This window comes from Yimella sp. NH-Cas1, from assembly GCF_022359705.1.
GTDB classification, from domain to species: domain Bacteria; phylum Actinomycetota; class Actinomycetes; order Actinomycetales; family Dermatophilaceae; genus Yimella; species Yimella lutea.
In genome coordinates this window covers 1,716,251-1,773,921 of sequence record NZ_JAKSGG010000003.1, presented here as the reverse complement: position 1 = coordinate 1,773,921, position 57,671 = coordinate 1,716,251, and the positions used below count along the sequence as shown (strand labels likewise).

General features: G+C 67.4%; 47 protein-coding genes, 1 pseudogene and 2 riboswitches (2 of these 50 running past the window's edge). Of the genes and pseudogenes, 37 read left to right on the top strand and 11 right to left on the bottom strand.

Annotated features, from left to right (window positions below; genetic code table 11):
• Both MF407_RS08855 and MF407_RS08850 read left to right on the top strand, forming a co-directional pair.
• Positions 1–381 carry the 3' portion of a helix-hairpin-helix domain-containing protein gene (locus MF407_RS08855; RefSeq protein WP_239702052.1) on the top strand. 666 nt of this gene lie to the left of the window's left edge, so only the last 381 of its 1,047 coding nucleotides appear in the window; the start codon falls outside the window, past its left edge; it ends in the stop codon at positions 379–381.
• A 4-nt stretch (positions 382–385) separates the two neighbouring features.
• Positions 386–2,728, top strand: coding sequence for a ComEC/Rec2 family competence protein (locus tag MF407_RS08850; RefSeq protein WP_239702051.1), 2,343 nt, complete (start codon positions 386–388; stop codon positions 2,726–2,728).
• A 19-nt stretch (positions 2,729–2,747) separates the two neighbouring features.
• Here the strand turns inward: MF407_RS08850 and MF407_RS08845 are convergent, their stop codons facing one another.
• Entirely contained in the window at positions 2,748–3,683 is a 936-nt protein-coding gene (locus tag MF407_RS08845) for a LysR family transcriptional regulator (protein ID WP_129624105.1), read from the bottom strand.
• Positions 3,684–3,783: 100 nt separating this feature from the next.
• Positions 3,784–3,948: a hypothetical protein gene (locus MF407_RS08840; protein ID WP_239702050.1), complete on the bottom strand. Its 165-nt coding sequence runs from the start codon at positions 3,946–3,948 to the stop codon at positions 3,784–3,786.
• Between the two features lie 237 nt (positions 3,949–4,185).
• Between MF407_RS08840 and MF407_RS08835 the strand changes: the two genes are divergently transcribed.
• Complete coding sequence (locus MF407_RS08835; RefSeq protein WP_129624104.1) at positions 4,186–5,076, top strand: Sir2 family NAD-dependent protein deacetylase; 891 nt, start codon at positions 4,186–4,188, stop codon at positions 5,074–5,076.
• Here the strand turns inward: MF407_RS08835 and lexA are convergent, their stop codons facing one another.
• Positions 5,077–5,799, bottom strand: coding sequence for a transcriptional repressor LexA (gene lexA / locus MF407_RS08830; RefSeq protein WP_239702886.1), 723 nt, complete (start codon positions 5,797–5,799; stop codon positions 5,077–5,079). It abuts the gene before it with no gap.
• Positions 5,800–6,131: 332 nt separating this feature from the next.
• Between lexA and MF407_RS08825 the strand changes: the two genes are divergently transcribed.
• The 3 genes from MF407_RS08825 (at position 6,132) to MF407_RS08815 (ending at position 10,399) form a co-directional block, all read left to right on the top strand.
• Positions 6,132–6,512, top strand: coding sequence for a LysM peptidoglycan-binding domain-containing protein (locus MF407_RS08825; protein ID WP_239702049.1), 381 nt, complete (start codon positions 6,132–6,134; stop codon positions 6,510–6,512).
• A gap of 390 nt (positions 6,513–6,902) precedes the next feature.
• Positions 6,903–7,451, top strand: coding sequence for a transcriptional regulator NrdR (nrdR, locus tag MF407_RS08820; protein ID WP_129624102.1), 549 nt, complete (start codon positions 6,903–6,905; stop codon positions 7,449–7,451).
• An 86-nt stretch (positions 7,452–7,537) separates the two neighbouring features.
• On the top strand, positions 7,538–10,399 hold the full coding sequence (locus tag MF407_RS08815) for a vitamin B12-dependent ribonucleotide reductase (RefSeq protein WP_239702048.1): 2,862 nt from the start codon (positions 7,538–7,540) through the stop codon (positions 10,397–10,399).
• Positions 10,400–10,473: 74 nt separating this feature from the next.
• Here the strand turns inward: MF407_RS08815 and MF407_RS08810 are convergent, their stop codons facing one another.
• A complete protein-coding gene (locus MF407_RS08810; RefSeq protein ID WP_239702047.1) occupies positions 10,474–11,580 on the bottom strand; it encodes a serine hydrolase in 1,107 nt (368 codons plus the stop codon).
• 66 nt (positions 11,581–11,646) lie between these two features.
• On the opposite strand from MF407_RS08810, the gene MF407_RS08805 reads away from it, so the two are divergent.
• From MF407_RS08805 to MF407_RS08765, 9 genes are all read left to right on the top strand, one after another.
• Positions 11,647–12,900 (top strand): hypothetical protein, encoded by a 1,254-nt coding sequence (locus MF407_RS08805; RefSeq protein WP_239702046.1) that lies wholly within the window; start codon positions 11,647–11,649, stop codon positions 12,898–12,900.
• Between the two features lie 9 nt (positions 12,901–12,909).
• A complete protein-coding gene (locus MF407_RS08800; RefSeq protein ID WP_239702045.1) occupies positions 12,910–14,382 on the top strand; it encodes an HAD-IB family hydrolase in 1,473 nt (490 codons plus the stop codon).
• 100 nt (positions 14,383–14,482) lie between these two features.
• Positions 14,483–15,694 carry an inorganic phosphate transporter gene (locus MF407_RS08795; RefSeq protein ID WP_239702044.1) on the top strand — a complete coding sequence of 404 codons (1,212 nt, stop codon included), beginning with the start codon at positions 14,483–14,485 and terminating at the stop codon, positions 15,692–15,694.
• Positions 15,694–15,945: a hypothetical protein gene (locus MF407_RS08790; protein WP_141928046.1), complete on the top strand. Its 252-nt coding sequence runs from the start codon at positions 15,694–15,696 to the stop codon at positions 15,943–15,945. The genes MF407_RS08795 and MF407_RS08790 overlap by 1 nt, the downstream gene beginning before the upstream one ends.
• A 1-nt stretch (position 15,946) precedes the next feature.
• Positions 15,947–16,288 carry a DUF3349 domain-containing protein gene (locus tag MF407_RS08785; protein WP_141928047.1) on the top strand — a complete coding sequence of 114 codons (342 nt, stop codon included), beginning with the start codon at positions 15,947–15,949 and terminating at the stop codon, positions 16,286–16,288.
• On the top strand, positions 16,281–17,543 hold the full coding sequence (locus tag MF407_RS08780; RefSeq protein WP_239702043.1) for a cytochrome P450: 1,263 nt from the start codon (positions 16,281–16,283) through the stop codon (positions 17,541–17,543). Before MF407_RS08785 ends, MF407_RS08780 begins: the two co-directional genes overlap by 8 nt.
• A gap of 28 nt (positions 17,544–17,571) precedes the next feature.
• Positions 17,572–18,771, top strand: coding sequence for a phosphoglycerate dehydrogenase (gene serA, locus MF407_RS08775; protein ID WP_129624093.1), 1,200 nt, complete (start codon positions 17,572–17,574; stop codon positions 18,769–18,771).
• Between the two features lie 188 nt (positions 18,772–18,959).
• Complete coding sequence (locus MF407_RS08770) at positions 18,960–19,706, top strand: DUF4352 domain-containing protein (protein ID WP_129624092.1); 747 nt, start codon at positions 18,960–18,962, stop codon at positions 19,704–19,706.
• Between the two features lie 146 nt (positions 19,707–19,852).
• Complete coding sequence (locus tag MF407_RS08765; protein WP_345770846.1) at positions 19,853–21,133, top strand: DUF445 domain-containing protein; 1,281 nt, start codon at positions 19,853–19,855, stop codon at positions 21,131–21,133.
• On the opposite strand, the gene MF407_RS08760 is transcribed toward MF407_RS08765, so the two are convergent.
• A complete protein-coding gene (locus MF407_RS08760; protein WP_239702042.1) occupies positions 21,117–22,457 on the bottom strand; it encodes a bifunctional o-acetylhomoserine/o-acetylserine sulfhydrylase in 1,341 nt (446 codons plus the stop codon). The genes MF407_RS08765 and MF407_RS08760 overlap by 17 nt on opposite strands.
• 58 nt (positions 22,458–22,515) lie before the next feature.
• Positions 22,516–22,633, bottom strand: a riboswitch (SAM riboswitch).
• 239 nt (positions 22,634–22,872) lie between these two features.
• Between MF407_RS08760 and MF407_RS08755 the strand changes: the two genes are divergently transcribed.
• The 5 genes from MF407_RS08755 to MF407_RS08735 all read left to right on the top strand — a co-directional run bounded on the left by MF407_RS08755 (position 22,873) and on the right by MF407_RS08735 (position 30,410).
• A complete protein-coding gene (locus MF407_RS08755) occupies positions 22,873–23,730 on the top strand; it encodes an RIO1 family regulatory kinase/ATPase (protein ID WP_239702041.1) in 858 nt (285 codons plus the stop codon).
• A 34-nt stretch (positions 23,731–23,764) separates the two neighbouring features.
• Positions 23,765–24,934: a DUF4185 domain-containing protein gene (locus MF407_RS15875; protein ID WP_239702040.1), complete on the top strand. Its 1,170-nt coding sequence runs from the start codon at positions 23,765–23,767 to the stop codon at positions 24,932–24,934.
• Positions 24,935–24,962: 28 nt separating this feature from the next.
• Positions 24,963–28,955, top strand: coding sequence for an ATP-dependent RNA helicase HrpA (gene hrpA, locus MF407_RS08745; RefSeq protein WP_239702039.1), 3,993 nt, complete (start codon positions 24,963–24,965; stop codon positions 28,953–28,955).
• Positions 28,956–28,982: 27 nt separating this feature from the next.
• Positions 28,983–29,408 carry an HIT family protein gene (locus MF407_RS08740; protein WP_129624088.1) on the top strand — a complete coding sequence of 142 codons (426 nt, stop codon included), beginning with the start codon at positions 28,983–28,985 and terminating at the stop codon, positions 29,406–29,408.
• 81 nt (positions 29,409–29,489) lie between these two features.
• The gene (locus MF407_RS08735; protein WP_129624087.1) at positions 29,490–30,410 is read left to right on the top strand and encodes a PAC2 family protein; all 921 of its coding nucleotides are present in this window, start codon (positions 29,490–29,492) and stop codon (positions 30,408–30,410) included.
• Positions 30,411–30,470: 60 nt separating this feature from the next.
• On the opposite strand, the gene MF407_RS15870 is transcribed toward MF407_RS08735, so the two are convergent.
• The 3 genes from MF407_RS15870 to MF407_RS08720 form a co-directional block, all read right to left on the bottom strand.
• Positions 30,471–32,201 (bottom strand): DNA polymerase, encoded by a 1,731-nt coding sequence (locus MF407_RS15870; RefSeq protein ID WP_239702038.1) that lies wholly within the window; start codon positions 32,199–32,201, stop codon positions 30,471–30,473.
• Positions 32,171–33,217 carry a hypothetical protein gene (locus MF407_RS08725; RefSeq protein WP_239702037.1) on the bottom strand — a complete coding sequence of 349 codons (1,047 nt, stop codon included), beginning with the start codon at positions 33,215–33,217 and terminating at the stop codon, positions 32,171–32,173. The genes MF407_RS15870 and MF407_RS08725 overlap by 31 nt, the downstream gene beginning before the upstream one ends.
• 95 nt (positions 33,218–33,312) lie before the next feature.
• A complete protein-coding gene (locus MF407_RS08720) occupies positions 33,313–33,735 on the bottom strand; it encodes a SufE family protein (protein ID WP_129624085.1) in 423 nt (140 codons plus the stop codon).
• Positions 33,736–33,809: 74 nt separating this feature from the next.
• Here MF407_RS08720 and MF407_RS08715 point away from each other — a divergent pair, with 74 nt between their 5' ends.
• The 5 genes from MF407_RS08715 (at position 33,810) to MF407_RS08695 (ending at position 39,403) form a co-directional block, all read left to right on the top strand.
• On the top strand, positions 33,810–34,490 hold the full coding sequence (locus tag MF407_RS08715) for an EcsC family protein (protein ID WP_129624084.1): 681 nt from the start codon (positions 33,810–33,812) through the stop codon (positions 34,488–34,490).
• 116 nt (positions 34,491–34,606) lie between these two features.
• On the top strand, positions 34,607–35,635 hold the full coding sequence (locus MF407_RS08710; protein ID WP_141928055.1) for a DUF4192 domain-containing protein: 1,029 nt from the start codon (positions 34,607–34,609) through the stop codon (positions 35,633–35,635).
• A gap of 67 nt (positions 35,636–35,702) precedes the next feature.
• Positions 35,703–35,815: riboswitch (SAM riboswitch) on the top strand.
• 32 nt (positions 35,816–35,847) lie between these two features.
• Positions 35,848–37,092 (top strand): homoserine O-acetyltransferase, encoded by a 1,245-nt coding sequence (locus tag MF407_RS08705; RefSeq protein WP_168990093.1) that lies wholly within the window; start codon positions 35,848–35,850, stop codon positions 37,090–37,092.
• Positions 37,093–37,125: 33 nt separating this feature from the next.
• Positions 37,126–37,491 carry a universal stress protein gene (locus MF407_RS08700; protein ID WP_129624082.1) on the top strand — a complete coding sequence of 122 codons (366 nt, stop codon included), beginning with the start codon at positions 37,126–37,128 and terminating at the stop codon, positions 37,489–37,491.
• A 214-nt stretch (positions 37,492–37,705) separates the two neighbouring features.
• Positions 37,706–39,403 (top strand): RNA polymerase sigma factor, encoded by a 1,698-nt coding sequence (locus MF407_RS08695; RefSeq protein ID WP_141928056.1) that lies wholly within the window; start codon positions 37,706–37,708, stop codon positions 39,401–39,403.
• 75 nt (positions 39,404–39,478) lie between these two features.
• Here MF407_RS08695 and MF407_RS08690 read toward each other — a convergent pair whose 3' ends face one another.
• The 3 genes from MF407_RS08690 to MF407_RS08680 are packed head-to-tail and all read right to left on the bottom strand — an operon-like array spanning position 39,479 to position 44,040.
• Positions 39,479–41,740 carry a DUF3488 and transglutaminase-like domain-containing protein gene (locus tag MF407_RS08690; protein WP_129624081.1) on the bottom strand — a complete coding sequence of 754 codons (2,262 nt, stop codon included), beginning with the start codon at positions 41,738–41,740 and terminating at the stop codon, positions 39,479–39,481.
• Positions 41,737–42,972, bottom strand: coding sequence for a DUF58 domain-containing protein (locus MF407_RS08685; protein ID WP_129624080.1), 1,236 nt, complete (start codon positions 42,970–42,972; stop codon positions 41,737–41,739). Before MF407_RS08685 ends, MF407_RS08690 begins: the two co-directional genes overlap by 4 nt.
• Before the next feature lie 39 nt (positions 42,973–43,011).
• Positions 43,012–44,040 carry an AAA family ATPase gene (locus tag MF407_RS08680; protein ID WP_129624079.1) on the bottom strand — a complete coding sequence of 343 codons (1,029 nt, stop codon included), beginning with the start codon at positions 44,038–44,040 and terminating at the stop codon, positions 43,012–43,014.
• Positions 44,041–44,426: 386 nt separating this feature from the next.
• On the opposite strand from MF407_RS08680, the gene mraZ reads away from it, so the two are divergent.
• From mraZ to ftsZ, 12 genes and pseudogenes are all read left to right on the top strand, one after another.
• On the top strand, positions 44,427–44,861 hold the full coding sequence (gene mraZ / locus MF407_RS08675) for a division/cell wall cluster transcriptional repressor MraZ (protein WP_141929465.1): 435 nt from the start codon (positions 44,427–44,429) through the stop codon (positions 44,859–44,861).
• A gap of 180 nt (positions 44,862–45,041) precedes the next feature.
• Positions 45,042–46,034: a 16S rRNA (cytosine(1402)-N(4))-methyltransferase RsmH gene (gene rsmH, locus MF407_RS08670; RefSeq protein WP_129624078.1), complete on the top strand. Its 993-nt coding sequence runs from the start codon at positions 45,042–45,044 to the stop codon at positions 46,032–46,034.
• A 166-nt stretch (positions 46,035–46,200) separates the two neighbouring features.
• Positions 46,201–46,779, top strand: coding sequence for a hypothetical protein (locus MF407_RS08665; RefSeq protein ID WP_239702036.1), 579 nt, complete (start codon positions 46,201–46,203; stop codon positions 46,777–46,779).
• Between the two features lie 361 nt (positions 46,780–47,140).
• Complete coding sequence (locus MF407_RS08660; protein WP_345770884.1) at positions 47,141–48,721, top strand: penicillin-binding protein 2; 1,581 nt, start codon at positions 47,141–47,143, stop codon at positions 48,719–48,721.
• Positions 48,613–48,888: pseudogene (locus tag MF407_RS08655) on the top strand (penicillin-binding transpeptidase domain-containing protein); the annotation flags it as partial. The gene MF407_RS08660 and the pseudogene MF407_RS08655, both read left to right, overlap by 109 nt.
• A complete protein-coding gene (murF, locus tag MF407_RS08650; protein ID WP_239702035.1) occupies positions 48,885–50,279 on the top strand; it encodes a UDP-N-acetylmuramoyl-tripeptide--D-alanyl-D-alanine ligase in 1,395 nt (464 codons plus the stop codon). The pseudogene MF407_RS08655 and the gene murF, both read left to right, overlap by 4 nt.
• The gene (gene mraY, locus MF407_RS08645; RefSeq protein ID WP_129624075.1) at positions 50,276–51,352 is read left to right on the top strand and encodes a phospho-N-acetylmuramoyl-pentapeptide-transferase; all 1,077 of its coding nucleotides are present in this window, start codon (positions 50,276–50,278) and stop codon (positions 51,350–51,352) included. The genes murF and mraY overlap by 4 nt, the downstream gene beginning before the upstream one ends.
• Entirely contained in the window at positions 51,349–52,854 is a 1,506-nt protein-coding gene (murD, locus tag MF407_RS08640; RefSeq protein WP_239702034.1) for a UDP-N-acetylmuramoyl-L-alanine--D-glutamate ligase, read from the top strand. The genes mraY and murD overlap by 4 nt, the downstream gene beginning before the upstream one ends.
• 3 nt (positions 52,855–52,857) lie before the next feature.
• Positions 52,858–54,099, top strand: coding sequence for a putative lipid II flippase FtsW (gene ftsW / locus MF407_RS08635; protein WP_129624073.1), 1,242 nt, complete (start codon positions 52,858–52,860; stop codon positions 54,097–54,099).
• 4 nt (positions 54,100–54,103) lie between these two features.
• The gene (murG, locus tag MF407_RS08630; RefSeq protein WP_129624072.1) at positions 54,104–55,204 is read left to right on the top strand and encodes an undecaprenyldiphospho-muramoylpentapeptide beta-N-acetylglucosaminyltransferase; all 1,101 of its coding nucleotides are present in this window, start codon (positions 54,104–54,106) and stop codon (positions 55,202–55,204) included.
• The gene (gene murC, locus MF407_RS08625; protein ID WP_129624071.1) at positions 55,201–56,649 is read left to right on the top strand and encodes a UDP-N-acetylmuramate--L-alanine ligase; all 1,449 of its coding nucleotides are present in this window, start codon (positions 55,201–55,203) and stop codon (positions 56,647–56,649) included. The genes murG and murC overlap by 4 nt, the downstream gene beginning before the upstream one ends.
• A gap of 116 nt (positions 56,650–56,765) precedes the next feature.
• On the top strand, positions 56,766–57,671 hold the 5' portion of the coding sequence (gene ftsZ, locus MF407_RS08620; RefSeq protein WP_239702033.1) for a cell division protein FtsZ. It continues 525 nt past the right edge of the window; the window shows 906 of its 1,431 coding nt (coding positions 1–906); the start codon lies at positions 56,766–56,768; its stop codon lies beyond the right edge, outside the window.

The following is a 57,671-nucleotide window of genomic DNA, read 5'->3' as shown; positions in this document are numbered from 1 at the left end:
GAGGACGCCATCCGTGCGGCCGGTGGTGCGGGGCGAGGCGCAGACCTGTCAGCGGTCAACCTTGCCCGCCTGGTCACCGACGGAGAACAGGTGCAGGTGCCCAGGCCGGGGGAGAGCCCGATGCCTGCGCCGGCGCCGGCCGCGCAGTCAGGCGAGGGCACAGCGTCGACGAAAGCCGGCATACCCGCCGGACCGATCCCCCTGAACACCGCCACCGTGGCGGACCTGGACGCACTTCCGGGGGTCGGCCCGGTGCTGGCAGCGCGGATCATCGAGTGGCGTACCACGAACGGCAGGTTCAGCAGCGTCGACGAACTCGGTGAGGTGAGCGGTATCGGCGACAAGCTGCTGGAGCGGCTGCGCCCGCTGGTCACCGTGTGACCTGATGGAGCAGACGCACCGTGCCCTCGACCTCCGTCTGCTCCTGCCGGCACTGATCGCCTGGGGCGTCGCTGCCGCACTCCTCGGTGTCGCCACTTCGCTGGTGATCGCCGTTCTCGTCGGGTGTCTCGTCACCGGAATCGGCTGCTGCGGATTGGGCAGACCAACCGTACGAATGATCGGGTTCTGCGCTCTGGCAACGACCTTCATCCTCACCGCCGTCCTCGGGCATCGCGCTGTCGCACAAGCCGGCTTGGTACCAACGCTTGCTGAGCGTGGCGCCTCCGTCCGTCTCGAGGCGAGGGTGGTCTCCGATCCGGCACCGGTCCGGTCCCGCTTCGGCGCAGAGCAGGTCTGGCGCGTTCGCCTGCAGGCCACGCGGATCTCCGGACGCGGCGAGGTGGCCGGTGCACGAACGCCGATTCTCGCGTTCGGCGGGCAGGACGTGGGCCGGCTGCGCTGGCACGACACCGTCGTCGCCGCGGGACGCCTCCAACCCGCCGAGACGGGTGCCGACGTACGAGCGATCCTTCGCATTCGTCAGGTGCAGCGCACCCACCCGGCAGGACGGATCGAAGAGACCGTCGAACACCTACGAACCGGTCTGCGCGACAGCACCGAGGGCTTGCCGACCGACCCCGCCGGGCTGGTGCCGGCACTGGTCATCGGTGACACCAGCCGCATGCCGCAGGAACTGAAGGACGACATGCAGGCCACCGGAATGACCCACCTCAACGCGGTCTCCGGCAGCAACGTCACCGTCGTCCTGATGTGCGTGCAAGGACTGGCCGGCTACCTGCGGATTCCGCGGCGATGGCGCCTGCCGTTCGCGCTCCTCGGCCTCGCCCTGTTCGTGATGCTCTGTCGACCCGAACCGTCGGTCGTGCGGGCCTCGGCGATGGGAGTGGTCGGGCTGCTGGCGCTGCGCGGCGGGTCGCGGCGCGCAGGAGCCCCGGCACTGGCCGGAGCGATACTGGTGCTGCTCGCGATCGACCCGCACCTGGCTCGCTCCTTCGGGTTCATCCTGTCCAGTTTCGCCACCCTCGGGCTGTTGCTGTTCGCCCGGCGGTGGGCGGATGCCATCGCCCGATATCTCCCGAGACGGTGTGCACCACTCGCGGAAGCCATCTGCGTTCCTCTGGCAGCTCAAGTCTTCTGCGCACCGCTCACCCTGCTGCTCCAGCCCGGCGTCAGCCTGGTCGGAGTGCCCGCGAACGTCCTGGCCGCACCGTTGGTACCGATCGCGACGGTCGCCGGAGTGCTGGTCGTCTGCAGCGCACCGGTGTTGCAGCCGCTCGCCCAGTTGCTCGCCTGGGTGGCCGGTCTCCCGGCCTGGGGAATCGCCACGATCGCGCACCTCGGGGCCGACCTGCCCTATGGAACGCTGCCCTGGCCCGGAGGCTGGGTCGGGCTCGCCCTGCTGGTCCTCGTCATCGCGCTGGTGCTGACCACCGGGCACTGGTGGGCGCACCAGGCCGCGGCCCGACCGTGGCACGGCGCCGCTGCCGCGGTCATCGCGCTGGCCCTCGTCGTTCCGGTGCCCGCCGCACCTCCGTCGCGAGGGTGGACCGTCGCCATGTGTGACGTGGGGCAAGGAGACGCGACGATCGTCCGATCACCCCAGGGCGGAGTGTTGCTGATCGATACCGGTCCCGAACCCGACACCGTCGACAGTTGCCTGAGCCGCCTCGGCGTCGAACGGATCGACGCCGTTGTGCTCACCCATTTCCACGCCGACCACGTCGATGGGCTTGCCGGGGTACTGCGCAGCGGCCGCACGGTGCGAGAGCTTGTCGCGACCTTCGTCGAGGGTGAGGACGACGCCGGCCCGCACGAGGAGGCATCACGCCGTGAACCGACGCTGGCTCTCGCCGCACGCGCACGCGTACCGGTGCGGTTGGTGCGGCGCGGCGACAGCGTGGACGCACCTGGCATCACGGGGAAGGTGCTGTGGCCGGCCCGCACACTCGAGACCGGATCGGTGCAGAACAACGCGAGCGTGGTGCTCGCGGTCGTCGCCGGGGGCGTCCGGGCGTTGTTCACCGGCGACATCGAACGGGATGCCGGACGCGCCGTCCGACAGGAACTCCAGGCCGCGGGGGAGGGATCCTTCGACGTGCTCAAGGTGGCCCACCACGGTTCGGCCAACCAGGACGCAGATCTGATGGCGGTGGTGCGCCCGCGGGTCTGCCTGATCGGGGTCGGCGCAGACAACGACTACGGGCACCCGGCGCCGGTGACGTTACGACTGCTCGCCGGATGCACCGTGTTGCGCACCGATCAGGACGGCATGCTGTTCGTCCACCCGCATACGGACGGTGGCGTCTCGGTCAGCAGCTCCGGCTGACGGGCTATCGATTGCGTTGTCAGACAGGCTGTTTCGCCAGGTCGCCGACGCAGGAGGAGTCGCCGGCTGCTTCCACGAGGGCGTCGATCATCGCGGCGACCGCCGGTACGCGGGTCAGGTCGGGGGTCGTCACCGCGTACACGGTGCGGTGGGAGGGCGGGTCGATGGGCAGCACCTTGACCCGTGCGTTCGGTGCCGACCGCAGGATCAGATCGGGCACCAGGGCGACGCCCAGACCTTCGGCGACCAGACCGAGAACGGCCACGTAGTCCTCGGTCTCGAACGCGACGTCCGGGCGATACCCGGCGGCTGCTGCGAGCGAGAGCAGGTGTCCACGGCAACGCGGACAACCGGCGATCCACGGCGCTTCGGCGAGAGCCGCGAGGTCGACACTGTCCTGAGAAGCAAGTGGGTGGTCCAGCGGCAGGGCGATCCGAACGTGGTCGAGCAGAAGTTCCTTGACCTCGAAGTCGTCGAGGTGGTCGCTGCTGATCTCCAGCCCGTCATAGGTGAAGGCCACAGCGACGTCACACTCGCCGGCTCGCAGGGCCGCCAGCGACTCCGGTGGCTCACCCTCTGCGAAGCTCACCTGCACCTGCGGGAAACGCTTCTTCACCAGCGACAGTGCCTTCGGCACCAGCGTCGAGGACGAGGAGGGGAAGGCCATGAGTCGGACGCGTCCTGACTGGAGACCGGCGATCGCCGCGACCTCGGATTCGGCCGCGCTGATCGCGCCGAGGACCGCGCCGGCGTGGCGGGCCAGGACTTCACCGGCTTCGGTGAGTCGCACGTTGCGGCCCAGTCGTTCGACCAGGGGAGTGCCCAAGCGCTCTTCGAGGCGACGGACCATCTGGGAGATGGCGGGCTGGGAGTAACCGAGCGACGACGCCGCGGCGGTGAAACTGCCCTCGTCAGCGATGGCACGAATCACCCGGAGGCCGGCAGCGTCGATCATGCGCACCAGCCTACAAACCGTTCGACCGACCCGCCTGCTCAGCATGAAATCGCAGCGCGAGCCGCAGATCCTCACCGGTCCAGGAACGCCGGTGTGCCGATCAGCTCGGGCGTGGCCCGAACGACGTCGGTCGAGCGCCCGCCTGGGCTCTGGCCAGCCCGAGGATGAGGCAGAGGGACGCTGCGGCGAATCCTTGCCTGACGCCCAGGGCCATGACGGCCGAACCGATGGCGACCAGCAGCGCCGAGTGCATCATCCAGGCCACCGCCGCACCGCCTCCGGCGCGGCTGATCGGGGCGGTGGCCCCTGTGCGCCACCACCAGCAACAACGGCAGGATCAGGGGCGAAGGGGCCTCGGTCGTGTTCGCGCGTCCGGCCGTGGAGACAGCTGTCGCCCATCACCGCGAGCCAACCCAGCGTGACCCACCCCGATAGCGTACGAACCGATGCGCCCGCCGGCTCTCGATGAGCCGCGGCCTCGAACTCGGAACAGACCCGACCCATGGAGAACGAAGGTCCGATGGACGACCGCAGCCACCTGGCACACCTGCTCCGCGAGGGCGACGTGTTGGTCATGACCGGGGCCGGGCTGTCCACCGAATCCGGGCTGCCCGATTACCGCGGACCGGACGGGGTACGCCGTGTGGAGCCCATGACCGTGAGCGAGTTCCGGGCCGGAGTCGCTGCGCGGCAACGCTATTGGAGCCGGTCCTATGTCGGATGGGAGAGGTTCCGGACGGCGCGGCCCAACGAAGCGCACCGTCACCTCGCCGCGCTGGAGAAGGCGGGCCTGTTCGAGACGACGATCACCCAGAACGTCGACGGCCTGGCCCAGCAGGCAGGGTCCCGCGATGTCATCGAGTTGCACGGCAACCTCGGGCGAGCCGTCTGCCTGAACTGCCGGGCGCTTGCCGACCGAGAGTGGATCCAGCAGCAGTTCGCCACGCGCAATCCGGTGTTCGCGCAGGACGCCGAGAGGGCGCGCGACCTGCCGCTGCGCCCGGATGGCGACGTCGACATCGACCCCTCGCTGATCCATGACATCGAACTGGTGGTGTGCCCGACCTGTGGCAGCGACCTGCTGAAGCCGGACGTCGTGATGTTCGGCGAATCGGTACCCAAGGATCTGGTCGCCCATTGCTTCAACCGTCTCGAGCGGGCAAAGTCGCTGCTGGTGGTCGGATCCTCGCTCGGTGTGATGTCCGGCTTCCGTTTCGCGCGGCGTGCTGCCGAGCGCGACATCCCGATCGTGCTGGTCAACACCGGTTGGTCGCGAGCGGAACATCTGGCCACCAGACACGTACACCGCCCCCTGAGCGAGGTGCTGCAGGAGGCGGTGTGGGACGTACTGGGTGACGTCGACCGGGACGCGAGCGGCGATCGACGCCGGTGATCAGACCCGCCGCAGGACGGCCGTGACCTTGCCGAGGATCACCGCGTGGTCACCGTCGATCGGGTCGTACGCCGGGTTGTGCGGCATCAGCCAGACCTTGCCGTCGCGACGCTTGAACGTCTTGACGGTGGCTTCGTTGTCGAGCATCGCGGCGACGATGTCGCCGTTGGTCGCGGTCGGCTGCTGGCGCACGACGACCCAGTCGCCGTCGCAGATCGCGGCGTCGACCATCGAGTCACCGACCACCTTGAGCAGGAACAGGTCGCCCTCACCGACGATCTGCTTGGGCAACGGGAAGACGTCTTCGACGACCTCTTCGGCCAGGATCGGCCCGCCGGCCGCGATGCGTCCGACGACGGGCACGTAGGAGGCTGCCGGACGCTGGTCGCCGGCGCCGGTCTCGTCGATGGTGGAGTCGTCGCTCGAGGTGACGCTGGAACCGCCACGCACGCCCCGCTTGTCCTGCTGGTGATCGGGGGAGATGACCTCGATCGCGCGGGGACGGTTGGGGTCACGGCGCAGATAACCCTTGCGCTCCAGCATCGACAGTTGGTGGGCCACCGAACTCGGGCTGGTCAGGCCGACGGCCTCACCGATCTCCCGCATGCTCGGCGGGTAGCCGCGCCGGTCGACGGAGTTGCGGATCACTTCGAGGACCTTGCGCTGGCGGGTGGTCAGCGCTACGCCGCCCTCGTCGTCGGGCAGCTGGTGGATCTTGGCCATGTCGTCTGCGTCCTTCGTCATGCCGTCGGTGAGGTGGTGCGGGCGGGTCGATCGGTACGGCCCTGCATGCCCGGGGTGATGCATCCTGGACGACCGATGAAGCCGCTGTCGGCGAGCCGTGTAGCGCTCTTCGAGGGAGGTTGTCGGTGGTCGGTGCCAGGCTGCGGAGCATGGAAAGAGGCTATGCGGCTCGGACACAGTTTTCAAACATTTGTACGAGGCGTGTCTCGCATCATTCGAACAGTCGTGCTATACATCGTACAGACGTTCTATCGCACACGTGTGCGAAGGAGAACTTGATCCGGCGCCTCGCGCCAGGGACGGAGAACATCATGAGTGCAGTTGCTCACTGGGATCAGCCGCGTGTGGTCCGCACACTGCAGCGCCGGCGTCACCTGACCCTCGTGCCGTCGAACCAGCCGGTCGCACGAGTCGACCGGGACGAGGTTCGGCTCACCATGCGCGGCCGTCGCGTGCTCGCCGTGCTCGTGCTCACCACCCTGATCGCGGCGGGCTGGGGTGCCGGGCGGGCGTTCGCCTCCTCGCCGTCGACGACGCAGTTGGTGGTGCAGCCGGGGCAGACGCTGTCCGAGGTTGCGCACCAGGCCTACCCGCAGTTGCCGGTCGCCGAAGCGGTCGTGCGCCTTCAGCTCGCGAACGACCTCAATACTCTGCATGTCCACCCGGGCCAGTCGTTGACGGCTCCTCGCTGACGACGACTTCGCTCACATGGCGCGCCCCGTCTCCCGATCGTCGGGAACGGGGCTCGGGTGTGTCACGGGGCCTCGCGGGCGTGTCGCGACCAGTCGCGAACGCCTCGGCGCCGTGACCAGCACGTTTGGTGAACGTGCCGGACCGGCCGAGAGACTTTCCGATCCACACCTTGCATCTTGGGGTCGAAACGGAATAGCATCCCTACATCTAGTAGTTACACCGATGTAAGTTGTCCACATGTAGGTCCCCAGGATCTCAACAGAAATGACGGGCTTCTTCACCGGTTATCCACAAGAACATCCCCAATCGGGCCGATCAAGGCCTCGTGGCCCGGGCATTCCTATGCCCTTGCGAGCCGAACCGACCCGGATCATCACCAGGAGGTGACCATGCACTGCCCGTTCTGCCGACACGACGACTCCCGGGTCGTCGACAGCCGCAGCAGTGATGACGGCACCTCCATCAAACGGCGTCGCCAGTGCCCGTCGTGCGGCAAGCGGTTCTCCACCATGGAGACCGCCGGCCTCACGGTGGTCAAGCGGTCCGGCGCCAGCGAACCGTTCTCCCGGCAGAAGGTGCTCGTGGGCGTCCGCAAGGCCTGCCAGGGCCGGCCTGTGTCCGAGGACCAGCTCGCCCTGCTGGCGCAGGAGGTGGAGGAGAGCATCCGCTCCGGCGGCGCGGCCGAGATCGACGCGCACGACGTGGGACTGGCGATTCTCGGCCCGCTGCGCACGCTCGACGAGGTGGCCTACCTGCGGTTCGCCTCCGTCTACCAGGCGTTCGACGATCTCGACGACTTCGAGGCAGCCATCGCCCTGTTGCGCGCCGAACGCGATCTCAGCTCGACCGACGGGGCCGGTCACCAAGCCGCAGCTCGAACAGGCGACGAGGCTGTCGGTGGTCGGGTTCAGACTGATCGAACCGTGACCGACCGCTGACCGCTGGCACACGCACCACCGATTTCCAAGCAATCACACGCAGATTCACAACCGGCATCACACCGAGAAGCCCACGGAGGAGCATCATGACGGAGACGACCAACGCACGCTCGCGCACGCGCAAGAGCGGCAAGGGTGTGAAGGTGGAACGCATCTTCACCACCCCGGGCGTGCATCCCTATGACGAGGTCACCTGGGAGCGTCGCGACGTCGTTCAGCAGAACTGGAAGACCGGCGAGACGATCTTCGAGCAGCGTGGCGTGGAGTTCCCCGACTTCTGGTCGCTGAACGCGTCCACGATCGTCACCACGAAGTACTTCCGCGGCGCACTTGGCACCGAGGCCCGTGAGACCAGCCTCAAGCAGCTCATCGACCGTGTCGTGCTGACCTACGTCAAGGCCGGCAAGGAGTTCGGCTACTTCGCCACCGACGACGACGCGACGCTGTTCGAGCACGAGCTCACCTGGTCGCTGCTGCACCAGGTTTTCAGCTTCAACTCCCCGGTGTGGTTCAACGTCGGCACCAAGAGCCCCCAGCAGGTCTCGGCGTGCTTCATCCTCGCCGTCGACGACTCGATGGACTCGATTCTCAACTGGTACAAGGAGGAGGGCTTCATCTTCAAGGGCGGCTCCGGTGCCGGCCTGAACCTCTCGCGGATCCGTTCCTCCAAGGAGTTGTTGTCCAGCGGCGGCACCGCCAGCGGCCCGGTCAGCTTCATGCGTGGCGCCGACGCCTCCGCCGGCACCATCAAGTCCGGTGGCGCCACCCGCCGCGCGGCGAAGATGGTCGTGCTCGACGTCGACCACCCCGACATCGAGGAATTCATCGAGACCAAGGCGCGCGAGGAGGACAAGATCCGTGCGCTGCGCGACGCCGGTTTCGACATGGACCTCGGCGGCAAGGACATCCACTCGGTCCAGTACCAGAACGCCAACAACTCCGTCCGGGTCAGCGACGAGTTCATGCGTGCGGTCGAGGACGGTAAGCCGTTCGGTCTGCGTGCCCGCGGCACCGGTGAGGTCATCGAGGAAGTCGACGCCCGCGAGCTGTTCGACAAGATCAACAAGGCCGCGTGGGAGTGCGCCGACCCGGGTGTGCAGTACGACGACACCATCAACGCGTGGCACACCAACCCCGAGTCGGGGCGCATCACCGCGTCCAACCCGTGCTCGGAGTACATGTCGCTCGACAACTCCTCCTGCAACCTCGCGAGCCTCAACCTGCTGAAGTTCCTGAAGGAAGACGACACCTTCGACGTGCCGACCTTCCAGAAGGTCGTCGAGATGGTCATCACCGCGATGGACATCTCCATCTGCTTCGCCGACTTCCCGACCGAGGCGATCGGCAAGACCACCGTCGACTACCGCCAGCTCGGCATCGGTTACGCCAACCTCGGTGCGCTGCTGATGGCCACCGGCCACGGCTACGAGTCCGAGGGTGGCCGCAGCCTCGCCGCTGCCATCACCTCGCTGCTCACCGGCGCGGCCTACAAGCGGTCTGCCGAGATCGCCGGTGTCGTCGGTTCCTACGCCGGCTACGCCCGCAACGCCGAGGCGCACAAGAAGGTCATGCGCAAGCACCAGGCCGCCAACGACCAGGTGCGCACGCTCGACACGATGGACGCCGACATCCACCGCGCCGCGACCAAGGCGTGGGCCGATGTCATCGAGCTCGGTGAGAAGAACGGTTACCGCAACGCGCAGGCCTCGGTGCTCGCGCCGACCGGCACCATCGGCTTCATGATGGACTGCGACACCACCGGTATCGAGCCCGACTTCTCGCTGGTGAAGTTCAAGAAGCTCGTCGGTGGCGGCTCGATGCAGATCGTCAACCAGACCATCCCGCGGGCGCTGAAGAAGCTCGGCTACCAGGGCGAGCAGATCGAGGCGATCGTCGAGCACATCGCCAACAACGGTCACGTCATCGACGCACCCGGTCTGAAGACCGAGCACTACGAGGTCTTCGACTGCGCAATGGGCGAGCGTGCGATCAGCCCGATGGGCCACGTCCGCATGATGGCGGCCTGCCAGCCGTTCCTGTCGGGTGCGATCTCCAAGACGGTCAACCTGCCGGAGACGGCGACCGTCGAGGAGATCGCCGAGGTCCACTTGGAGGGCTGGAAGCTCGGCCTGAAGGCGCTCGCGGTCTACCGCGACAACTGCAAGGTCGGCCAGCCGCTGTCCGACGGCAAGGCCAAGGCTAAGCCGGTGCAGGATGCCGCCGAGCCGGAGAAGGTCGTCGAGTACCGCCCGATCCGTCGTCGCCTGCCCAAGCGTCGCAGCAGCCAGACCACCTCGTTCGCGGTCGGTGGCGCCGAGGGTTACCTCACCGCCAGCACCTACGACAACGGTGAACTGGGTGAACTGTTCCTGAAGTTCGGCAAGCAGGGCTCGACCCTCGCCGGCGTGATGGACGCGTTCTCGATCGCCGTCTCGGTCGCGCTGCAGTACGGCGTGCCGCTGGAGACCTACGTCGAGAAGTTCACCAACATGCGCTTCGAGCCGGCCGGCATGACCGACGACCCGGACGTGCGGATGGCGCAGTCGATCATGGACTACGTGTTCCGTCGCCTGGCGCTGGACCACCTGGACTTCGAGACCCGTTCGTTCATGGGGATCCACAGCGCCGAGGAGCGCGCTCGCCAGCTCGAGACCGGCTCGTACGCCTCGAATGAGGGCGACGACGTGGAGGGCGAACTGGAGAACTTCTCCCAGTCGGCCGCCACCAAGGAGGCGCCGAAGGTGTCCGCCGCACAGGCGAGCTCCGGCGCCGGTGCTGCCGACGTGCGTGAGGTCTCCCCGGAGATCCACTCCTCGGCCGAGCTGATGGAGAAGTTCCAGGGCAAGGCCGCCGACGCTCCGATGTGCATGACCTGTGGCACGAAGATGCGTCCGGCCGGTAGCTGCTACGTCTGCGAGGGTTGCGGAAGCACCTCCGGCTGCAGCTGAGCCGAGGGCGAAGGGCCGCCGGTTTTCCGGCGGCCCTTCGTCATGTCGTGAGTCTGTCGGGAAACGGTTGCGACTCAGCGCTTTCGGGCGTATCGCTCCAGTTCGTCGGCTGCCTTGGTAGCCAGACTGCGCACCCCCGAGATGGTCGGTCCGCCCGATGCGAGCACGACGATCACTTGGTCGCCCTCTGGGGACGGGGAGTACCAGGTGCCGTTCTCGATGCCTCCCAGCGCACCGCTCTTGAACCACACCGTCGTCCAGGAGCGCGGCGCGGTGAACCCGGGTGAGGGCACGGTCATGATCTGCGAGGCGAGGGTGGAACGGGACGCTTTCGCGCGGGTGTGGAGCGCCACCCAGGCCCGGGCAACGTCCTCGGAGCTTGCGAAATAGCCCAGACCGCTGCGCCAGGAGCCACCGATCGAGAAGTCGGGGCCACTCGCGTCAGCACGGCGGGAGGGTGCGATCAGTTGCCGCCGTCCCGTCTGCGAGGCCTTGGCCCAGCCGGCACGGGCACGCTGTGCCGCAGGGTCGGGGGAGTACAGCAGCCACAGGTCCTCGCGGATCGTCAGGAACGGGATCATCAGATCAGGTCGGGAATGACCCGAAGCGCGCAGTGCAGCCTTCATCGCGTCCTGGCCGAGCACCCGGACCAACAGGCTGGTCGCGGTGTTGTCGGACTGCTTGAACATCGCGCCGGCCGCCTCCATCACCCTGATCCGAACGCCGACGCCCCGTCCCGCCATCGAGCCGCTGCCTGCGCTGATGTCCTCACGCAGCAGGGTGAGCGACTGGTCCCAGCGCAGCCTGCCCGCCCTGATCGCGTCCAGCAGCGCGATCATCACGTACAGCTTGGTGACCGACGCGATCGGCCGGGTGTCCACGGGTCCGCTGCGGTGCACGATCTGCAACTGACCGGACGGCGTGACGAAGCCGGCCAACAGCGCGACGTCCTGGGCGACCCTACGGGCGGAGCCGTCGACCGACCGCCAGGCATTCCGGTCGACGCCGGGCGCGGAGACAACAGCCGGCGCCGGCGAAGACGCAGGGCGAGAGGTCGATCTCGACGGGACAGTGGACGTCGTGGGTGGGGGAGTCGGGTCACCATCGCCGACAGAGCAACCGGCCACCAGGGCGACGACCACGCCCAGCGCGGGGTACGTCAGGCGACGGCTCGTCCTCATCGCGTCCTCATCGTGTCGACCCTACAAGGACACAAGCGCACGTACTGGCGAGTAGCATCGCGAACGATGACAGCCAAGACGAAGTCCGGGACGACCTCGCGCGCCGAGACGGCGGGCGAGGACGCGCGTGGTTTCGTCGCCGGCTTACGCGATGCCCACGGGTCGGCGACCACGAAGATCTTCGGTCGGGCGCGCTCCCTGCTCGGGCCTGTCGTCACACCGGTCGAGCTCGCCCACGATGTCGTCCTCTCCGGCACCTACAGCTCACTGGGACTGGCACTCGACGTCACCGGAGTTGTCGCACGTCCGGCCGCGGGATTCGTTGCGGGACAAGTTCCGTCGCGGGTGGTGAAACGCCGGGCGACGTCGGTGGCGGCGTTCGTCCAAGGCCTCACCGGAGACCGGCTGGTCGACGTCGACCTGCCGATCTCGTACCCGATGACCTTGCGACGTTCCGGCTACGACGTGCCGATCACCAAGGCAGGCCTGTCGAACGCCTACCCGGACGCGTCCTCGAACCTCGTCGTGTTCGTCCACGGTTTCGTGGGTACCGAGCAGATGTGGAAGCGGCGCGCGAGCCGCGACGACGAGGGCCGCCGACTCTCCTACGGCCGCCGCCTCGAATCGCTCGGTGACTGGTCGGCGGTGTGGGTGCGCTACAACACCGGCCAGCGCGTCTCGACCAACGGCCGCGACCTCGGCCGCATGCTCGCCCGACTCGTCGCACGCTGGCCAGTCCCGGTCGATCGGGTGGTGCTGGTCGGCCACTCGATGGGCGGACTGGTCGTGCACAGTGCGCTGCTCCAGGCTGCGCCGGACGCGCCGTGGGCGGGCCTGGTCACCGACACCGTGTCGCTCGGCACCCCCTACCACGGAGCCCTGCTGGAGAAGAGCGTGAATGTTGTGGCGAAGGAGTTCGACAACCACCGGGCGACCCGTTGGGCCGGCGGGGTGCTCAGGTTCCGAAGCCAGGGCATCAAGGATCTGCGCCACGGCAACCTCGTGGAGGCGGACTGGAAGGGCTTCGATCCCGACGATCCGGAGGATCACCGGGCCCGCGACCGCAAGCACCTGCACCCGATCCGACACCTCGCGGTCGTCGGGATGATCGCGCCGCAGCCGCACGCGTGGTGGGGCCGTCCGCTGGGTGACGGCATGGTGTCGCGGTCCTCGGCTGCGGGCCTTGAGGGCGAGACCTGGGACACCGCGTACGTCGGCGGCGTCAATCACATGGATCTGCTCAACCACCCGAAGGTCTACAACGTCCTGGCCGAGCGCCTCGGGGTGGAACAGCTCCCATTGCGTCACCCGGGCGACTAACCTCACGGCATGTCCGGCGCAGCCTTCTTCGACCTCGATCGCACCCTCGTCCGCAAGGCCTCGGGTCCGGCCCTTTCCCGCGCGATGCGCGAGAGCGGGGTGGTGGGGTCGAAGCTGCCCGGCGAGTCATTGCTGTTCTGGTGGATGAACGCCTTCGGTGAGACGCTCGGCTCCATCGCGCTCGCGCGACAAGCCGTGCTCATAGCGGCCGGCAAACCCGACGGCGCATTCGACGACGCGGCCCACAAGGCCGCCGAGGTGCTCGTCGACCAAGTAGGCCCGTTCGCCCGAATTCTGGTCGAACAGCACCACGACGCAGGCCGAAAGGTGGTCATGGCGACAACCACGCCCTACCACCTCATCAAGCCGCTGGCCGATGCGCTCGGGTTCGACGACGTGATCGCCACCCGGTACGCCGTCGGTGAGAACGGTACGTACAACGGGCGCCACGACGGCAGGTTCGTGTGGTCCTGGGGGAAGTTGGCCGCCGTCCGCGACTGGGCGGCCGCCAACGACGTCGACCTCGAGGAATCCTTCGCCTATTCCGACTCGGTGTTCGACATTCCGCTGCTCACCGCGGTCGGCAACCCCGGTGCGGTCAACCCTGACCCGCGACTGCTGGTGGTCGCCATGGCCAAGCGCTGGCCGATCCTGTCCTTCGATGCGCCGCCCGGCACCCTCACCTTCCCGGTGGTCGACCTGGAAGCCCGCCGGCTCGCGCTGATGCTGGCCCGGCCGGAGACCTTCCCGTACGTGAGGTTCGAGATCAACGGGCTGGAGAACATCCCCGCAGACGGTCCCGCGATCTTCGCCGGCAACCACCGCAGCTACTTCGACATGGCGACCATGGCGGTCGTCGTCGGACGCACGGGGCGCGGCGCGAGCTTTCTGGCCAAGCGCGAGATGTTCGACGTGCCGCTGCTCGGACCGGTGTTGCGGATGCTCGGTGGCCTGAGCGTCGACCGTGACCATCGCGATCCGGACGCGGCCGACCCGCTGGAAGAGGCCGCGGTCGCGCTCGCCGGCGGTGACCTGGTCGGCGTGATGCCGCAGGGGACGATCCCGCGCGGACTCGACTTCTTCCGCGATGAGTTGCGCGGCTACCCCGGCACGGCGCGCCTCGCGGCCATGACGAAGGCGCCGGTCATTCCGTTTGCGCTCAGCGGGACCGAACTGGTCTGGCCGCGTGCTGCCGCTGCGCCCAATGTGCTGAGTTTTCTGAACCCGCCGAAGATCGTGGTCAACATCGGCGAACCCGTGGAGTTGAAGTACCGCTCGGAGCAGGCCGACACAAAACGCATCATGGCGGCGATCTCGGCGATCCTGCCCGATGCGGCGAGGGGCCTGAAGCCGACCAGCATCGAGCAGGTTGCTTCGACCTACCCCGGCGGCCGCATCCCGCAGAGCGATCTGCCCGACATCGAGCGGGCCATCGCAGCCAACACCGCAAAGGGGCGCAAGGCAGCACTGAAGCGGCGGTGAACAGGAACTGAACGCGTCCTGAACGCTGCTGGCCCCGTTTGGTTCGCCGGGGTGAACTGCGGGTTTGCGTCAGGTGGTCGCACGTCGTCAGACTGCGGGCATGACCACCGAGATTCTCGTGTTGACGCTGGTCGTCATCACGGCGCTGGGGTTCGACTTCACCAACGGCTTCCACGACACGGGAAACGCCATGGCAACGTCCATCGCCACCGGTGCGCTGAAGCCGAAGACGGCGGTCACGCTGTCGGCGCTGTTGAATCTCGTGGGTGCCTTCCTGTCGGTGGAGGTCGCGGTCACCGTCACCAAGGACATCCTGCGGTTGCAGGCCTCGGACGGTTCATTGCTCAGCGGGGTCAGTCCGTCACTGGCGATGACGATCGTGTTCGCCGGGTTGATCGGTGGCATCCTGTGGAACCTGTTCACCTGGTTGCTCGGACTGCCGTCCAGTTCCTCCCACGCCCTGTTCGGCGGGCTCGTGGGCGCGGGCATCGCGGGCATGGGACTCGAGGGCGTCAAGTGGGACGGTGTCACGGCCAAGATCCTGCTGCCGGCGGTGTTATCGCCGTTGATCGCCGGGTGTATTGCCGCCCTCGGCACGGCGCTGATCTACCTGTTGTCGCGATCGGTGCGCAGTGAGCGCAAGAAGAACAGTGCCTTCCACTGGGGTCAGGTCGGCACGGCCAGCCTGGTGTCGCTCGCCCACGGCACCGGTGACGCGCAGAAGACGATGGGTGTCATCGCGCTCGCACTCATGGTGCAGGGCGACCTGACGGTCGACGGCATCGAGCAGAACGGTCTGCCGGTCTGGATCATCGTCAGTTGTGCCATCGCCATCGCGCTCGGCACCTACCTCGGCGGCTGGCGCATCATCCGCACGCTCGGTAAGGGCCTGGTCGACATCGAACCGGCGCAGGGAATGGCCGCGCAGGCGTCCTCGGCGGCGATCATTCTGACCTCCAGCCATTTCGGCATGGCGCTGTCGACCACCCACGTCGCGACCGGTTCGATCATCGGTTCCGGCGTCGGCAAGCCGCAGGCGCAGGTGCGCTGGGGTGTCGCGGCCCGGATGGTCACCGCGTGGCTGATCACCCTGCCCAGTGCAGGTTTGATCGGCGCACTCTGCCTGTTCGTCTCCCGGTTGATCGGGGGACTGGCCGGTGACCTGGTGATCTTCGGTGTCCTGGTCGCGCTGTCGGTGTACATGTACCAGCGCAGTCGCCGCCAGGCGGTCACCGCCCACAACGTCAACCGGGACTGGGACGACAACGAGGCCGAGCCGCCCGTCCCGGCGTCGACGGGAGCGGCGCACTGATGAAGATTCTCGACTCGCTGCTCAACGTCGTGCTCGCCGGACTCGTGTTCGGTGTCGGCCTGCCGGTCATCTACGTGCTCGCCCTGCGCATGTGGGATCGCGCGGACCACGTCGACAGTGTGATCGCTCGTCGCGGTACGCTCGCGATGGCGTGGACGGGGTTCGCGTTGGTCGGCATCATGGTGCTGGTCGCGATCCTGTGGATCACGCGTAAGTCCTTGTCGCACTACCTCGGGATCACGGTTTTCTGACATGCACAACCCGCTCACCCAATTTGTCAACTGGTTGCGCGAGGGCTACCCCGAGGGTGTCCCGCCGTCGGACTACAGCCCACTGCTGTCGGTGCTGCAGCGTTCGCTGACCGACAACGAGATCGAGCAGGTCGTCACCGAGTTGCGGCGCAGCCGTGGCCGGGAGGTCGACGAGGACGAGATCCGTGAGTCCGTCAAGAGTGTCGCCCACGCTCTGCCCACCGACAAGGACATCGCCCGGGTCAGCAAACGCCTGTACAACGCCGGTTGGCGCGATCCGGGAGTAGCCCGCGCCGGCGTGATCTCGCCCGAGACGGACGACCGAGAGGCCGGCGATGTCTGACGCGACAGAACTCGGGTTCGCACCGTCGGACCCGTCGTTCATCGCCGATCCTTACCCGGTGCTCACCGGACTGCGTGCCGCCGGTCGAACTGTCCCGTACGCCGAACGCGACGTCTGGCTCATTCCGCACTTCGCCGATGTGCATGCCGCGCTGCGCAATCGCTCGCTCGGGCGCAGTTTCGAGCACCGTCACACACCGGCCCAATTCGGACGTCCGGGCCTTTGCGACATGGAGTCGAGCTTTCCGCGTTTCGTCGAATCCGAACGCTGGTCGCTGCTGAATCTCGAACCCCCGGATCACACCAGAATTCGCCGGCTGGTGACGAAGGTGTTCACCGCCAAGGCGGTCCGCGAGTTCGAACCGCAGATCGCGCAGTTGGCGGATGTGGCGTTCCGCGGCGCACGCGACACCGGCGACGCGCAGGGCGGAGTCGACGTCATCTCCCGGCTCGCGCAGCCCTTCTCCATCTCGGTCATCTGTGAATTGCTCGGGGTGCCGCAGGAACACGGCCCGAACTTGCTCGACTGGTCCCACGCGATCGTGAAGATGTACGAGATATCTACGACCGAACAGCAGCGCACGGACGCCGAACGGGCAGCGGGGCAGTTCGTCGACTTCGTCCAGGAACTCATCGAGGAACGACGGCGGACGCCGGGTACCGACCTCGTCTCCGAACTCGTCCTCGTCGCCGACGAGGGCGACCGGCTGACCGTCGACGAGATCGTCTGCACGGTCATCGTCCTGCTCAACGCCGGGCACGAAGCCACGGTGAACACCCTCGGCAACGGTCTCAACGCGCTGCTGCAGCGTCCCGACCAATGGGCGAGAATCATCGGCGGCGAGGTCGAGCCGATCGTGGCGGTCGAGGAGATGCTGCGCTTCGACCCGCCCCTGCAGATGTTCGAACGATGGGTGCTCGAACCCGTCGAGCTGGCCGGCCGCAGGTTCGAGACGGGGGAGCGGATCGCGATGCTGTTCGGTTCGGCCAACCGCGACCCGCAGCGCTTTCCCGACGCCGACGTCTTCGATGCGGCCCGCGGCGAGACGACCCACATCGGCTTCGGTGCCGGCGTCCACTTCTGCATCGGGGCCCCGCTGGCCCGCGCCGAACTCACCGCGATGTTGCACCGCATCGCGACCGCTGCGCCGAACCTCGAACTCATGCGGGAGCCGGAGTACCATCCGACGTTCGTGATCCGCGGATTGCAGGAGTTGCGGGTGCGCTTTCTCACACAGCCCGTATCGCGGACCTGAGCCGGCAGCGCGCGACCGCGCTGTCAGAATGGCCCGCGTGAAGGCACTGTTGTTGGAGAGCATCCACCCCCTGGCCGAAGCGTTGCTGCGCGACAGCGGGATCGAGGTCGTCAGCCACGCGGGAGCGATGGACGAGGACGAACTGATCGCCGCACTCGTGGGGGTCGACCTGCTCGGCCTCCGGTCCAAGACCGACGTCACCGCCCGGGTGATCGAATCCGCCGATCAATTGCAGGCCATCGGCGCCTTCTGCATCGGCACCAACCAGATCGACAAGGCGAGTGCCGCCGAGCGCGGGATCGTCGTGTTCAACGCCCCGTTCAGCAACACCCGAAGCGTCGTCGAACTCGCGATCGCCGAGATCATCGTGATGGCCCGCCGCCTCACCGAGAAGGACTCGGCGCTGCACAGCGGTGTGTGGGACAAGAACGCCAAGGGCAGCCACGAGATCCGTGGCCGCCGGATCGGCATCGTCGGCTACGGCAACATCGGCAGCCAATTGTCGGTCGTCGCCGAGATGCTCGGCCTGCAGGTGTACTTCTACGACAGCGAGGACAAACTCGCGCTCGGCAACGCCCGCCGGTGCGACTCGCTGGACGAACTGCTGGAGATCGCCGAGGTCGTCACACTGCACGTCGACGGACGCGAGGGCAACGCCGGGTTCTTCGGGGCCGAGCAGTTCGCCAAGATGCGTCCGCGTTCGCTGTTCCTGAACCTGTCGCGCGGTTTCGTCGTCGACTACGACGCGCTGCGTGAGCAACTGCTCGCCGGCCACATCGCCGGTGCTTCGGTCGATGTGTTCCCGGTCGAACCCAAGGCGCGCGGCGACCGGTTCGAGTCGCCGTTGCAGGGCATCCCGAATGTCGTGCTCACGCCGCACATCGGCGGATCGACCGAGGAGGCGCAGGAGGACATCGGCCGGTTCGTCGCCGGCAAGCTGCGCGACTTCATGCAGCGGGGAACGACGACGCTCAGCGTCAACCTGCCTGCCCTCACCCTCGAAGGACACCCGGGCGACCGCCGGATCCTGCACTTCCACTCCAACACCCCGGGTGTGCTCGCGACGGTCAACAACGTGCTCGCCCATCACGGCGTGAACATCGAAGGCCAGTTGCTCGGCACCCTGGGCAGCATCGGCTACGTGGTCACCGACGTCCGGGACCTGCCGCAGGCCGCGATCACCGAACTGCAGGAGCTGTCGGAGACCATCCGCCTGCGGGTGATCTGAAGAAAGTCGGGCGTACGGGGAACCGACCGGGCCGCGGGGCAGTCGGAACCACCGGAACCGCAAGGCTTCTGCTCATCGAACAAGGGGACGGCTGGCAGCCCGCTGCGCCGTACACCTCGTTAAACTTCGCACTCAGGACCGTCGCGCGGCGCGCCACGGCGGGAACTGAACCACAGGAGGAGAACCACATGAACACCAAGCGTCAGCGTTCGCTCGCCGTTGCGGTCGTGGCCGCGTGCACACTCGGACTCACCGCGTGCCAGGACAGCGCACCGCCGGTGGCCCAGCCGACGAGCAGCACCACCCAGAGTCCGTCGTCCACCGAGAGCTCCAGCTCGTCCTCGCAGAGCCCGTCGTCGACCGAGAGCAGTTCCTCGTCGTCCTCGACCGAGTCGAGCAGCACGAGTTCCTCGAGCAGCGCCGGCGGCGGCGTCAGCCAGAGCTCGGCCGCCGGGCAGTGCAACAACACCAGCAGCTACTACATCGTCAAGGGCTCCGGCACCAAGGTGAAGAAGTACGGGGAGACCCAGTCGGTGACCGGTGACGTGGGTGACGCGACCCTCGACCTGACGATCTCCAAGGGCGAGGCGAAGGACGGCGGCACGGACTACCCGTACGACGACGACACCCAGGCGCTCATCTTCGACGTGAAGTTCAAGCGGACCAGCGCGGACGGCTTCTACGTCGCAACGCCGCTGGCCTTCTCCCTGATCGACGAGAACGGCCGCAACTGCACCCGTGCTTCCAGTTCGTCGAACAACGTCGTGCTGGGCAAGGACATGCTCGACGTCGAGTCGATCAATGACAAGACCACGGAGTACAGCGGCAAGATGGTCTTCGTCGTGCCCAAGAACAAGGACTACAGCAAGTACACGCTGCTGTGGAACAGCGACTACAAGGGTGGCACCGAGGCCGGCTACGGCTGGCAGGGCTGACCAAGCCGTCGATTCACGGAATGATCGGCCCACTCCCGTCGTTCGGGAGTGTGGCCGATCTTTCGTTGTCGATGGGCTCTCGGAGAAGGTGACCGGTTCCACCGGCCGCCGTGGCACAGGAGGCGGCGACCAGCTTGACTGACACCGTGAACAGCACCCCCGATCGGTCGACCGCTGCGTCCAGCGGCCCGATCCTGTCGGCCGGCGACGAGGAACGCCGCGCCGGCCTGCGCCGTATGCGAGCCGTCGCCCTCGGCCTGCTCGTCCTTGCCGCGATCGTCTTCGTGCTGACCCATGGACGTGGCGGCGCGTGGGGTTATGTGAATGCAGCGTCCGAGGCAGCAATGGTCGGCGCGGTCGCCGACTGGTTCGCGGTGACGGCGTTGTTCCGGCATCCGCTGCGACTGCCGATCCCGCACACTGCGATCATCCCCAAACGCAAGGACCAGATCGCGCACAGCCTCGAGGACTTCGTCACCGACAACTTCCTCACCGAGGACAACGTCAACACCCGACTGGCCAGTGCGCGGATTCCCCTGCGGCTGGGCCATTGGCTGCAGGAGCCGGGCAACGCAGGGCGCGTCGTCACCGAAGCGGCCCCCGCGCTCAGCAAGGCCGTGACGTCGATCAAGGACGACGAGGTGCGTCACCTGCTCGACCGGATCCTCCTGCCCCGCCTGGGTCGGGAGCCGGTCGGCCCGCTCACCGGACACCTGCTGCAGGGTGTGGTCGAGGACGGTTCGCACCACGGTCTCGTCGACATCGGCATTCGTGAACTGCACAACTGGGCCGAGCACAACGAGGCGACGATCACCGAGATCCTCGGCCAACGCGCCCCGTGGTGGTCGCCGAAGTGGCTGGACGACACCGTCACCGCGCGCGTGCACCTGGAGATCGTCAAATGGCTCGCCGACGTCCGGGACGACCCGAAGCACTCGGCGCGGCAGGCGCTGGACAACCTGCTCGCCACCCTGGCTGATGACCTGCAGAACGACGAAGACACGATCGCGAAGGCCGAGGCCATCAAGGAGCGCTTTCTCGAGCACCCGTCGGTCGGCAATTCACTTGTCTCGCTGTGGGGTTCGGTACGCCGAGCAGTCGTCGAAGCCCTGGGCGACCCCGACGGCGAACTGCGCGCCCGTCTCGCGGTCGCGTTGCACGACCTCGGCGCGCGAGTCGTCCGGGACGACGAACTGCGTGCTTCGCTCGATCGTCGCCTCGCCGAGACCGTCGGGTACGTCGTGCGCACCTACGGGCGTGAACTGTCGACGGTCATCTCCCAGACCATCGACAAGTGGGACGGAAACGAGGCCGCCGAGCGCATCGAGTTGCACGTCGGCCGAGACCTGCAGTTCATCCGGATCAACGGCACCATCGTCGGTGGTCTCGTGGGTCTGCTGATCCACACCCTCAGCCAGCTGCTCTGAAGCCGGTCTTCAGGTCGGCGACGATGTCGTCGATGTGCTCGATGCCCACGGCCAGGCGCACGAGACCGGGGGTCACGCCTGCGGCGAGGCGGTCCTCGTCCGAGCCCTGGCTGTGCGTGGTCGATGCCGGGTGGATCACCAGCGAACGCACGTCACCGATATTGGCCACGTGCGAATGCAGTTGCAGTGCCTCGACGAACTTTTTGCCGGCTTCGAGTCCGCCGGTGATCTCGAAGGAGATGACTGCACCCGAGCCCTGCGGCGTGTACTTCTGCGCGAGGGCGTGGAAGTCGTTGTCCGGCAACGAGGCCCAGACGACCTTCTCCACCTGGTCGTGACCCTGCAGGAACTGTGCCACCTTGTGCGCATTCTCCAGGTGGCGCTCGATGCGCAGGCTCAGGGTCTCGATGCCCTGGGCGATGAGAAAGGCGTTGAACGGGGAGACTGCCGCGCCGAGGTCACGCAGCAACTGCACGCGCGCCTTGAGGATGAACGCGAGGTTGGCCCCGAGCGGGCTGCCCACGCCGAGATCACGGGCGTAGACCAATCCGTGGTAGCTCTCCTCGGGCGTGTTGTAGTTCGGGAACCTCTCCGGGTCCTTGCCGAAGTCGAAGTTGCCCGAGTCGACGATCGCCCCCGCGATCGAGGTGCCGTGGCCGCCGAGGTACTTGGTCGCGGAGTGGACGACGATGTCGGCGCCGTACTCGATGGGACGCAGCACGAAGGGCGTCGCGACGGTGTTGTCGACGATCAACGGCACGCCGGCCTCGTGCGCGACGCCGGCAACGCCCTCGATGTCGAGAATCTCCGCCTTCGGGTTCGACACGGTCTCTGCGAAGAAGAGCTTGGTGTTCGGACGCACCGCAGTGCGCCACTGGTCGAGATCGCGGGAGTCCTCGACGAACGTGACCTCGATCCCGAACTTCGGCAGCGTGTACTTCAACAGGTTCGCCGTGCCGCCGTACAGCGCCGGGCTGGCGACGATGTGCGAACCCGCCTCGGCGATGTTGAGGATCGCCAACGTCTCGGCGGCCTGTCCGGAGGCCACGAGCAGAGCGCCGACGCCGCCTTCCAGGCTGGCGATCCGCTGCTCGACGGCGTCCGTCGTCGGGTTCATCAAACGGGTGTAGATGTTGCCGAACTCGCTGAGCGCGAACAGGTTCTTCGCGTGCTCGGTGTCCTTGAACACGTACGACGTGGTCTGGTAGATCGGCAACGCCCGCGCGCCGGTCGTCTCGTCGACGACCTGTCCGGCGTGGATCTGACGGGTCTCGAAGGACCACCCGGCAGCGCTGTCCTGGCCGGGGTTCTGGGTGTCGCTCATCGGCGTCTCCTCCTGCTCGGTGCAGGCGCTCGATCCGCCTGCGGCGGACCGACGTTCGCGTCCGCGCTTGCCGGGCGGCGATCTGCACCGTCCGGCCAGGTCTTCACCCGGGGCACCCCACCGCGGTGGAGGGTTGCCGGCCAGCGAGCCGGGGCTTGTCGCTGACGCTCATGACCTGACGCCAGATTACGTGAGCGGTGTCCACCGGCTGAAGACAGGTCTCTGTATCCGGACGGGCGCCGATGGCCCGAAAATTCGGTTGCCGTGGACGTCCGATGTTCGACAGCCTGGGAGCAGTCGCGTACCCCGTCCGTGGGCGCGCCCGTTCGAAGGAGGAGCCAATGAGGAACCAGCAGCGGCACGACTGCCGCGTCCAGCATCAGAGCAGACCCTTCCGAGAAACGGAATACCACTCGTGCAGAACGAAACTCACGCGCCCCAGGGCGCGTTCGCTCCCGACACCCCACTGATCGATCCCTTCGTCCCGGTCGAGCTGCCCGAGGGGCAGCGATGGTCGACCTGGAGCAGCATCGAACGGCTGCAGCGCGGCCCCGAACCCCGCCCGTCCTGCGTCGTGACCCACGACGAGTCCATCGACACCGAGCTCGGTGTGCTCAAGACCGGCAAGGAAGCCGACGTCTTCGTCATCGAGCGCACCGCCGTCTGCGCGCCTCAATGCAGCACGCTGATGGCGGCCAAGCGCTATCGCGACGCCGAGCACCGATCCTTCCGCCGGCACGCCGGGTACACCCAAGGTCGACGGATCAAGGACACCCGAGAAGCTCGAGCCGTCGCCACCGGGACCGCGTTCGGCAAGCAGGTCGCTGCCGGTGTCTGGGCGCAGGCCGAATGGTCGGCGCTGGTCGACCTGTGGACCAGCGGCGTGCCGGTGCCGTACCCGGTGCAGATCAACGGTCGAGAGATCCTGATGGAGTTGGTCGTCGACGCCGACGGCCGCCCGGCACCCCGCCTGGCTGCCACGCGGCCGACCGCAGAACAACTGGAGGTCTGGTTCGATCAACTGCGTGCTGCACTGATCGTGTTGTGCGGCAAGGGAATCGTGCACGGAGATCTGTCGGCGTACAACGTCCTTGTGGCCGAGTCCGGCCTCGTGCTGATTGATCTGCCCCAGATCGTCGACGTGATCGCCAACCCCAACGGGGTCGAGTTCCTGCACCGCGATTGCGTGAACGTCTGCACCTGGTTCTCCTCGAAGGGCCACGCGTGCGACGGCGACGAACTCTTCGCCGAACTGCTCGGGTACGCATTCTGAGGCCTGCGCTGCGCGCGCTGCATAGGCTTGCCGCGTGCTTCGCAGACTCGGCGTCGTGGTCGTGGCCGTGACTTTCACGGTCACGGCGTGCAGTCGTCCGCCGCAGCCGCCGACCTATCCCCAGGAGTCCTGGTCGTCGGTCAGCCCCGCCACCGTGGGAAGCGCACTGGAGGTGCAGGAGCCGGTCGGCGGGCAGGCGTGCGTCGACCCGCGTCCGTGGACGGGGGCGCAGCACGCGAACACCTGGATGGAAGGGCTGGACAACCTGCCGCAGTGGCGCGCGGCGGACGTCGGAGTCACCGTCCGGCTCGGTGACGGACGCACGCTGTGGGTCTTCGGAGACACCGCGCGGGCGGGGGAGTTCCGCCCACGGTTCGTGTCCAGCTCGGCGTTGGTGACCAAGGGGCGGTGCACCTCCCAGTGGGTCGACCCGGCGGGTCCGTTCCTTGCGAACAGTGCGGGCTCGGTGTGCTGGCCATCGTCGATGACGGCCGTTCCTCACAGCACGTACGACGACGTGCTCGTCGGATGCAGTCGGGTGCGGCGCACCTCGGCCGACATCTTCGGGTTCGACTACCTCGGCATGTCGATCGCATCGCTGCGGGTGCCGCACAGCGGCGTCGCGGCCCGTCCGGTCGTCACGCCGGTGACGCCGGATCGAGTGGACCCGACGCAGATCAACTGGGGGAGTGCGCTGCTGGCGGACGGCGAGTGGATCTACATCTACGGTTCCCGCCGACGATCCGGCGGTCCCGGGCCGCGTGAACTGGTGCTGGCGCGTGCCGCCGCGGACACCGTCACGCTCAGGTCGACCTGGCAGTACTGGGACGGTGCCGGCTGGGACGCGCAGGAATCCGCCGTCCGGCCGGTCATCGACTCGGGCAGCGGTGTCTCCCAGGCGTTGAGTGTGCACAAGCGGGGCAACGATTACCTGGCTGTCTCCAAGCTCGGCGGGGACCTGACCGACACCGTCGCGGTCTGGACTGCAAACAGCCCGCAGGGTCCCTGGACGGTCCGGTCGACGACGCACTTCCCGTACGAGCGTGGGCAGGTCGTCAGTTACCAACCACTCGCTCATCCGGAGTTCGACCTGGCGAGCGGCAAGCTGCTGGTGTCGGTCTCGCGCGTCGCAAAATCGGTCGTCGACCTCCTGCAGCGCCCCAAGGCCTCGCGTCCGGTGTTTATCGAGGTGCCGATGCCGTGAGTGATCTGGGACAATCGACCGATCCCTCATGACTGAACCCACACCCACCCGCGCGCCGAACAGTTCGCCTGAGCGCCCTCGCTCCGGCCGTCGTCGCGCGCAGCGCAAGGCCGGCGCGGACCGTCGTCCGCGGGGTCTGTCCCCCCAACAGATCGAGCACCGCCGCGCGTCCGTGCCCGAGATCACGTATCCGGACCTGCCGGTCGTCGCCGCCAAGGACGAGATCGCCGAGGCCATTCGTGACCACCAGGTCGTCGTCATCGCGGGTGAGACGGGTTCGGGAAAGACGACCCAGATCCCGAAGATCTGCCTCGAACTCGGCCGCGGGGTCAGCGGCACGATCGGTCACACCCAACCCCGCCGGCTCGCGGCCCGCTCGGTCGCCGAGCGGATCGCCGAGGAACTGGGCACCGAGCTGGGGCAGACCGTCGGCTACCAGGTGCGATTCACCGACACCTCGAGCCGCGACACCCTCGTCAAGGTGATGACCGACGGCATCCTGTTGTCGCAGTTGCAGCGGGACCGGATGCTCAGTCAGTACGACACGATCATCATCGACGAGGCACACGAGCGCTCGCTCAACATCGACTTCATCCTCGGCTATCTCAAGCAACTGTTGCCCAAACGTCCCGACCTCAAGGTGATCATCACCTCGGCGACCATCGACCCACAGCGTTTCGCCGATCACTTTGCGACACAAGGTAACCCGGTGCCGATCATCGAGGTGTCCGGACGGACCTACCCGGTCGAGGTGCGCTACCGACCGCTCGTGCGTGAGGTGCCCGGCAAGGGCGCGGACGCCGCCCCGAACCTCGTCGACATCGACCAGGTCACCGGCATCATCGACGCCATCGAGGAATTGTGGTCATCCCACGAAGTTCTCTCTCCTGCGTCGCTCGATACTTCGCGGGGACCCCGACCCGGCAACAGCGGTCGCGTCGACGATGGTGGCCCGCAGGACGTGCTGGTGTTCTGCTCCGGCGAACGCGAGATTCGCGACGCCACCGACGCGCTCAAGGGTCTCGGCCTGCCGAACACCGAGATCGTCCCGCTGTACGGTCGGTTGTCGGCAGCCGAACAGCACCGGGTGTTCGCCAAGCACGACGGACGCCGGATCGTGGTGTCCACCAACGTGGCCGAGACCTCGTTGACCGTGCCGGGCATCCGGTACGTGATCGACACAGGCACTGCGCGCATCTCCCGGTACAGCCAGCGCACCAAGGTGCAGCGGTTGCCGATCGAGCCCATCTCCCAGGCCAGTGCCAACCAGCGGTCCGGACGCTGCGGCCGCCTGGCCGACGGCATCGCGATCCGGTTGTACTCGCAGGAGGATTTCGAGGCGCGCCCCGAGTTCACCGACCCGGAGATCCTGCGCACGAACCTCGCGTCCGTCATCCTGCAGATGATCTCGCTGGGCCTGGGCGATGTCGCGCGTTTCCCGTTCGTGCAGCCGCCCGACAGCCGGCAGATTGCCGACGGACTGCGTCTGTTGCACGAGCTGAACGCGATCGACGACGAGACCGGACGTGAGAGCGGCGACGGACGCCGGGGCCGGCGGCGGCTCACCGCCGACGGTCGCGCGATTGCGACGCTGCCGGTCGACCCGCGGCTGGCTCGAATGATCGTCGAGGCCTCCCGCAACGGATCGTTGCGTGAGGTGTTGCCGATCGTCGCCCTGATGTCGATCCAGGACCCGCGTGAACGACCCGCCGATCAGCAGACCCAGGCCGACCAGAGCCATGCCCGGTTCAGGCACGAGTCGAGCGATTTCCTCACCGTCCTGAACCTGTGGAACTACCTGCGCGAACAGCAGAAAGCGTTGTCCGGCAGTGCTTTCCGTCGCATGTGCAAGCAGGAGTACCTGCATTACCTGCGCGTGCGCGAGTGGCAGGACCTGCACGCTCAACTGCGCGATATCTGCAAACAGCTCAAGCTGCAGCCCAGTGACAACAAGGCCGCGGACGACACCGTGCACCAGGCGTTGCTCACCGGGTTGCTCTCGCACGTCGGCCTGCGCGACCGGGACGCTCGTGACTACCTCGGCGCCCGGCAGGCCCGCTTCGCCATCCAGCCCGGCTCGGTGCTGTTCCGCGCTCAACCCGACTGGTTGATGGCCGGTGAACTGGTCGAGACCACGCGTCTGTGGGCACGTACCAATGCCCGCGTCGATCCGGCGTGGGTCGAGGCGGCCGGACAGCATCTGCTCAGACGCAGTTACTCCGACCCGCGATGGGAGAAGAAGCAGGCGCAGGCGATCTGCAGCGAACGGGTGACCCTGTACGGCGTCCCGCTGGCCGCCGGGAGGCCGGTGTCGTTCGGGCGGATCGATCAGGCGTACGCGCGGGAGTTGTTCATCCGGCACGCACTGGTCGAGGGGGAGTGGCAGACCCATCACCGCTTCTTCCACGACAACCGTGCCCTGCTGCGCGAGGTCGGTGAACTGGAGGAGCGCACCCGCCGGCGCGATCTGGTGGTTGACGACGACGTGCTGTTCGAGTTCTACGACGAACGGCTGCCGGACGACATCGTCTCCGGGGCGCACTTCGACCGGTGGTGGAAGGGGCAGAGCAAGAAGCAAGCCAAGCTGCTGACGTTCACCCGCGACCTGCTGCTCACCGACGAAGCAGCCGACCTCGACACGACGGACTTCCCCAAGGCCTGGCACCAGGGCGAGCTGAACCTGCGGCTGAGTTACCAGTTCGACCCGGGTTCCGATGCCGATGGAGTCACGGCGCACATCCCCGTGGAACAGTTGAACCAGGTGCAGGACGTGGGCTTCGACTGGTCGGTGCCCGGGGTGCGCGAGGAATTGGTGACCGCCCTGTTGAAGTCGTTGCCCAAGAACACCCGCAAGCACTTCGTGCCGACTCCCGACCACGCCAGAGCCGCCGTCGCACAGCTGGATTCGGCTTCCGGCCAAGATCTGGTGGATGCACTTGCCGATGTCCTGTTCGACCGCAGCCGCGTTCGGATCCCGCGCGGGGAATGGGACTGGTCACGGGTGCCGGACCACCTGCGGATGACCTTCCGGATCGAGGGCAAGGGCGGCAAGAAGCTCGCGGAGGGCAAGGACCTTCCGCTCCTGCAGCAACAGCTTCAGGGTTCGGTTCGGCAAGCAATGTCCAGTGTTGGAGAAGCACTGGAGCGCAAGGGAATTCGCTCCTGGGACGACCTGACGCTGCAGGACAAGGTCGAGAGCAGGAGCGGCGGACGCACCGTCGTCGGCTACCCGGCGCTCGTCGATCAAGGCGATTCCGTTGCGCTGCAGGTGCTCCCGAGCCCGTCCGAGCGCGAGTACGCGACCCACTTCGGCGTCCGTCGCCTGGTGCTGCTCAACACCGATGTGCCGTGGAACCGGATTCTCGGGCTGCTGAGCAACACCCAGAAGCTCGCCCTCGGCAACCACCCGCACCCCACCCGGGACGCGTTGTACGACGACATCCTCGCGTGTGCGGTCGACGCGATCATCGCTCGCGAACTGCCCGGCGGACGCGTCCGTGACCCGCAGCAGTACGAGACGGCGCTGCTCGTCGTTCGGCAGCAGATCGTCCCGGAGGTGATCGAAATCGTCGATCGGGTCGGTCCGTGTCTCGACGTGGCTCGCCAGGTGCGTCTGGCACTCGACCGGATGACCGCGCCGTCCACCGCCGATCTGAGGAAACAGTTGGAGCGGCAATACGCGTCGCTGATCCACCCGGGTTTCGTGGCCGAGACCGGCGCCGCCCGGCTTCCGCGGCTGCGCGTCCACCTGCGTGCGATGCTCGAACGCATCGAGAAGGCGCCCACCGACATTGCCCGGGACGCCGAACGTCAGGGCGATGTCGACCACGTCCGCGCAGAACTCGACAAGCTGCTCGCCAAGCTGCCGGCTGCCCGCCACACCGACCCGGACGTCGTCGCGCTGCGTTGGATGATCGAAGAGCTGCGGGTCAGCCTGTTCGCCCAGAAACTCGGCACGGCCGGGCCCATCTCGATCAAGCGCATCTTCAAGGCGATGGACGAGGTCGAGGACGCCACCTGATCGCTGGTGCGTCGTTAGGCTCGACCCATGGCGACTTTGTTCACGAAGATCATCGACGGCGAGATCCCCGGTCACTTCGTCTGGAAGGACGACTCCTGCGTCGCCTTCCTGGTGATCGACCCGCTGACCGACGGCCACACCGTCGTGGTGCCGCGCGAGGAGATCGACCACTGGCTCGATGCCTCACCGCAGCTGCTGAGCCACCTCACGCAGGTCGCGCAGACCATCGGCAGGGCCCAGCATGCTGCCTGGGACAGCGCCCGGGTGGGGGTCCTCGTCGAGGGTTTCGAGGTGCCGCACCTGCACGTGCATGTCTGGCCGGCCAACGGTGTCGAGGACTTCGATGTCCACAACGTGACCAAGGGCCAGGACCAGAAGGTGCTCGCCGCGAATGCGCAGCGGCTGCGCGACGCGCTGCGTGAGCAAGGGAACAGCGAGCACGTGCCGGACTGATCCCACCCGGGGGAATGACCGCGCTGTGCAGCACGTTGAACTGCGGCAGAGACCTTCTTTCCTTCGACCAGGAGACTTCCCATGCGGGACCCGATGGAGCTCGTCCGTTTCGAGCAGGACGCCCACGCCAGCGAACTCGGCGCGCGGACGCTGATCGTCGCGCTCGGCGGGTTGATCGACGCCGGCAACACCCAACGGCTACTCGTCCAGCACCTGCTGGCCAACGGTGACCCGGTCGTCGTCGCGTCCTTCGACATCGATCAACTGCTCGACTACCGCGGACGGCGTCCGCTGATGACCTTCGAGCGCGACCGATTCACCTCGTATGAGGACCCTTCCCTCAACCTCTACCGCCTGACCGACGACGAGGGCACGCCCTACCTGTTGCTCGCGGGCCCGGAGCCGGACTACCAGTGGGAGCGTGTCAGTGAAGCCGTTCGCGTGTTGACCCGACGCCTCGGCGTCCAGCTCGTCATCAGTGCGCATGGCATCCCGATGGCGGTGCCGCACACCCGCCCGGTCGGTATGACCAAGTACGCGACCGACCGGCGTCTCATTCCCGACAACGACGCCGTCTTCGGCGAGGTGCAGGTGCCCGGCAACCTGGAGCAACTGGTCCACCTTCGCCTCGGTGAGTCGGGCGTTGACGCGATCGGCCTGGCGCTGCACGTGCCCCACTACCTCGCAGCGATGGACTTCGGCGACGCCACGGTGGCCGCGATCGACACGATCGTGGGGTTCACCGGGCTGTCGTTGCCGGTGACCGATCTGGCGATGCAGGCCGAACTGCACCGCGCCGAGATCAGCCGGCAGATCGAGGCCAACCCCGAGATCCGCGACGTGGTGCAGGGCATTGAGCAGCAGTACGACGCGTTCGCGCAGGGGCGTCAGCGGCAGAACCTGCTGGCCACCGAACTGGCCGAACTTCCGAGCGCCGAGGAGATCGGTGCCGAGTTCGAGGAGTTCCTGCGCACCGAGGTCGGCGACGACGACGAGGACTGAGCCGCCCGGCGTCCGAAAGTCCGCAGAACTGCGCAGCTGACCCGCGCGTTCTGCGGACTTTCAGTCTTTGGCCTCGCTCCAGCGGTGGAAGATCCCGGCGTCGGCCACGAACCGCACCGGCGCGCCCCCCGACCAGCGTCTGGCCGCGTCCTGCAGCGCGGTCTCAACCGCCTGCATCGTCGAATCCGCCTGTGCGGCAGGGGTATGCACCAGCAGTTCGTCGTGCAGGCAGAGGACGATCTCGCCGCCGAGCGGTGCAATCGCAGCCCGGACGGTGAGCGCCCACGCCTTGAAGAACTCCGCCGCCGCACCCTGGACGACGGCATTGCGGGTGAACCGTCCGCGGCCACGTGCGCGGGCAGAGGTGTCGTCCGGGCCCACGGAGACAGGGACCAGGCGTCCGCCGTACGTCATCACCGACTCACCGCGTTCACCTCGTAGGGCTGCATCCCGCAGATACGCCATCGCCACCGGGTAGGTGTGCTCCAGCCGGCCCAGCACCTGACCGGCGGTGCCGCTCGTCTGGCCGTACATCGCCGCCAGCATCGCGATCTTCGCCGTCGGGCGGTCGACACTCAGATCCGTCGCGATCTCTGCGTACAGATCATCGGCGCGGGTGGCCTCGGCCAGGGCCGGGTCGCGCGACACGACCGCAAGGACGCGCGGCTCGATCTGACCGAGATCGGCGCGCACCAGGACGTGACCGGCTGCGGCTGCCACACCGGGACGCAGAGGAGCGGGCAGGCTGTGCAGCCCGGACCCGGCGGTCATCCGACCGGCCCCTCCGTCGGAGGCGTCCCACTCTCCGCGTAGCCGATCGTCGGGACCCACGAAACGATCGAGCCAATGCCACCCGTACGTCGTCGCGATCCGTTCGGCCTTGCGCCAGTCCAGCAAGGCGTCGACCAGGGGCGACCCGGCCCGATACGGCTCCAGATGCCAGGCGCGAGTGTCCTCGACATTGATTCCGCTGCGCCGCAACATGTCCCGCACGGCCAGCGGGTTGCGAAGGTCGATGCTCCCACCACCGGGAAGGTGCTGCCACACGACGGCATCTCGGCCGCGGCGAATCTCCGCAGCATGCCGGTCGTCGGTCGGACGCGGTCCCGCCGCCTGGGCGATCAACCCTTCGAGCGTGGGCCGGTCGATCGGCAGTCCGTGCTCCTCCAACTCGACGCAGAGCATCGCGGCCCCGGATTCGCTTGTTGCACAGGACAAACCGCCACATCGATCATCGAGCACATCGGCCTGCCACAACGCTGTGTCGAGAGCGGCACGACCCCACAGTTCGCGGTTTCCGCCGTCACGCAACCACTCCGGCGATCCTGTCCGTGCCGGCAACGGCTGCCCCGGACTCAACGTGGTGTCCTCGTCGGCGAGACCTGCGAACAGGTCGGGCCCACCCGGCCGTGCCTGACGTTCCTCGATGGGGGCGGGGATCGGCAGCCCGAACCGCGTCGACCAGACCGCGACAGGGTCGTCCCGGTGGCCCCCCGCGATCAAACGGTGAACGGCGGCGACGTCCCAGACGCGTGACAACCGGCCGTCGCCGATGAGGGCGCGGGCCGAGGAAGCGCTCCACCAGACCACGCGCCGTCCCTCGAGGACGCCGGCTTCGTGTACCGCGCGTGCATCACGGTGGTGACTCACCTGCTCGTCGACAACGCACACCTGCCCGCCGGGAGAGACCACGACCGCGGCCGCAACAGACAGCGCACCCCGCAGCGATCGCTGCGGGGTTGCCGTGTGTTCTGGTGCGCTCAGCGCTGACCGTCCTGCGGGGGCTCCCACCCGGACTGACCGTGCTGGCCCTGCTGGCCGTAGCCCTGCTGGCCCGGCTGCGCCTGGGTCGGGGCGTCTGCGCCACCGGCCGCGCGCACGTCGTCACGGTTCACCGCCTGGGTCGCGGCGTCCGAGACATCGCCACCCTGCTGCTGTCCGTAACCACCCTGCTGGCCGTGCTGCTGGCCGTAGCCGCCCTGTTGCGGCTGCTGGCCATACGCCTGCTGTCCGTATCCCTGCTGACCGGGCTGCTGGCCGTAGCCACCCTGCTGGGGCTGCTGGCCGTAGCCCTGCTGACCGGGCTGCTGGCCGTAGCCACCCTGCTGGGGCTGCTGGCCATACGCCTGCTGTCCGTAACCACCCTGCTGGTTGTGCTGCTGGCCGTGCTGCTGGCCGTAGCCCTGGGTGCCCTGAGCCGGGGTCTGGGAGCCCGCGGAGACACCGTAGGAGCCCGGCGTGCCGTAACCGTCGCTGTAGCCCTGGCCGTACTGGTAGCCACCCTGGTTGTAGGTGTTGTCGTAACCCGAACCGGTCGACCGCGACTTCTTGCGACGCATCATCATCAGGACGGTGCCCAGGATGCCGCCGAGCAGCAACAGCAGACCAAGGATCAGCACCGGAGTGCGCCACCCGCCGCCGATGTTGTCGGCGCGGTTACCGGCAAACAACTGACCTTTGGCGTTCTCGCACTTGGTCTCGTAGGAGGCCTTGGCCATGCCGTCGGGGCTGCGACCGATCTCCCAGTACTTCTTTCCGTCGGCCTCCACCGAGAAGTCCTCGGACGGCTGACCGAACGAGGTGGTGTTGCCGTTCGCGACCACGCTGCACTGTGCGTTGCCACGGTCGCTCTGCTCGGTGCTGTAGACGGAGAAGGCGGACGATTCCACGCTCTGACCGTTGGAGAACCCGTTCAGGCTCACCTTCGGGCTGGCCAGCGCGCTGACCAGCACGAGGATCAGACCGAGGAGGGCAGCCGCGGCCGGAATCGCCAACATCGCGTTCTTGTTGCCGGAAGAATTGGACATGCCGACAAAAGTAGCCCATCGTGGCCCAGCGATCGGCTACCGCCTCGCTGCTGTCTGCGGGGAATCCCGCGCCGGTGGCGCTCGATTCAGGACGATCAGGCGAGCCCGGCAGGGTCCTCGACCGGTTCGGCAGCAGCCCGGACGTGATTCCACAGTGCGTGCAACCCGCGCAGGCGCAACGGCGAGACCGCATCGCCGAGACCGAGTTGCCCGACCAGATCCGCCGGAGCGGTACGCACCTGCTGCGCCGCTCGCCCGTCCAGCGTCGGCACGATCAGTCCGGCGAATCCGCGTACGACGACCGCGCTCGACGGCACCGTGATGGCCAGATGGAAGACATCGGACGCGTCCAGTCGGGCCGCCCAACTCACCGGCGACTGGCACTCGGGCAGCCGGCGCAACTCACCTGCGGCAGCCGACGGCGCGGGCAGGTCCTCACCCAGTTCGACCAGCCACTCCAGTCGTTCGGCCAACGGCACCATGGCCGCTTCGTCCAGAAGCTCCGACAGCGTTTCCATCACGCCATCATCGCCGACGGATTCACCCTCGCGGCAGCCGCTGTCGGACGCGTCCGGCTGCCATGATGAGCCACATGTTCGGTTTCGGAGACAAGAAGGACGACCAGAAGAACGTCCCGGTGAAGCTCGATAGTGGACCGATGGGTAGTTCCGCCCTCGGGTTCGCCGAGAAGCTTCTTCAGGTCGGTATCGACGGCAAGGGCAGTTTCGACTCCGCCCAGAAGATCGCTGCGAAGGCACTGCAGGACAGCGGTGGCGACCAGGAGAAGGCGATCAAGGAGATCGTCTCCGACACTCGCCGCCTTGCTGCCGCCAACGGGTTCGTCACCGGCCTGGGTGGCTTCGTCACGATGGCCGTCGCGCTGCCGGCGAACGTCGCGGGCTTCTACCTGCTGTCCACCCGTATGGTGGCGGCTGTGGCCCACATTCGTGGCTACGACCTGCGTGACCCCAGCCTGCGGTCGGCGATCCTGCTGACCCTGGTCGGCGCGGACGCCAACGACATCATCAACAAGGCCGGCGTCGTCGCCACCGGTCGCCTGGCCGGCATGGCCGCCCAGCAGTTGCCGCCCCCGGTGCTGATGGTCGTCAACAAGGCCGTCGGGTTCCGGCTGATCGGCCAGGTGGGGGAGAAGGTCGCCACCCGTCTGGGTAAGGCCATCCCCTTCGCCGGCGGTTTCATCGGCGCCGGCATGGACTCCTGGATGCTGCACAAGGTCGCCAAGAACGCCGCGGAGCAGTTCCCTCGACGCTGATCGCATGATCGACGAAGCGGGACCGGTTGTGCACAGCCCGATCCCGCTCGGCGTGTCCTCCACAACCGGTGCAAGGGAGCACGACAGAAGTCTCCCGCCGGCACTGAAGTCAGCGGATGGAACCGATCCCTTCCCTGACCGGAGCCGGCGAACTGCTGGCCTACGTGCCCTACCAACTCGGGTTCAACCCGTCCGACAGCGTCGTCCTCGTCGGCTTCGACGAGGACGACCACCTGGTCGTCACCGCCCGCTTCGATCCGGTGGTGCCGGAGGCGGTGAACGACATCGCCCATCTGATCGGCCAGGGACGTCTGCGCACCTTGGCAAGCGCCGCACTGGTGAACTACGGCGACGGCGACGCTGTCCTCCTCACCTCGTCGGTACTACGAACCGCCCTGCGCTGCAACGGAATCGAGCTGGTTCACGTTTGGGAGGTCGATAACGGCACGTCCACCTGGGCGGCTCTGTGGTGCTGCTGTGGACAGTGCCCGGAGCAGCGGACCCCGCTGACCGAGGCACACCTGATCCCGGCGGCCGTCGAAGCCGTCTACCGCGGCTGCAGTCCCGCACCCAGTCGTGACGACCTGGAGAACCGGTGCACCCCGACTCAGGACGAAGCGCAGATCGCTGCCGAGGTCGAGGAATTGTGGAGCGTCATGGAGGCGGACCTCGAAACCGGCCGCGACCTCGAACTGGTTGCCGTCCATCGGATCCTTCGCGGTGACCCTGCTGCGCTCGACGATCCGGTGACGGTGAGTCGGGCCCTCGCGGCCGTCCAGGTGGTCGGCGTGCGCGACGGACTGCTGTGCTGGCTGCGTCCGGATGTGTTCCCACCGACCCGGCTGAGCAGAAGTGACCGGGACCGGTGGCAGCAGTCCGGCGAGCTCCCGTCGCCGAATCGCGCCGAGCGCGCCGGGACGGTGCACATCCTCATTCGCTGGGCATGCCGCGTCCCGGCACAGCTGTCGGCTCCGCTCTGGGCCTGCGTCGCGGCGTCCGAGTGGGCCGACGGCGGAAGCGCGGTGGCCACCATCGCGCTGGACCGTGCCTTCGAGGCCGATCCCGGATGTCGGCTCGCGAGTCTCGTCCGCAACTGCCTCCTGACAGGCACGCTGCCCGGCGGACGCATCGACCCGGCAGCCTGACCCTGCAGCGTGTCCGGTGCAAGAACAGGGGGCTGTCCGAACGCGCGCTCTGAGGTATCGTCGCTCCCGTCAAGAGTCCCAGCGTCAAGCCCCGGCTTGCTGGGCGGCAACCCTCCACCGCGTGGGGTGCCCCGGGTGAGGACAAGGTCCCGACCGTTCGGTCGGCGACAAGCGCGGGGCTGCATGAGCCCCCGGTTCCGCTGGGAGAGGCGATGAGCAGCAGTCACCACACGGGCACGCCGTCGACGTCGGTTTCGGCCCGGCACAACCACGCCCGTTCGACGCTCATGACCCCGGCTGCCCCAGGGTTGCGACCGAAGACTCCTGCGCAGAGTGCAGCGATCGAGAACGACCCGTACGACAATCCTGCGCTGCGTCGCTTCGATGCCGGGGCCTTCACGCTCGAATCCGGACGCACGATCGACGATGTCTTGGTCGGCTACCAGACCTGGGGCACCCTCTCGGAGATGGCCGACAACGCGATCCTGGTCGAGCATGCCCTCACCGGTGACGCGCACGTCGTCGGTGCGACGGGTCCGGGTCAACCCAGCGGCGGATGGTGGCCCGGCCTCATCGGGCCGGGTGCTCCGCTGGACACCGACCGCTTCTTCATCGTGGCCTCGAACGTGCTCGGGGGATGCCGTGGCACCACCGGCCCGAGCAGCCCGGCCCCGGACGGGCGCCCATGGGGATCACGCTTCCCGCAGATCACCATCCGCGACCAAGTGCTGGTCGAGGCCGCCCTCGCCGATCACCTCGGCATCGAACGCTGGCAACTGGTGCTCGGCGGCTCAATGGGCGGCATGCGTGCGCTGGAATGGCTGGGCAGCTTCCCGCAGCGTTGCGACAGCGTGCTCGCGATCGCGACGACCGGTTGTGCGACGGCCGACCAGATCGCCTGGGGACAAGCACAGGAACTCGCGATCAGCTCCGACCCCGACTACTGCGCCGGTGACTACTACCCCGGCCCCGGGCCACGTGCGGGCCTCGGTCTGGCTCGTCGCATCGCGCACACGACCTATCGCAGCGCCGACGAACTCGAGCAGCGGTTCGGTGTAAAGCCGCAGAGCACTGAGGACCCGCTCGGTGGCGGACGCTTCGCCGTCGAGAGCTACCTGGACCACCAGGCCGGCAAACTCGTCCGTCGGTTCGACGCCGGAAGCTACCTACATCTGACCCGTGCGATGGCGACTCACGACATCGGACGCGGTCGTGGGGGTGTCGCAGCCGTCGTCGCGGCCTACCCCGGACGCCTTCACGTGGCCGCCGTCGACTCCGACCGTCTCTTCCCTCCACATCTGTCGCACGAATTGGCAGCGGCCGCCGGCGTACGCACCTCGCTGATCCGGTCCGTGTGCGGTCATGACGGCTTCCTGGTCGAGACCGACCAGATCGAAGCGATCGTCACCGACGCTCTGCCTGCGGGGTCGGCCGGCTCCACCCCCCGGGTGGGGTAGCGTCGCCGACGACGAAGGAGAAGGGGAGAGTTGATGAGGATCGTGGTGGCATTCCTGGCCACGCCCGAGGGAGAGGCGGCGTTCGCCGCAGCCGCCGCTCAGGGGCGAGCCCAAGGGCTCGAGGTGAGCGTCGTGCCGCTCGACCGAACCGCCGAGCCGCGGGCGCAGGCGCTCGCGGACGCGTCCGGCGCGGCGTCGGTCACCGTCACGCCCGCGCTCGGGGGCCAAGACCTCGTCGAGTCCTTCCTGGCGACTGCACGCGATCTGGACGCGAGTCTGATCGTGATCGGGCTGCGGCGCCGCACGACCGTCGGCAAGCTGATCCTCGGCACGAACGCGCAACGCATCATGCTGGACGCACCGGTTCCGGTGCTCACGGTCAAGCCCGACACCGCCTGAAGACTCGGTCCTACTGCGTTCGGGAACGCCCCGGGATTGGGCCGCGGGCAGCGCGTCGTTTTATAATGTCTACAAGTACGCGCCCCGCTTCGGGCCCGACCCGAAGAGTGAACCGCGAATGCTTGAAATCCCCATCGGTGAACCGCCACTCGGCGGTGTGTCGTTATGCCCTCGTGCCATCGGCACAGCCCCGCAACGGAATGGAAGGTAGTCAGTGACTTCCGCGTCGAAAACCGCTGAGACCAAACAGCTTCCGGCTGAATTCTCCCACCCGGCCCTGCAGCAACTGCTCGAGAAGGGTGCCGCGACCGGATCGGTCGACGGCGACGACGTGAAGGCGGCGCTGGAAGAAGCATCGCTGGAGCCGAAGCGGATGAAGGCGGTGCTGAAGGAGCTCGACCGTCAGGGCATCACCGTCGAGGTCCCCGAGATCGTCCCCGTCAAGAAGACAGCCGCGCGCAAGACTGCTGCGAAGAAGGCTCCGGCGAAGAAGACCGCGGCCAAGACCACCACCGCCAAGACCGCTGCGGCGCAGGACGATTCGGCCGACGACACAGCGGTTGCGAAGGCTCCGGCGAAGAAGACCGCTGCCAAGAGCGCGGTGAAGAAGACCACCGCGAAGGCGCCGGCCAAGAAGACCGCCGCCAAGAGCGCGGCGCCGGACGAGGTCGCAGAGGCTGTCCCGGCGAAGAAGGCTGCCGCCAAGGGCGCTGCGAAGAAGTCCACGGCCAAGAAGACCGCGGTGAAGAAGGGCGACGTCGACGAGGTCGAGCTCGAAGAGGTCGAGATCGAGGATGTCGACCTGGAGCTCGGCGACGAAGCGAAGATCGACCCGAAGACCGTCGTCAACTCCGAAAAGGACGAGGCCAAGGACGACGACGCCGAGGAGTCCACCGCGGAGTCCACCGAGGAGACGAAGGCCGAGGAGACAGAGACCGGCGGATTCGTCATCCGCCAGGACGACGAGGACGACGCCCCCGCGCAGCAGGTCGTCACCGCCGGTGCCACCGCCGACCCGGTGAAGGACTACCTGAAGCAGATCGGAAAGGTCGCCCTGCTCAACGCCGAGCAGGAGGTCGAGCTCGCCAAGCGCATCGAGGCCGGTCTGTTCGCGGAGGAGAAGCTCAACTCCGGCGAGAAGATGGACATGACCATCAAGCGTGAGCTGTGGTGGATCGCCCAGGACGGTAAGAAGGCCAAGAACCACCTGCTCGAGGCCAACCTGCGACTGGTCGTCTCGCTCGCCAAGAGGTACACCGGCCGCGGCATGCTCTTCCTCGACCTGATCCAGGAGGGCAACCTCGGTCTGATCCGTGCGGTCGAGAAGTTCGACTACACCAAGGGTTACAAGTTCTCGACCTACGCCACGTGGTGGATCCGTCAGGCGATCACCCGAGCGATGGCCGACCAGGCGCGCACCATCCGTATCCCCGTGCACATGGTCGAGGTCATCAACAAGCTGGCTCGCGTGCAGCGTCAGATGCTGCAGGACCTCGGACGCGAACCCACTCCGGAGGAGCTTGCCAAGGAGCTCGACATGACCCCGGAGAAGGTCGTGGAGGTGCAGAAGTACGGTCGCGAGCCGATCTCGCTGCACACTCCGCTCGGCGAGGACGGCGACAGCGAGTTCGGTGACCTCATCGAGGACTCCGAGGCGGTCGTCCCGGCTGATGCAGTGAGCTTCACGCTGCTGCAGGAACAACTGCACTCGGTGCTGGACACCTTGTCCGAGCGTGAGGCCGGCGTGGTGGCGATGCGCTTCGGTCTGACCGACGGTCAGCCGAAAACCCTGGACGAGATCGGCAAGGTCTACGGCGTGACGCGTGAGCGGATCCGCCAGATCGAGTCCAAGACGATGAGCAAGCTGCGCCACCCCTCGCGTTCCCAGGTGCTGCGCGACTACCTGGACTGATCCGGTTCGAACAACAGGAAAGGGCCCCCGGCGACGGGGGCCCTTTCTGCGTGCGTGGGTGGGGCGCCGCTGACGTCAGTCCTTGCGCCAGGGCATCACCTTGCGCAGGAACCACCGGCGTCCGGTGCGCGGAGCGAATCGGTGGACCAACTTGTGGCGGAAGCCTGCGTTGCGGCGGACGGCCTCGATGACGGCGGCGGTGTCGGTGCGGACGTCCAGATCGTCGTCCGCACGTCCGTATCGGGCCTTCTCCAAGGTGCGCGTGGCACGGTCGAGGGCCTGCGAGGACTCGCTGCCCAGGGCACCTGCTCGCCGGTAGTGCTGAAGTTGGGCACGGGGTGAGACATCGGGTGGGTGGGGGACGCCGAGGTCGTCCAGGTCGTCGCGGAAGGTGAGCCAGTCGGCCTCCACCTGTTCACGCAGGTCGTCGGTGCGTCGCCGTCTTTCGGCTTCTCGTCGAGCGGCCATCGGCAGGAACGAACCCAGCAGACCGAGGAACAGCGCTACGAGCACCAGCCAACCGAGGTACTTGAAAGCGGTGCCGAACCAGGACGGAGTGTCCGAGCCGGTGCCGCCGCCGCTGTCGGTGGCGGACGACGTCTGGGCGGGAGCGGTGGACGCGTCGGCCGAGGTGGTCGGTGTCGTCTGCTCCGGCCGCTCGGTACGGCTCGGCCCGCTGGTCTGCGGCACGGCGTAGTCGGGAACGCTTGCGGCGCGGCTGCCCGGAGTCGGCTCGAACCGCGTCCAGCCCAGACCGGGGAAGTACAACTCGGGCCAGGCGTGAGCGTCGGACTGGATGACGGTGTACTGGTCGGCACTCAGCGAGGGGCTGCCGCCGAGGAATCCGATGGCCATCCGTGCAGGAATCTGCTCCAGTCGAGCGAGCATGATCATCGCGGTGGCGAACTGGACGCAATAGCCCTGCTTGGTGAGCAGGAAGTTGGTGATCGGGTCGGCGGTCTGGTCGTTCACCGTGCGCCGGGTCGGGGCCAGCGTGAGGGAGTAGGTGAAACCGCCGCCGGAGCGCAGGTAGTCCTGGATAGCGACCGCTCGCTCGAACGGGTTGTCACCGCCCTCGATGCGTGACAGCGTGCGCCGCAGCTCCGGCAGCGCTCGGGGATCGATGGCCAGGTCGCGCTCGAACCCCTCCGGGGTGGACCTGGAGGTCGGACGAGCCGACGGTCCGAGCAGTGCATATTTCACCGAGTACTGCGACACGCTGCGTTGCGGGCTGATGACCGATGTCGTGGGGTCGTACTGCCAGGAGGCACCCCCGAGGTCGACGCTGAGCGTCGGGGTCGGGGTCGCGAGGAGGCCTGCGGTGAGAGTGCTGGACTCGACCCGGATCGACTGCTCGACGTAGCCCGCATCGGGTCGCAGTCCGGCCGGTTGGATCCGCGCGTTGTCCGAGCCGCCTTGCTGATCTGCCGGGTCCGTCTGGCTCCACTGCCCGTCGTTGTAGGCCGATGAGGTGAACACCCGCAGGGGTCCGGGCGTCGGGTCCTGAGTGCTGTAGGTGATCACCGGTGTGCGGTCGTTGCTCACCAGACTCCGACTGACGTCGAGGGTGTTCGACAGTCCGACCGAGCCGGTGCCGCCGGTGCGCCGGCCGAGTCCTTCGCCGAGGTAACGCTGGTCGGTCGACGGCAGTACGTGCGGCACCACCAGTGCGCCGATCAACGCCAGCAAACCCACCGTCCGCGCGACCGACGCGAAGCCGCCCAGTCCCAGCCGATCGCCGAGCAGAGTGGGAGCAGTGGCGCGGGCCGTCGTGTTGGACCAGCGCTGGACGTTTCCTCGGGCAGTCAGGCCCACCATCAACAGCCAGCCCGTCGCCGCGGCGAGGAAGTAATGCGGCGCGAGGCCGTCCGTCGTGTTCGCCGCACTGATCAGGTAGATGCTCATGATCGGCAGGCCTGCAACAGCCGGGGCAGCCAGACCGACGGCAAGGACATCGGTGAGCACGGCCAGCATCGCGATCAGACCGACGATCGCGAACCGCAGCCCCTCGGTTTCCGGCGCGGGAGCCGCATACTTGCGGATGGTGCCGTCTGCCTCGGTGATCAGGGCCCTGACCGTGTCGACGGTGGGCTCGCCGGAACCTCGGACATACAGGAACCACAACGCTCCCGCGACCACCACGAACTGCACCCAGACCACCGCGAACTCCGGGATGTGCACCGCGCGAGCAAGGACCGCGCACCCGAGCGCCAGTGCGACAACGAGCACGGCATCCCAGACCCAGTCGCTGCCGCGGACGAGGGTCGTGATCGGCCACGCCGCGATCAGTGCGGTGACGCCGGCCAGCAGCGTCAGTGGGGCTTGACGGAACCTCACAACGCACCCACCCGTACCAGCGAACGCCTGGTGATGGTGTTCCACGCCTGCTCGATCGTCATGTCGGCGGATACATCGACGACGCGCCAGCCGTAGTCGGCGAGGCCGACCGTCCGCTGCGGCGAAGGACCGCCGAAGGACGCGGTGTCGAGGCGAAGGGCGAGGGCGGACGCGCCCGGCTGACGCAGCGATCCCAGATCGTTCAGCAGTCCGGCGAGGTCGTCGGCGACGGCAGAGACCACGACAGCTCCGGTGCCTGCCACATCGTGAGCGCCCTTGAGGACCGAGGCGAAGTTCGTGTCGTCGCCGCCGAGGGCGGCACGTGCCAGCCACAGTTGGACCACCGTCGGTGGCAGATCGCTCAGGTGTGCTCCCGCAGCAACCGTCTCCTTGCTCACCAGGTGCACCAGATAACCGAGTTCGTGCATTCGGGCCGCGATGGAGGCCAGCGCGCTGACCGCCCACTCGAAGGATGAATGCTCGCCGTGTCCGGCGTGCGCGCTGGAACGCGAGTCGAGCAGCAGGACGCAGGACCGCCTCGCCGGGCGGTCGAGCTGCCGGACCATCAGTTCTCCGCGGTGCGCCGTGGCGGGCCAGTGCACCTTACGCAGATCGTCGCCGTCCTGGTAGTTGCGCAGACTGACGTCCTCCTCGCCGTGCAGCGCGATCATCGCGGGGGTCGTTCCTTCCTGCCCCGAACCGGCGCCGGGCGGATGGCTGGCACCGAGCGCCACGATGCGGGGGAGCACCAGCAGCCGGTCGACCGCCTGGACGGTGACGTGTCGTTCGGTCATTCCGAACGGGTCGCGGATGCTGACGTGCACAGGACCCACGTCGTGCTCACCGCGGACCCGTGGTTGAACGGTGTACTCCACCACCCGGGATTCGCCGGCTCCCATGCCGGGCAGGACGAATCGGGGTGAATCACCGAGGGTGTAGTCGAGGGTCTCCTGAGCCAGGCCGTAGCGGGACCGGCGTCGGTCGGTGTTGGTGAAGGTGAGGGTGATCGCACATCGGGATCCGGCGGTGACGACATCAGGCTGTAGTTGCCGGGCCACCTCGACGCGGCGGTCCCGCCGCCGCGACAACCACCAGGTCGCAACGACCAGGGCGAGCAGAAGGCCACCCAGACGCACGACATCCAGGAAACCCAGCACGACGCCGCCGACCAGGAGGGTGAGCCCCGCAGACAGGAACGACCGCCCGCGGGTGGTCAGTCGTGCCTTCTTCATCTGGTGCTCACCTCGTACTCAGGACGCCGAACGCGCGATTCAGCGGGCGGAAGCCGCGGGCACCGGCACCCGCTGCAGGAGTTGCTCCAGCACCTCGCCTGCACCATGCCGCAGGTGCTGCTGGTCGGCGCTCAGGATCACCCGGTGTGCCAGAACCGGGAGGGCGACCCGTTGGACATCCTCGGGGATGACGTGGTCGCGGCGATCGAGTGCAGCGTTGGCCCGCGCCGCACGCAGCAGACCGAGAGCGGCACGCGGCGAGGCGCCGAGGCGAAGCGCGGAGGTCGAGCGGGTGGCTGTCACGATGTCGACGACGTACTGGCGCAGGGCGGGGCTCGCGTAGACCTGGGCGACGCGGGCGATCGCTGCCGCGACGGACGTCGCATCTGTGACCGGGCGCAGCCGCGCCAGCGGACTGCCCGCACCGTGCGAGTCGAGCATGGCCAGTTCGGCGGCGGCGGTCGGGTAACCCATCGAGATACGGGCCATGAACCGGTCGCGCTGCGCTTCGGGCAACGGGTAGGTGCCCTCCATCTCGATCGGGTTCTGGGTGGCCATCACCATGAACGGGCGCGACAACTCGTAGGTCGTGCCGTCGACGGTGACCTGTGCCTCTTCCATGCACTCCAGGAGCGCGGACTGGGTCTTGGGCGAGGCCCGGTTGATCTCGTCGCCGACCACGAGGTTGGCGAACACCGCTCCCGGACGAAATTCGAACGTGCGGGCATCCTGGTTGAAGACACTGACGCCGGTGATGTCACTGGGCAGCAGGTCCGGCGTGAACTGGATCCGTCGCATCGTGCCGTCGATCGACCGGGCGAGCGTCTTGGCGAGCATCGTCTTGCCGACGCCCGGTACATCCTCGATCAACAGGTGACCTTCGGCGAGCAGCACGATGATCGCGGTGCGCACGGCGTCCGACTTGCCCTCGATGACCGAGGACACCGCCTCGTGAATGCGTGCGGCGAGGTCGTGCACCTCGTCCAGTGACAGCTGCGGATCAGGGTCGCTCTCGCCTCGGATCCGGTGATCGTCCTCGGTTCTGGCGAGTTGCGACGCATCCTGCATGGGTAGATCCTGCCCGACCACGACCCCGGATCCCATCACCGGTTGGCCACGACTTGCTCGGCTCACTCATCCTCCACTTTGCTCCACCGTCCCGTCGGGTCCGGCGCTGAAGAACGCAACCACGCTTCACCCGACCCGACGATCACCCGGGTTTCCGGTGGTTCAACGTGCAGCTGTCCCATTTTTCGCCCGGTGTCGCGTGGATTGATCGAAGAGATGGCCGAAAATCCCTCCACCACGCACCAGTGGCTCTGACCTGGGAAAACACTCGAGAAGAGTCCGAATTCGATCTCTTTGAGGGCGACAGGTGGGGTCTGGTGGAGTAAAGTGGAGCAAACAGGAGCACTGCGGAATCGATCGGGCGGGAAGGGGCGGTGAGGATGACCTTGTTTCTCGGTACCCATCAGCCCCGACTGGATGACAAGGGCCGCATGTTCCTGCCCGCCAAGTTCCGCGAGAAGCTCGCTTCCGGGCTGGTCATCACCCGTGGTCAGGAGCGCTGCCTGTACGTCTTCGCGATGGCCGACTTCGAAAAGCTCGCCGCAGAAATGAGCCGCACCCCGGTCACCAACAAGGCGGCCCGCAATTTCCAGCGTGTGCTGCTGTCGGCCGCCTCGGACGAGATCCCCGACAAGCAGGGGCGCATCACGATCCCCGCGATCCTGCGGGAATACGCCGGCCTCACCAAGGAGTGCACGGTGATCGGCGCCGGCAACCGGGTCGAGTTGTGGGCCACCGAGGCGTGGAACGAACTGCTGGCCAGCACCGAGGACGAGTTCGCCGACCAGGCACAGGAGGTGATTCCTGGCGGTCTGTTCTGACCTCTTCTGACCTGTGGCCTCCATCCGCTGACGCGTGCGCGTCGACATCACTTCCCCGGTGCCGACGACATGCAGCGGCTGGGGACCGGAGATCAGAAAACGGCAACCCGCAGGAATCACCACCACAAGATTCACCGCCCACCACCGACAACACACCGCAGACGAGCGAAAGGCGAAGCGATGAGCGACAACCGGACAGTGGCCGACCGCCACGTTCCGGTCATGCGCGACCGCATCATCGAGCTGCTGCGTCCGGCACTGGTCACAGGAGAGTCAGGTCTGCGTCCGGTGTACCTCGACGGAACGCTCGGCATGGGTGGTCACACCGAGGCGATCCTCAAGGCCTGTCCGGACGCGGTCGCGTACGGCGTCGACCGCGACACGGAAGCGCTGCGTCTGGCGGGGGAGCGGTTGGCACAGTTCGGGGACCGGTTCATTCCGGTGCATGCTCGCTACGACGACGCGATCGAGGAACTGGCCGAACTCGACGTCCATCGCGTTGACGCGGCCTTGTTCGACCTGGGTGTCAGTTCCCTGCAGCTCGATGAGACCGAGCGCGGTTTCTCCTACAGCCGGGACGCCGCCTTGGACATGCGGATGGATCAGACCCAGGGGATGACCGCCGCCGATGTCATCGCCGAGTACGACGAGGGCGACCTTCGGCGCATCCTGCGGGAGTACGGCGAGGAACGGTTCGCCGGCAAGGTCGCCAAGGCGATCGTGCGGCGCCGTGAGCAGTCGCCGATCCGCACCTCCGACGAACTCATGCAGGTGCTGCGGGACGCCATCCCGGCGGCCTCGCAACGCACCGGCGGGCACCCCGGGAAGCGGACCTTCCAGGCACTGCGCATCGAGGTGAACGCCGAACTGCTCAGCTGGCAGGCCGCCTTGCCTGCGGCGATCGATGCGCTCGCGATCGGGGGACGCATCGCGGTGCTGTCCTACCACTCGCTCGAGGACCGCATCACCAAGCACGAACTGCAGGCCGGCGCGCGTTCGACCGCCCCCGCCGGTCTGCCGGTCGAACTGCCCGAACACAAGCCCTACCTGAAACTCCTCACCCGTGGCGCCGAGCAACCCGGCGACGCCGAGGTGAACACGAACCCGCGCGCGGCGTCCGCCCGTCTGCGCGTAGCTGAACGAATCCGTGCCACGAAGGGAACCAAGCGATGAGCCAGGCCACCGCCCGCCCGTTGACGGTCCGCCGCGCCCCGCGGGGAGCCAACCCGACCGCCACCCGTGCGCGGCTCAAGCTCGTCCAGCCGGCGACGCACACGAGCGAGGGGGAGTCGGTTTCGTCATCCTCTGCGCGACGCTGCTGGTCGGCGGCCTGCTCACCGTGCTCCTGCTCAACACTGCACGAGCCCAGCAGCAGTACACGATCGGTGACCTGCAGAATGCCTCGTCCCGGCTGTCGGCCAAGGACCAGGAACTGGGCACACAACTCACCTACGCCCGTGCTCCGCAGCAGGTCGCGCTCAAGGCGCAGGAGTTCGGGATGGTGCCGGCCGGGAAGATTCGGTACGTGCGCGCCTCCGATCACCGACTCGTCGGCGTGGCGGAAGGCAGCGCTGCGACCGCCCCGTTTACCGTGAGCACGTTGCCCAGGACACCGGCCACCCCGATCGCCGAACTCGCCGTGAACTCGGCGGGCAAGGCAGGACTGGTGGAGAAGCCGAAGCCCAAGGCAGCGCCGGAGGCAAAGAAGCCGGCGCCGCCCGCAGCTTCGACCAAACCGTCGGACAAGGCGACCGCGACACCTAGCACCAAGCCCAGCACCAAGCCCAGCACCAAGCCCAGCACCAAGCCCAGCACCAAGCCGCAGAACAGCCCGAAGTCCACGGGTGGCACGGCCACCAAGCCCGCCCCCCAGAAGAACGAGAAGACGACGTCGCCCACGCCGACGTCCGCGAGGTGAGCCAGTGACGCAGTCCCGTCGACCGGGTTCGCGATCCAGCACGTCATCCAGCACGTCATCCAGCACGTCATCGTCCACGCGCAGGTCCTCGAACCCGCGCACGGCAGGTCGCCCGACCCGGCCGCCGCGACCGGCGGGCAGGACTTCCGGGAACTCCTCACGTCCCTCGCCCACGATCGACCTGGCGGCCGCACGCGCCGGTCGTCGCAGCAGTGGTTCCACCGCTCGTCCGCGCACCGGATCGAGCGCCGCTCCCCGTCCGCAGACCGGTGGCTCCGGCCGCTCCAGGCCGCGTCTTCCGGTCCAGCTCGGTCTGGGACACCCGCGTCGTCGCGCTCGCGCGTTGCTGGTCGCGTTCGCGATGATCTTCACCGTGTTCGCCGCTCAGTTGCTGCGGGTTCAGGGTCTCGACGCAGCCTCGGTGTCGCAGCAGGCTTTCTCCGAACGCGCCAATCGGGTGACGATTCCCGCCATGCGCGGCGAGGTGGTGGATGCCGACGGCATCACGCTGGCCAGGTCTGTCGAACGACGCAACATCACCGCCGACCCGTTGGCCGCTTCGACCTGGGTCAAGCGTGACCGGCAGCCTGACGGCAGCGTGAAGAAGACGAAGATGGGACTCAAGGGCGCCGCGGAGGCGATCGCGGCGATCGTCGGTGCCGATCCCGCAGCCCTCAGCTCCTCCTTGCAGCGTGCCGAGACGCAGAATCGGCGTTTCCTGTACCTGGTCAAGGACGTCTCGCCGCAGCAGTGGACGCAGGTCAGCGATCTGCGCATCCCCGGCATCTTCAGCGAACGAACGGTCAAGCGCGAGTACCCGCAGGGCACATCGGTCGCGCCGCTCATCGGGTGGGTGGGAGCCGACGGCAGCCCCGGCGGTGGCATCGAGGCGATGCAGAACCGCCGACTCAACGGCAAGCCGGGCACGCATGTGTACGAACGCGCGGCCGACGGCACCGTGATCGCGACCGCCGACAATTCCGACACGCCTGCCGTCGACGGCAAGCCGGTGCAACTCACGATCAACAACGACTTGCAGTGGACGGCGCAGAACCTCATCGCCGCACAGGTGAAGAGCACCAAGTCGCTGTCGGGTGAGGCTGTCGTGACCGACGTCAAGGGCAACATCGTCGCGGCCGCCAGTTATCCCAGCTTCGACAACAACCAGATCGCCTCGGCCAAGGGTTCACTGCTGTCGCGCCCCTTCGCCGACGCCTACGAGCCGGGTTCGACCAGCAAGGTGATCACGATGGCTGCTGCGCTCGAAGAAGGCAAGGTGACCCCGCAGTCGGTGTTCACCGTGCCCTACCAGTTGGAGCGTGCCGACCAGAAGTTCAAGGACTCCCATCCGCACCCCACAGAGAAGTACACGACGGCAGGGATCCTTGCCGACTCCTCCAACACCGGCACGATCCAGGTCGGGGAGAAGTTGTCGCCGCAGGTGCTGCGGGGCTACATGAACAAGTTCGGTCTCGGCGTTCCGACCGGAGTCCGATTCCCCGGAGAGAGTTCCGGGTATGTTCCGCCGGTCGACAAGTTGAAGGGTCCCACGCGGTACACCGTGATGTTCGGTCAGGGCGTCAGCGGTAACTCCATGCAGCAGGTCTCGGTGTTCCAGACGATCGCGAACGGCGGCGTCCGCGAGCCGCTCAAGCTGGTGAAGGGTGTCGGCGACGGGTCCGGTGGCTACACCGCTGCGCAGGACGACCGGGTCGCTGTTCAGGTCGTGTCGCCGAAGGTCGCCGGTGAAGTCAGCCGGATGCTGCAGTCCGTCGTCGGCGAGGGGGCACCGCGCCGAAGGCGGCGGTTCCGGGGTACAACGTCGCGGGCAAGACCGGTACCGCGGAGCGGTTCGACGAGAAGACCCGCCGCTACGCCGGTTACACGGCCTCGTTCATCGGGTTCGCGCCGGCGGAGAAGCCGCAGTACATCGTGTCGGTGACCCTGCAGCGTCCGCAGGCGGTGAGCATCTACGGCGGTGAGATCGCCGCCCCGGTGTTCTCCCAGTTGATGCAGGCGGCGCTGCGTCACGGTCACGTTCCACCCAGCAGTAGCAAGCCGACCCTGTACGACCTGAAGTACGTCCCACCGAAGAGCGAGAAGCAATGATCACAATGACCCTGCGCCAGATCACCGACGCGGTCGGCGGACGGTTGGAGCCGGCAGACGCAGGCGATGTCCGGGTCGATGGCGCGGTGATCTCCGACTCACGTCTGGCCGAACCGGGAAGCCTGTACGTCGCACGGGTCGGTGAGTTCGCTGATGGCCACGACTTCGCTTCTGCGGCAGCCGAATCGGGCGCAGTCGCGACACTGGGCAGTCGGGCGGTCGAGGGCATGCCGACGGTCGTCGTCGACGACGTGCAGACCGCGTTCGGCGTCCTCGCACGAGCCGTCGTCGACCGTGCCGATGACCTGCGGATCGTCGGCATCACCGGCAGCTCGGGCAAGACGTCCACCAAGGACCTTCTCGGTCAAGTGCTGTCACCGCTGGCGGAGTCGGTGGTCCCCGAGGGTTCGTTCAACTCCGAGATGGGGGTGCCGCTCACCGTGTGCCGCGTCAGCACGGGTACCCGCTACCTCGTCGCGGAGATGGGCGCCGACGGTGTGGGGCACATCGCCTACCTCACCCGGATCGCACCGCCGCAGGTCGGCATCGTGCTCAATGTCGGACGCGCCCACGTGGGGGAGTTCGGATCGGTGGAGGCGATCGCGCAGACCAAGGGTGAGCTCGTCGAGGCGCTCCCTGCAGACGGTCTGGCCGTCCTGAACGCCGACGACCCGCGCGTCGCCGCGATGAAGAGCCGCAGCATGGCCCCGGTCCTGCTGGTCGGTATTGGTGAGGACGCCGACCTGCGTGCCGTCGACATCGAACTCGACGACAAGTCGCGTGCCTCGTACACACTCGTCGGCGACGGTGAGCCGCGTCGAATCCGGTTGGGACTGTTCGGGGTTCACCACGTCGGCAACTCACTCGCGGTCTACGCGGCCGCCCGCCATCTGGGTGTGGACGCCGACCACATCGTGTCCGTGTTCGAGAACGCCGCCGCGGTCAGCCGCTGGCGGATGGAAGTGCATGAACTCGGCAACGGCGTCACGATCGTCAACGACGCCTACAACGCCAATCCCGACTCGATGGCTGCGGCCCTGCGCGCGCTGTCCACGATGACGTCCTGCGGTCGCAAGGTCGCGGTGCTGGGTCAGATGCTCGAACTCGGCGAATCATCGGCCGAAGAACACGCCGGCGTGGGACGCAAGGCGGCCGAGTTCGGCGTCGACCTGCTGATCACCGTCGGTGCCGGCGCGGACGCGATCGGCAGCGCCGCGCAGGCCGCAGGGGTGGAGTGCAAACACGTCGACGACGTCGACGCCGCGTTCCAGTTGCTCACCGGTACGTTGAAGCCGGGCGACATCGCCCTGCTGAAATCAAGCCGTGACTCCGGACTGCGCTACCTTGGCGATCGGCTCGTGGACACGGACGGAAAGGGTGCCAGGGCGTGAAGGCCATCTTGATCGGTGCGTTGATCGCACTCGCCACCGGCCTGGTCGGCACTCCGGCGTTCATCAAGTTCCTCGTCCGTAAGGGCTACGGACAGTTCATCCGTGACGACGGTCCCACGACGCACCACACCAAGCGCGGCACGCCCACGATGGGTGGCGCCGTCATCATCGTCGGTTGTGTGCTCGGGTACTTCCTGGCGCATCTGGTGTTGTGGACGGCGCCGTCCGTCTCCGGACTGCTGGTGATCTACCTGATCGTCGGCCTCGGCGCGGTCGGGTTCGCCGATGACTGGATCAAGATAAGCAACCAGCGTTCACTCGGGTTGCGGGCCTGGCAGAAGCTGGTCGCGCAGACCTTCGTCGGCGTCTCCTTCGCGCTGTTGGCCCTCAACTTCCCCGACACCGGCGGACGTACTCCGGCCAGTTACAAGGTGTCCTTCGTGCGCGACACCTGGTTCGACCTGGCGTTCGCCGGCACCGGCGTCGGCATGGTGCTGTTCGTGCTCTGGGCGAACCTCATCATCGCGGGCACCTCCAACGGCACCAACCTGACCGACGGTCTCGACGGACTGCTCACCGGCGCAAGCGTCATGGTGTTCGCCGCCTACGTGCTCATCTCGATCTGGCAGTTCAACCAGAACTGCGAAACGATCGGCAGCAACAAGTGTTACGACGTCCGCGACCCGCACGACCTCGCCCTGGTGGCGGCCTGCGTGATGGGTGCCTGCTTCGGATTCCTGTGGTGGAACGCCACCCCCGCGAAGATCTTCATGGGCGACACCGGCTCGCTCGCGCTCGGCGGGGCGCTGGCCGGTCTGGCGATCATGACCCGCACCGAACTGCTCGTCGTGATTCTCGCCGGGCTGTTCGTGCTGGAGACCCTGTCGGTGATCATCCAGGTCGGGTCGTTCAAGTCCCGCGGCAAACGCGTGTTCCGGATGGCGCCGTTGCATCACCACTTCGAGATGGTCGGATGGAACGAGGTCACGGTCGTGATCCGGTTCTGGATCATCGCCGGGCTCTGCGTGGCACTCGGACTCGGACTGTTCTACGCCGAATGGGTTGCCGGATGACCGGCGACCAGCTCTGGCCGGTCGACCCTTCGTACGAACCCCGCGGGGGCGAGCGTGACCTCACGCATCGCGACGCCGACTGGTCCGGCCTTGACATCGTCGTGATGGGCCTCGGCCTGTCGGGTTACGCCGCCGCCGATGCGCTGCTGGAACGCGGTGCGAAGGTCACGGTCCTGTCGACCGACGAGTCCGGGAACGTGCAGGAGCGCGCCAAGATCCTGGAGATCCTCGGTGCCGAGATCCGCTGGGGAAACGAGCATCAGCAACAGGTACCGGCAGGCACCGACCTGATCGTCACCTCGCCCGGCGTCCGACCGGATCACCCGTTCATGCGGTCCGCCGCAGCGGGCGGCGTCCCCGTCTGGGGGGAGGTCGAACTCGCCTGGCGGATGCGACCGCGACAGGGTGCGGCGCCATGGCTGACGATCACCGGTACCAACGGCAAGACCACCGCGGTGACCATGCTCGAACAGATCCTGCGCTCCGCCGGTCTACGGGCCACCGCGGCCGGCAATGTCGGGCTGCCGATCCTCGAAGCAGTTCTGCACCCGCAACCCTACGAGGTGCTCGCCGTCGAACTGTCGACCTTCCAGTTGCATTGGTCGCGCAGCATCTCCCCGTATGCATCCTGTCTGCTCAATGTCGCTCCCGACCACATCGACTGGCACGGGTCCTTCGAGGAGTACCGCAGGCAGAAAGGCCGCATCTTCGACCGCACCCAGGTCGCGTGCGTCTACAACGTCGACGACCCCACCACCGAGAAGCTCGTGGAGGACGCCGATGTCGTGGAGGGTTGCCGCGCCGTCGGATTCACCCTCAAGACGCCCCACCCCTCGATGCTGGGGGTCGTGGACGATGTGCTCGCTGACCGCGCCTTCGTCGAGGACCGAGCCCACCAGGCCGCCGAACTGTGTCAGCGCAAGGACCTCGGACGCGACGGCAACCCGCCGGCGCCGCACTACGTCTCGGACGCTCTCGCCGCAGCCGCCCTGGCGCGTGCGTATGGCGTTCGACCGCTGGCGGTGCGTGACGGACTACGCGCCTATCAGCCGCAGCCACACCGGATGGCGAACGTCCTGACCCGTGGTGACGTGCGCTTCGTCGACGACTCCAAGGCCACCAACCCGCCTGCCGCCGAGGCCGCGATGCGTGCCTTCGATTCGATCGTGTGGGTCGCCGGTGGTCAGCTCAAGGGAGCCGATGTCGATGCCCTTGTGGCCGACAACGCCTCTCGGCTGCGCGCTGCCGTGCTCATCGGCGCCGACCGGGAACTGATCGCGCAGGCAATCAGGCGACACGCACCGGATGTTCCGGTGGTCGTGCTCGATCGCACCGAGACTGAGGTCATGGACGAAGCTGTGCGCCGTGCTGCCGACCTGGCACACCCGGGCGACGTCGTCCTGCTCTCGCCGGCTGCGGCGTCGCTCGACATGTTCGCCTCGTACGGTGCCCGCGGCGAAGCCTTCGCCGCCGCTGCACGCACGCTGGCGAACACCGACTGAGCGATGACCGCTCACTCACCGGCTGGCACCGGGCGCGTCGACCTGCGTGCCACGCTGCAGCGGATGGAGTCGCCGACGGCCCCGTACTACCTGCTGCTCGGCGCGACCAGCGGACTGACCGTGCTCGGTCTGATCATGGTGCTGTCCGCCTCGAGCGTCACCTCCTATCAACAGTCCGGCTCCTCGTTCACCGTCTTCAAGAGCCAGGCGATGTTCGCGGTGATCGGTGTGATCGGCGCCGTGGTGGCCGCGCGGATGCCGATGAAGGTCTGGCGGCACCTGGGCTGGCCGACCTTCCTGCTCGCCATGGCGCTGCAACTCCTGGTGTTCAGCCCGTTGGGTGTCAGCGTCATGGGCAATACCAACTGGATCGAGGTCGCCGGTTTCCGGATGCAGCCGTCGGAGTTCGGCAAGATCTCTCTGGTGCTGTTGGCCGCAGGCGTACTGACGATGAAGCGCAAGCGGCTGGCGGAGTTCAAGCACGTGGTGATCCCGTTGATCTTCCCGTGCGGCCTGGGCTTCATGGCACTGGTGATGGGTGGTCACGACCTCGGCACGACCTTGGTGCTGGCGGCGATCCTCGGTTCGGTGCTCTTCGTCGCCGGAATCAAACTGCGGATCTTCGGCATCAGCCTCGCCGTCGCCGCTGCGACGGCCACCGTGTTGGTGTGGACCTCCGGCAACCGTATGGGCCGGATCAGCACCTGGCTCGGCGGCTGCTCCGAGGGTGCCCTCCAGGACGGCTGCTGGCAGCCGGTGCACGGCAAGTACGCCCTCGCCGACGGTGGCTGGTGGGGAGTTGGCCTGGGTGCCAGCCGAGAGAAGTGGGGTTGGATGGCCGAGGCCCACAACGACTTCATCTTCGCCATCCTCGGCGAGGAACTCGGCCTGCCCGGCACGTTGACCGTGCTGTGCCTCTACCTGGCCATCGGTTACGCCTGCTACCGCCTGATCTCAACCAGCAAAGACTTCTTCGTCCGCTTGGCGACCACCGGCGTGATGGCGTGGATCCTGGTGCAGGCAACGATCAACATGGCCTCCGTGCTGGGACTGCTGCCGGTCATCGGTGTGCCGTTGCCGCTGGTTTCATCCGGTGGCTCCCAGTTGGTCACCAGTCTGTTCGCGCTCGGCATGGTCATGTCGTTCGCTCGCAACGAACCCGAATGCAAGGCGGCACTCGCCCAACGTCCGAAGCTGGTAGGCCGCACCCGGGCGATCCTGCCCACCGGCCGACGCGGAAGATGATCCCATGACGATCGAACGAGTAGTCCTGGCCGGCGGTGGAACCGCCGGCCATGTGTCGCCCCTGCTGGCCACCGCGGACGCGCTGCGTGCCCGCCACCCACAGGTCGAGATTTCAGTGCTCGGCAGCGAAGGTGGGCTGGAAGAAGACCTCGTGCCCGCGCGCGGCTACGACCTGACCCTCATCCCGAAGGTCGCGTTCCCTCGTCGTCCGAACGGTGCTGCCGTCCGTTTCCCGGGTAGCTTCCACAAGGCCGTCAAGCGCACCCGCAATCTGCTCGACGAACGCGACGCCCAGGTGGTCATCGGTTTCGGCGGACACGTCAGCACGCCGGCCTATCTTGCTGCCCGCGGACGCAGGACGCCCTTCGTCATCCATGAGCAGAACGCCCGTCCGGGCTTGGCCAACAAGCTCGGTGCCCGGATGACGCCGTACGTCGCCACCACCTTCTCCAGCACGCCGTTGCCCGGCGCCGAGGTCATCGGACTGCCGCTGCGACGGGAGATCACCGAACTCGATCGCTCGGCACTGCGAGGTCAGGCTCGTGAGACGTTCGGGCTGGACGCCGAACGGCCGACACTGTTGGTCACCGGCGGATCGCTGGGTGCCCTCTCGTTGAACGAAGCCGTGTGGGGTGCGCGCGACGCGCTCGCCGAAGCCGGCGTCCAGGTTCTTCACCTCACGGGACGTGGCAAAGGCTTCGACGCCGCGGAGGCGAAGGCGCCGTACACCGTGCTCGAATATGCCGACCGGATGGACCTGTGTTACGCAGCCGCCGACCTGGTCGTCACCAGGTCCGGTGCGGGAATGGTCTGCGAGACGAGCGCGGTGGGACTGCCGTCGGTGTACGTCCCGTTGCCGATCGGCAACGGTGAGCAGAAGCTGAATGCCGCCGACACCGTCGCCGCCGGGGGAGCGCTGCTCATCGACAACGACGATTTCACCCGCTCGTGGGTCGAGAGCGAACTGGTCGGACTCGTCACGGACGCCGATCGGCTCTCGATCATGAGTGCGGCCATGCGGGAACAGCAGCACGCCGGCGCCGCGGACGCGTTGGTCGACCTCGCCGAGCGTTCGATCGCCGAGTCGGTGGAGGAGAACAGGTGAGCAACGGCGTCAACGAGCGATTCGACTTCAACGCGCCGCTCCCGGCACTCGAGAAGGTTCACCGCGTACATTTCATCGCCGTCGGCGGCTCGGGCATGTCCGGAGTCGCGCGGCTGATGCGTGCTCGCGGGTTGGAGGTCAGCGGCTCGGACAATGCCGAGGTGCCGGTGCTGGACAAACTCGCGGCCGAAGGAATCGGGATCACCATCGGCTACGAGGCCGCCACGGCTGCTGCGTTGCCCGACGGAACGCTGGTCGTGGTGTCGTCCGCGATCAAGGAGGACAACCCCGAACTGTCCGAGGTCCGTCGACGCGGCCTGCCGGTGTTGCACCGTTCGCAGGGTCTGGCGTTGGTGCTCGAGACTCGGTCCGCGTTGGCCGTCGCAGGGGCGAACGGCAAGACCAGCACGTCCGGTATCGCCACGGCAGCGCTGCGCGACCTCGGGCGTGACCCGTCGTTCGCGATCGGTGCCGAGGTTCTCGGTGTCGGAGCGAATTCAGGAGTCGGAGCAGGGCAGGAGTTCGTCGTCGAGGCCGATGAGAGCGACGGATCGTTCGTCGTCTACCACCCGCGCGTCGCGATCATCACCAGCGTCAAGGACGACCACCTCGACTTCTACGGCACCACTGAGCGGCTGGTCGAGGCGTACCGCGCCTTCGCCCTCACCACGGATCCGGACGGCCTCATCGTGTGCTGTGCAGACGATCCGGGCAGCGCGGATCTTGCTCGCTGGGCCCGGGACCACGGACGAACGGTGCTCACCTACGGCACGCAGGAGGGCGCGGACGTCCGGATCGAGAAGCTCGCGGAGCAGGGTTGGTCGGCCGGCTGCCTTCTGTGGGATACAGCGGGAAACGCGCATAACCTTCAACTCAACGTTCCGGGTTGTCACAACCTGGAGAACGCCGCCGGCGTGGTCGCTGCGTTGGTGTACGGGTTCGGTGTCGACCCGGTTGATGCGGTCGCTTCGGTGGCGGCGTTCCGGGGCACGTCGCGCCGGTGCGAACTCAAGGGTGAGGTCGGCGGCATCCGCGTCGTCGACGACTACGCCCACAACCAGGGAAAGCTCGCGGCGGCCGTGCGCACCGGTCGGCATCTGCGTGGCGACGGCCGGCTGATCGTCGTCTTCCAGCCGCACCTGTACAGCCGTACTCGCGACCAGGCGATCGGTATGGCCGAGGCGCTCGACGGTGCTGACGTCGTGCTGCTGATGAACATCTACGGGGCTCGCGAGCAGCCGGTCGAGGGTGTGACGAGTGATCTGATCGCCCAGGCCATGCGTCGTCCCTGTACCCGGACGCACTCGGCTCAGGAGACGGTCGACCTCGTCGTCACCACGGCGCGTCCGGGCGACCTCGTCCTCACGGTGGGTGCCGGCGACGTCACCGCCCTCGGACCGCAGATCCTGGAGCGCCTGGCCGAGTCAACGTCAAGTCGAACTTGACAGTCGCGGCGGGCCAGGAGAACGCGTAACATGCGGCGCAAGTACCTTGGGTTACCCGTGGCATGACGTCGCCCATCGACTGAAGACCATAGATCTCGACAGGAAGGCCAACGTTCGTGGCATCTCCGCAGAATTACCTCGCAGTCATCAAGGTCGTCGGCATCGGCGGCGGCGGGGTGAACGCCGTGAACCGGATGATCGAACAGGGGCTCAAGGGCGTCGAGTTCATCGCGATCAACACCGACGCGCAGGCATTGCTCATGTGCGACGCCGACGTGAAGCTCGAGGTCGGTCGTGAGCTGACCCGTGGGCTCGGCGCGGGCGCCGACCCCGAGGTCGGTCGCAAGGCCGCCGAGGACCACCAGGAAGAGATCGAAGAGGTCCTCAAGGGTGCCGACATGGTCTTCGTGACCGCAGGCGAAGGTGGTGGCACCGGTACCGGTGGTGCACCGGTCGTCGCGAAGATCGCCAAGAACCTCGGCGCGCTCACCATCGGTGTGGTCACCCGCCCGTTCACCTTCGAAGGACGCCGCCGAGCGGGTCAGGCCGATCTCGGCATCAACGCGCTGCGTGACGAGGTCGACACCCTCATCGTCATCCCGAACGACCGACTGCTGTCGATCAGCGACCGCAACGTATCGATGCTCGACGCCTTCCGCAGCGCCGACCAGGTGTTGCTGTCCGGTGTCCAGGGCATCACCGACCTGATCACGACCCCGGGTCTGATCAACCTCGACTTCGCCGACGTGAAGTCGGTCATGCAGGGCGCGGGCTCCGCGCTCATGGGAATCGGTTCGGCCCGCGGCGAGGACCGTGCGGTCCAGGCCGCCGAGTTCGCGATCTCCAGCCCGCTGCTCGAAGCCAGCATCGACGGCGCGCAGGGCGTGCTGCTGTCGGTCCAGGGTGGTAGCGACCTGGGTCTGTTCGAGATCAACGAGGCGGCACGCCTGGTGCAGGAAGCCGCTCACCCGGAGGCCAACATCATCTTCGGTGCGGTCATCGACGACGCCCTCGGCGACGAG

Bases quoted from the DNA above. Each gene is read 5' to 3' on its own strand.
- MF407_RS08850 (WP_239702051.1), top strand. From the start codon at position 386: ATGGAGCAGACGCACCGTGCCCTCGACCTCCGTCTGCTCCTGCCGGCA.
- MF407_RS08845 (WP_129624105.1), bottom strand. From the start codon at position 3,683: ATGATCGACGCTGCCGGCCTCCGGGTGATTCGTGCCATCGCTGACGAG.
- MF407_RS08835 (WP_129624104.1), top strand. From the start codon at position 4,186: ATGGAGAACGAAGGTCCGATGGACGACCGCAGCCACCTGGCACACCTG.
- lexA (WP_239702886.1), bottom strand. From the start codon at position 5,799: ATGGCCAAGATCCACCAGCTGCCCGACGACGAGGGCGGCGTAGCGCTG.
- MF407_RS08825 (WP_239702049.1), top strand. From the start codon at position 6,132: ATGAGTGCAGTTGCTCACTGGGATCAGCCGCGTGTGGTCCGCACACTG.
- nrdR (WP_129624102.1), top strand. From the start codon at position 6,903: ATGCACTGCCCGTTCTGCCGACACGACGACTCCCGGGTCGTCGACAGC.
- MF407_RS08815 (WP_239702048.1), top strand. From the start codon at position 7,538: ATGACGGAGACGACCAACGCACGCTCGCGCACGCGCAAGAGCGGCAAG.
- MF407_RS08810 (WP_239702047.1), bottom strand. From the start codon at position 11,580: ATGAGGACGAGCCGTCGCCTGACGTACCCCGCGCTGGGCGTGGTCGTC.
- MF407_RS08805 (WP_239702046.1), top strand. From the start codon at position 11,647: ATGACAGCCAAGACGAAGTCCGGGACGACCTCGCGCGCCGAGACGGCG.
- MF407_RS08800 (WP_239702045.1), top strand. From the start codon at position 12,910: ATGTCCGGCGCAGCCTTCTTCGACCTCGATCGCACCCTCGTCCGCAAG.
- MF407_RS08795 (WP_239702044.1), top strand. From the start codon at position 14,483: ATGACCACCGAGATTCTCGTGTTGACGCTGGTCGTCATCACGGCGCTG.
- MF407_RS08790 (WP_141928046.1), top strand. From the start codon at position 15,694: ATGAAGATTCTCGACTCGCTGCTCAACGTCGTGCTCGCCGGACTCGTG.
- MF407_RS08785 (WP_141928047.1), top strand. From the start codon at position 15,947: ATGCACAACCCGCTCACCCAATTTGTCAACTGGTTGCGCGAGGGCTAC.
- MF407_RS08780 (WP_239702043.1), top strand. From the start codon at position 16,281: ATGTCTGACGCGACAGAACTCGGGTTCGCACCGTCGGACCCGTCGTTC.
- serA (WP_129624093.1), top strand. From the start codon at position 17,572: ATGGCCCGCGTGAAGGCACTGTTGTTGGAGAGCATCCACCCCCTGGCC.
- MF407_RS08770 (WP_129624092.1), top strand. From the start codon at position 18,960: ATGAACACCAAGCGTCAGCGTTCGCTCGCCGTTGCGGTCGTGGCCGCG.
- MF407_RS08760 (WP_239702042.1), bottom strand. From the start codon at position 22,457: ATGAGCGACACCCAGAACCCCGGCCAGGACAGCGCTGCCGGGTGGTCC.
- hrpA (WP_239702039.1), top strand. From the start codon at position 24,963: ATGACTGAACCCACACCCACCCGCGCGCCGAACAGTTCGCCTGAGCGC.
- MF407_RS08740 (WP_129624088.1), top strand. From the start codon at position 28,983: ATGGCGACTTTGTTCACGAAGATCATCGACGGCGAGATCCCCGGTCAC.
- MF407_RS08735 (WP_129624087.1), top strand. From the start codon at position 29,490: ATGCGGGACCCGATGGAGCTCGTCCGTTTCGAGCAGGACGCCCACGCC.
- MF407_RS08725 (WP_239702037.1), bottom strand. From the start codon at position 33,217: ATGTCCAATTCTTCCGGCAACAAGAACGCGATGTTGGCGATTCCGGCC.
- MF407_RS08720 (WP_129624085.1), bottom strand. From the start codon at position 33,735: ATGGAAACGCTGTCGGAGCTTCTGGACGAAGCGGCCATGGTGCCGTTG.
- MF407_RS08715 (WP_129624084.1), top strand. From the start codon at position 33,810: ATGTTCGGTTTCGGAGACAAGAAGGACGACCAGAAGAACGTCCCGGTG.
- MF407_RS08710 (WP_141928055.1), top strand. From the start codon at position 34,607: ATGGAACCGATCCCTTCCCTGACCGGAGCCGGCGAACTGCTGGCCTAC.
- MF407_RS08705 (WP_168990093.1), top strand. From the start codon at position 35,848: ATGAGCAGCAGTCACCACACGGGCACGCCGTCGACGTCGGTTTCGGCC.
- MF407_RS08700 (WP_129624082.1), top strand. From the start codon at position 37,126: ATGAGGATCGTGGTGGCATTCCTGGCCACGCCCGAGGGAGAGGCGGCG.
- MF407_RS08685 (WP_129624080.1), bottom strand. From the start codon at position 42,972: ATGAAGAAGGCACGACTGACCACCCGCGGGCGGTCGTTCCTGTCTGCG.
- MF407_RS08680 (WP_129624079.1), bottom strand. From the start codon at position 44,040: ATGCAGGATGCGTCGCAACTCGCCAGAACCGAGGACGATCACCGGATC.
- rsmH (WP_129624078.1), top strand. From the start codon at position 45,042: ATGAGCGACAACCGGACAGTGGCCGACCGCCACGTTCCGGTCATGCGC.
- MF407_RS08660 (WP_345770884.1), top strand. From the start codon at position 47,141: ATGATCTTCACCGTGTTCGCCGCTCAGTTGCTGCGGGTTCAGGGTCTC.
- murF (WP_239702035.1), top strand. From the start codon at position 48,885: ATGATCACAATGACCCTGCGCCAGATCACCGACGCGGTCGGCGGACGG.
- murD (WP_239702034.1), top strand. From the start codon at position 51,349: ATGACCGGCGACCAGCTCTGGCCGGTCGACCCTTCGTACGAACCCCGC.
- ftsW (WP_129624073.1), top strand. From the start codon at position 52,858: ATGACCGCTCACTCACCGGCTGGCACCGGGCGCGTCGACCTGCGTGCC.
- murG (WP_129624072.1), top strand. From the start codon at position 54,104: ATGACGATCGAACGAGTAGTCCTGGCCGGCGGTGGAACCGCCGGCCAT.